52 protein-coding genes and 1 tRNA gene (1 of these 53 running past the window's edge) are annotated in these 57671 nt (G+C 35.9%); 25 read left to right on the top strand and 28 right to left on the bottom strand.

All coding sequences use genetic code 11. The annotated features are described in order from the left end of the window. The 3 genes from AACP56_RS13140 to acs all read left to right on the top strand — a co-directional run. Positions 1 to 369: the end of a sodium:solute symporter family protein gene (locus AACP56_RS13140; protein ID WP_339335176.1), read on the top strand. It extends 1347 nt beyond the left edge of the window; the window shows 369 of its 1716 coding nt (coding positions 1348-1716); the start codon falls outside the window, past its left edge; it ends in the stop codon at positions 367 to 369. A 60-nt stretch (positions 370 to 429) separates the two neighbouring features. Continuing rightward, positions 430 to 792 (top strand): response regulator, encoded by a 363-nt coding sequence (locus AACP56_RS13135; protein WP_339335178.1) that lies wholly within the window; start codon positions 430 to 432, stop codon positions 790 to 792. Between the two features lie 190 nt (positions 793 to 982). Beyond that, a complete protein-coding gene (acs, locus tag AACP56_RS13130) occupies positions 983 to 2890 on the top strand; it encodes an acetate--CoA ligase (RefSeq protein WP_339335180.1) in 1908 nt (635 codons plus the stop codon). A gap of 71 nt (positions 2891 to 2961) precedes the next feature. Here acs and AACP56_RS13125 read toward each other — a convergent pair whose 3' ends face one another. The 8 genes from AACP56_RS13125 to AACP56_RS13090 are packed head-to-tail and all read right to left on the bottom strand — an operon-like array spanning position 2962 to position 11009. Beyond that, entirely contained in the window at positions 2962 to 3636 is a 675-nt protein-coding gene (locus AACP56_RS13125) for a bifunctional 4-hydroxy-2-oxoglutarate aldolase/2-dehydro-3-deoxy-phosphogluconate aldolase (protein WP_339335182.1), read from the bottom strand. Positions 3637 to 3646: 10 nt separating this feature from the next. Further along, positions 3647 to 4696 carry a sugar kinase gene (locus AACP56_RS13120; RefSeq protein WP_339335184.1) on the bottom strand — a complete coding sequence of 350 codons (1050 nt, stop codon included), beginning with the start codon at positions 4694 to 4696 and terminating at the stop codon, positions 3647 to 3649. Positions 4697 to 4712: 16 nt separating this feature from the next. Beyond that, positions 4713 to 6017, bottom strand: coding sequence for a TRAP transporter large permease (locus AACP56_RS13115; RefSeq protein ID WP_339335186.1), 1305 nt, complete (start codon positions 6015 to 6017; stop codon positions 4713 to 4715). 2 nt (positions 6018 to 6019) lie between these two features. Then, entirely contained in the window at positions 6020 to 6541 is a 522-nt protein-coding gene (locus AACP56_RS13110; protein ID WP_339335188.1) for a TRAP transporter small permease, read from the bottom strand. A 48-nt stretch (positions 6542 to 6589) separates the two neighbouring features. Next, on the bottom strand, positions 6590 to 7579 hold the full coding sequence (locus tag AACP56_RS13105; protein ID WP_339335190.1) for a TRAP transporter substrate-binding protein: 990 nt from the start codon (positions 7577 to 7579) through the stop codon (positions 6590 to 6592). Continuing rightward, a complete protein-coding gene (gene uxaC, locus AACP56_RS13100; protein WP_339335192.1) occupies positions 7569 to 8954 on the bottom strand; it encodes a glucuronate isomerase in 1386 nt (461 codons plus the stop codon). The genes AACP56_RS13105 and uxaC overlap by 11 nt, the downstream gene beginning before the upstream one ends. 26 nt (positions 8955 to 8980) lie before the next feature. Beyond that, the gene (uxuA, locus tag AACP56_RS13095) at positions 8981 to 10162 is read right to left on the bottom strand and encodes a mannonate dehydratase (protein WP_339335194.1); all 1182 of its coding nucleotides are present in this window, start codon (positions 10160 to 10162) and stop codon (positions 8981 to 8983) included. A gap of 19 nt (positions 10163 to 10181) precedes the next feature. Next, positions 10182 to 11009 (bottom strand): SDR family oxidoreductase, encoded by an 828-nt coding sequence (locus AACP56_RS13090; RefSeq protein ID WP_339335196.1) that lies wholly within the window; start codon positions 11007 to 11009, stop codon positions 10182 to 10184. A 154-nt stretch (positions 11010 to 11163) separates the two neighbouring features. Here AACP56_RS13090 and AACP56_RS13085 point away from each other — a divergent pair, with 154 nt between their 5' ends. Together AACP56_RS13085 and pafA are read left to right on the top strand one after the other, a co-directional pair. Then, positions 11164 to 11847, top strand: a complete 684-nt coding sequence (locus AACP56_RS13085; RefSeq protein WP_339335198.1) for an NUDIX hydrolase — start codon at positions 11164 to 11166, stop codon at positions 11845 to 11847. Between the two features lie 67 nt (positions 11848 to 11914). Beyond that, on the top strand, positions 11915 to 13534 hold the full coding sequence (gene pafA, locus AACP56_RS13080; protein WP_339335200.1) for an alkaline phosphatase PafA: 1620 nt from the start codon (positions 11915 to 11917) through the stop codon (positions 13532 to 13534). Positions 13535 to 15767: 2233 nt separating this feature from the next. Here pafA and AACP56_RS13075 read toward each other — a convergent pair. After that, positions 15768 to 15841, bottom strand: a tRNA-Arg gene (locus AACP56_RS13075). Positions 15842 to 16120: 279 nt separating this feature from the next. Between AACP56_RS13075 and AACP56_RS13070 the strand changes: the two genes are divergently transcribed. Continuing rightward, complete coding sequence (locus tag AACP56_RS13070; RefSeq protein ID WP_339335202.1) at positions 16121 to 16639, top strand: MarR family winged helix-turn-helix transcriptional regulator; 519 nt, start codon at positions 16121 to 16123, stop codon at positions 16637 to 16639. Between the two features lie 3 nt (positions 16640 to 16642). Here AACP56_RS13070 and scpA read toward each other — a convergent pair whose 3' ends face one another. Genes scpA through AACP56_RS13045 form a run of 5 tightly spaced genes read right to left on the bottom strand, consistent with a single transcriptional unit; the run spans position 16643 to position 23743 of the window. Next, complete coding sequence (gene scpA, locus AACP56_RS13065) at positions 16643 to 18802, bottom strand: methylmalonyl-CoA mutase (RefSeq protein WP_339335204.1); 2160 nt, start codon at positions 18800 to 18802, stop codon at positions 16643 to 16645. Beyond that, a complete protein-coding gene (locus AACP56_RS13060; RefSeq protein WP_339335206.1) occupies positions 18795 to 20180 on the bottom strand; it encodes a methylmalonyl-CoA mutase subunit beta in 1386 nt (461 codons plus the stop codon). Before AACP56_RS13060 ends, scpA begins: the two co-directional genes overlap by 8 nt. Before the next feature lie 10 nt (positions 20181 to 20190). After that, complete coding sequence (locus AACP56_RS13055; protein WP_339335208.1) at positions 20191 to 21732, bottom strand: acyl-CoA carboxylase subunit beta; 1542 nt, start codon at positions 21730 to 21732, stop codon at positions 20191 to 20193. Positions 21733 to 21759: 27 nt separating this feature from the next. Further along, entirely contained in the window at positions 21760 to 23232 is a 1473-nt protein-coding gene (gene accC / locus AACP56_RS13050; RefSeq protein ID WP_339335210.1) for an acetyl-CoA carboxylase biotin carboxylase subunit, read from the bottom strand. A gap of 31 nt (positions 23233 to 23263) precedes the next feature. Further along, a complete protein-coding gene (locus AACP56_RS13045; protein ID WP_339335212.1) occupies positions 23264 to 23743 on the bottom strand; it encodes an acetyl-CoA carboxylase biotin carboxyl carrier protein subunit in 480 nt (159 codons plus the stop codon). A gap of 159 nt (positions 23744 to 23902) precedes the next feature. On the opposite strand from AACP56_RS13045, the gene AACP56_RS13040 reads away from it, so the two are divergent. Both AACP56_RS13040 and AACP56_RS13035 read left to right on the top strand, forming a co-directional pair. Continuing rightward, on the top strand, positions 23903 to 24676 hold the full coding sequence (locus AACP56_RS13040) for an SDR family oxidoreductase (protein WP_339335214.1): 774 nt from the start codon (positions 23903 to 23905) through the stop codon (positions 24674 to 24676). Between the two features lie 463 nt (positions 24677 to 25139). After that, positions 25140 to 27563 (top strand): hypothetical protein, encoded by a 2424-nt coding sequence (locus AACP56_RS13035; protein ID WP_339335216.1) that lies wholly within the window; start codon positions 25140 to 25142, stop codon positions 27561 to 27563. Positions 27564 to 27629: 66 nt separating this feature from the next. Here the strand turns inward: AACP56_RS13035 and AACP56_RS13030 are convergent, their stop codons facing one another. Then, positions 27630 to 27827: a hypothetical protein gene (locus AACP56_RS13030; protein ID WP_339335218.1), complete on the bottom strand. Its 198-nt coding sequence runs from the start codon at positions 27825 to 27827 to the stop codon at positions 27630 to 27632. On the opposite strand from AACP56_RS13030, the gene AACP56_RS13025 reads away from it, so the two are divergent. Next, complete coding sequence (locus AACP56_RS13025; RefSeq protein WP_339339976.1) at positions 27802 to 28002, top strand: hypothetical protein; 201 nt, start codon at positions 27802 to 27804, stop codon at positions 28000 to 28002. The genes AACP56_RS13030 and AACP56_RS13025 overlap by 26 nt on opposite strands. Before the next feature lie 350 nt (positions 28003 to 28352). Here the strand turns inward: AACP56_RS13025 and AACP56_RS13020 are convergent, their stop codons facing one another. Together AACP56_RS13020 and AACP56_RS13015 are read right to left on the bottom strand one after the other, a co-directional pair. Then, positions 28353 to 29030 (bottom strand): LytR/AlgR family response regulator transcription factor, encoded by a 678-nt coding sequence (locus AACP56_RS13020; RefSeq protein WP_339335220.1) that lies wholly within the window; start codon positions 29028 to 29030, stop codon positions 28353 to 28355. A 3-nt stretch (positions 29031 to 29033) separates the two neighbouring features. Continuing rightward, on the bottom strand, positions 29034 to 30068 hold the full coding sequence (locus AACP56_RS13015; RefSeq protein ID WP_339335222.1) for a sensor histidine kinase: 1035 nt from the start codon (positions 30066 to 30068) through the stop codon (positions 29034 to 29036). A gap of 149 nt (positions 30069 to 30217) precedes the next feature. Here AACP56_RS13015 and AACP56_RS13010 point away from each other — a divergent pair, with 149 nt between their 5' ends. The 8 genes from AACP56_RS13010 to AACP56_RS12975 all read left to right on the top strand — a co-directional run bounded on the left by AACP56_RS13010 (position 30218) and on the right by AACP56_RS12975 (position 37924). After that, positions 30218 to 31132 (top strand): hypothetical protein, encoded by a 915-nt coding sequence (locus AACP56_RS13010; RefSeq protein ID WP_339335224.1) that lies wholly within the window; start codon positions 30218 to 30220, stop codon positions 31130 to 31132. Positions 31133 to 31153: 21 nt separating this feature from the next. Next, entirely contained in the window at positions 31154 to 31627 is a 474-nt protein-coding gene (locus tag AACP56_RS13005) for a hypothetical protein (protein ID WP_339335226.1), read from the top strand. A 29-nt stretch (positions 31628 to 31656) separates the two neighbouring features. Beyond that, positions 31657 to 32217 carry a porin family protein gene (locus AACP56_RS13000; RefSeq protein WP_339335228.1) on the top strand — a complete coding sequence of 187 codons (561 nt, stop codon included), beginning with the start codon at positions 31657 to 31659 and terminating at the stop codon, positions 32215 to 32217. Positions 32218 to 32284: 67 nt separating this feature from the next. After that, positions 32285 to 33361 carry a serine hydrolase domain-containing protein gene (locus AACP56_RS12995; protein ID WP_339335230.1) on the top strand — a complete coding sequence of 359 codons (1077 nt, stop codon included), beginning with the start codon at positions 32285 to 32287 and terminating at the stop codon, positions 33359 to 33361. Positions 33362 to 33682: 321 nt separating this feature from the next. Next, positions 33683 to 35089 carry a S41 family peptidase gene (locus AACP56_RS12990; RefSeq protein ID WP_339335232.1) on the top strand — a complete coding sequence of 469 codons (1407 nt, stop codon included), beginning with the start codon at positions 33683 to 33685 and terminating at the stop codon, positions 35087 to 35089. 55 nt (positions 35090 to 35144) lie between these two features. After that, positions 35145 to 35615 (top strand): DinB family protein, encoded by a 471-nt coding sequence (locus AACP56_RS12985; protein ID WP_339335234.1) that lies wholly within the window; start codon positions 35145 to 35147, stop codon positions 35613 to 35615. 97 nt (positions 35616 to 35712) lie between these two features. Then, entirely contained in the window at positions 35713 to 37080 is a 1368-nt protein-coding gene (locus tag AACP56_RS12980; RefSeq protein WP_339335236.1) for a serine hydrolase domain-containing protein, read from the top strand. Positions 37081 to 37084: 4 nt separating this feature from the next. Next, positions 37085 to 37924: a carboxypeptidase-like regulatory domain-containing protein gene (locus AACP56_RS12975; RefSeq protein ID WP_339335238.1), complete on the top strand. Its 840-nt coding sequence runs from the start codon at positions 37085 to 37087 to the stop codon at positions 37922 to 37924. A gap of 261 nt (positions 37925 to 38185) precedes the next feature. Here AACP56_RS12975 and AACP56_RS12970 read toward each other — a convergent pair whose 3' ends face one another. The 7 genes from AACP56_RS12970 to AACP56_RS12940 all read right to left on the bottom strand — a co-directional run bounded on the left by AACP56_RS12970 (position 38186) and on the right by AACP56_RS12940 (position 46264). Then, positions 38186 to 38767, bottom strand: a complete 582-nt coding sequence (locus tag AACP56_RS12970; protein ID WP_339335240.1) for a BfmA/BtgA family mobilization protein — start codon at positions 38765 to 38767, stop codon at positions 38186 to 38188. 274 nt (positions 38768 to 39041) lie between these two features. Further along, positions 39042 to 40301, bottom strand: a complete 1260-nt coding sequence (locus AACP56_RS12965) for a site-specific integrase (RefSeq protein ID WP_339335242.1) — start codon at positions 40299 to 40301, stop codon at positions 39042 to 39044. A gap of 452 nt (positions 40302 to 40753) precedes the next feature. Continuing rightward, positions 40754 to 41497, bottom strand: coding sequence for a hypothetical protein (locus AACP56_RS12960; RefSeq protein ID WP_339335244.1), 744 nt, complete (start codon positions 41495 to 41497; stop codon positions 40754 to 40756). Between the two features lie 2 nt (positions 41498 to 41499). Beyond that, positions 41500 to 41967 carry a hypothetical protein gene (locus tag AACP56_RS12955; protein WP_339335245.1) on the bottom strand — a complete coding sequence of 156 codons (468 nt, stop codon included), beginning with the start codon at positions 41965 to 41967 and terminating at the stop codon, positions 41500 to 41502. A 2-nt stretch (positions 41968 to 41969) separates the two neighbouring features. Beyond that, the gene (locus AACP56_RS12950) at positions 41970 to 44027 is read right to left on the bottom strand and encodes a DUF3883 domain-containing protein (protein WP_339335247.1); all 2058 of its coding nucleotides are present in this window, start codon (positions 44025 to 44027) and stop codon (positions 41970 to 41972) included. Positions 44028 to 44289: 262 nt separating this feature from the next. Continuing rightward, entirely contained in the window at positions 44290 to 45387 is a 1098-nt protein-coding gene (locus AACP56_RS12945) for a hypothetical protein (protein WP_339335249.1), read from the bottom strand. 1 nt (position 45388) lies between these two features. Beyond that, positions 45389 to 46264 (bottom strand): RNA polymerase sigma factor, encoded by an 876-nt coding sequence (locus AACP56_RS12940; RefSeq protein WP_339335251.1) that lies wholly within the window; start codon positions 46262 to 46264, stop codon positions 45389 to 45391. 115 nt (positions 46265 to 46379) lie between these two features. On the opposite strand from AACP56_RS12940, the gene AACP56_RS12935 reads away from it, so the two are divergent. After that, entirely contained in the window at positions 46380 to 46778 is a 399-nt protein-coding gene (locus tag AACP56_RS12935) for a helix-turn-helix domain-containing protein (protein WP_339335253.1), read from the top strand. 295 nt (positions 46779 to 47073) lie between these two features. Continuing rightward, positions 47074 to 47541 carry a hypothetical protein gene (locus AACP56_RS12930; protein WP_339335255.1) on the top strand — a complete coding sequence of 156 codons (468 nt, stop codon included), beginning with the start codon at positions 47074 to 47076 and terminating at the stop codon, positions 47539 to 47541. Between the two features lie 344 nt (positions 47542 to 47885). Here AACP56_RS12930 and mobB read toward each other — a convergent pair whose 3' ends face one another. The 4 genes from mobB to AACP56_RS12910 all read right to left on the bottom strand — a co-directional run bounded on the left by mobB (position 47886) and on the right by AACP56_RS12910 (position 51763). After that, entirely contained in the window at positions 47886 to 48908 is a 1023-nt protein-coding gene (gene mobB, locus AACP56_RS12925; RefSeq protein WP_339335257.1) for a MobB family relaxase, read from the bottom strand. 5 nt (positions 48909 to 48913) lie between these two features. After that, positions 48914 to 49498: a BfmA/BtgA family mobilization protein gene (locus AACP56_RS12920; RefSeq protein WP_339335259.1), complete on the bottom strand. Its 585-nt coding sequence runs from the start codon at positions 49496 to 49498 to the stop codon at positions 48914 to 48916. 263 nt (positions 49499 to 49761) lie between these two features. Then, on the bottom strand, positions 49762 to 51000 hold the full coding sequence (locus tag AACP56_RS12915; protein ID WP_339335261.1) for a site-specific integrase: 1239 nt from the start codon (positions 50998 to 51000) through the stop codon (positions 49762 to 49764). Positions 51001 to 51388: 388 nt separating this feature from the next. Next, positions 51389 to 51763: a hypothetical protein gene (locus AACP56_RS12910; RefSeq protein ID WP_339335263.1), complete on the bottom strand. Its 375-nt coding sequence runs from the start codon at positions 51761 to 51763 to the stop codon at positions 51389 to 51391. A 64-nt stretch (positions 51764 to 51827) separates the two neighbouring features. Between AACP56_RS12910 and xerA the strand changes: the two genes are divergently transcribed. From xerA to AACP56_RS12880, 6 genes are all read left to right on the top strand, one after another. Then, on the top strand, positions 51828 to 52955 hold the full coding sequence (xerA, locus tag AACP56_RS12905) for a site-specific tyrosine recombinase/integron integrase (RefSeq protein WP_339335265.1): 1128 nt from the start codon (positions 51828 to 51830) through the stop codon (positions 52953 to 52955). Positions 52956 to 53024: 69 nt separating this feature from the next. Next, a complete protein-coding gene (locus tag AACP56_RS12900) occupies positions 53025 to 54170 on the top strand; it encodes a DUF3800 domain-containing protein (RefSeq protein WP_178988227.1) in 1146 nt (381 codons plus the stop codon). A gap of 242 nt (positions 54171 to 54412) precedes the next feature. Beyond that, on the top strand, positions 54413 to 54868 hold the full coding sequence (locus tag AACP56_RS12895) for a membrane lipoprotein lipid attachment site-containing protein (RefSeq protein ID WP_339335270.1): 456 nt from the start codon (positions 54413 to 54415) through the stop codon (positions 54866 to 54868). Between the two features lie 349 nt (positions 54869 to 55217). Further along, positions 55218 to 55958 (top strand): DUF6090 family protein, encoded by a 741-nt coding sequence (locus AACP56_RS12890; RefSeq protein ID WP_339335272.1) that lies wholly within the window; start codon positions 55218 to 55220, stop codon positions 55956 to 55958. 205 nt (positions 55959 to 56163) lie between these two features. After that, positions 56164 to 56868 carry a hypothetical protein gene (locus AACP56_RS12885; RefSeq protein ID WP_339335274.1) on the top strand — a complete coding sequence of 235 codons (705 nt, stop codon included), beginning with the start codon at positions 56164 to 56166 and terminating at the stop codon, positions 56866 to 56868. Positions 56869 to 56870: 2 nt separating this feature from the next. Next, on the top strand, positions 56871 to 57632 hold the full coding sequence (locus AACP56_RS12880) for a DUF6090 family protein (protein WP_339335276.1): 762 nt from the start codon (positions 56871 to 56873) through the stop codon (positions 57630 to 57632). Positions 57633 to 57671 lie beyond the last annotated feature (39 nt).

Genomic DNA, 57671 nt, shown 5'->3' with positions numbered 1-57671 from the left:
GTGGTTGCCTTGGCCTTTGGTCTAGCGGCGGCATCCTTCTTTCCGGCTATTATCCTTGGAATTTTTTATAAAAAAATGAACAGTAAAGGGGCAATCGCTGGGATGATTGTCGGTATATCTTTTATGCTGTTCTATATGCTCAAGTTCAAATTCGGAATATTTGACGGTGGCAAAGCGGCAGTGCCCGACCTACAAGACTCTTGGTGGTTTGGTATTTCCCCAGAAGGGTTCGGTACCATAGCCATGATAGTCAACTTTGTGGTGGCCTTGGTTGTGAAAGCTTTCACGGAAGAACCACCACAAGAAGTGCAGGAAATTGTAGAGAACATCAGAATCCCCAGTGGTGCAGGTGAAGCTTCATCACATTGATGTAACAACGATTTAAACAAAGAGCGCAATTCAATTTTTCCTCTGGCAAAAGACCACATTATGAAAAAAGTACTTATTGTTGATGATGAACCCAATATTTTGATGTCGTTGGAATACGCTTTCAAAAAACGTGAATTCGAAGTGTTTGTAGCCACAGATGGTACTGAAGCACTTGACATAGCCATAAAAGAAAGGCCAGATGTGATTTTACTAGATATTAGAATGCCCCAAATGGACGGATACGAAACGTTAAAACATATCCGAAGAGATAAAAATTTGTGTAAGACCAAAGTGGTATTTCTATCCTCCAAAGCTTGGCCATCCGATATTGAAAATGGCCTGCAACTTGGTGCCGATGGTTACCTGACCAAGCCCTTTTCTGTAAAGAAAGTAATAAATAATATTGAAGAGCTTCTTTCCTAAGTAATTATAAGACAATTAATCAACATTAAAAACTAGTTCAATTCAAGCCTTTCACAATTTTTATTTTCTTAGTAATCCAGCTGTTGAGAGAACAGTCAGTTTGTATCCAGCATAGATAATTCTCAAGGATTTAAGCAATAAAGACATGAAGAAAAACAGAAACATCAAGAGTTAATAAAGACCAAATAGCATGAGTAATTACCATATCAAACATTTAGAAGAATACTACCAAGTTTATAGAAAATCAGTAAGACATCCTGAAAGTTTTTGGGAGGAGATTGCTGAAGAACATTTTGTTTGGCGTAAAAAATGGAACAAGGTGTTGGATTGGGATTTTTCCGAGCCAGAAATAAAGTGGTTTGATGGAGGCAAACTAAATATTACCGAAAACTGTATTGACCGTCATATCCATATCCGTGGAGATAAAACGGCCATTCTTTTTGAACCTAATAATCCAATCGAAGAGGCACAACATATCACTTACAAACAGTTGCGTGAACAAGTCTGTAAATTGGCAAACATTCTAAGCAAAAAAGGCATTAAAAAAGGGGACAGGGTGATTATTTATTTGCCGATGATTCCTGAGCTGGCGATTTCCTTGTTGGCCTGCGCGCGAATTGGGGCAGTGCATTCCGTTGTTTTTGCTGGTTTTTCTTCTACCGCTTTAGCAACCCGTATTAATGACTGTGGTGCCAAAATGGTCATTACTTCAGACGGATCATATCGAGGGGCAAAAACAATCGATTTAAAAGCTATTGTTGACGACGCCTTGGAAGATTGCCCTGATGTGAAAAACGTTTTGGTGGCCAAACGCATCAATACCGATATCCCCATGAAATCTGGCCGTGATGAATGGCTTGCTCCCTTGATGGAGGCCGCTTATGGCGATTATCCACCTGAAATCATGGATGCTGAAGATCCGTTGTTTGTGCTATATACTTCTGGCTCAACGGGCAAGCCCAAGGGCATGTTGCATACTACAGGTGGCTATATGGTGTACACTGCCTTTACCTTTAAAAATGTATTCCAGTATCGAGAAGATGACATCTATTGGTGTACGGCAGATATCGGATGGATTACAGGTCATTCGTATATTGTTTATGGACCACTGGCCAACGGGGCGACGACGGTAATGTTCGAGGGCGTACCAAGTTATCCCGATTATGGACGTTTTTGGGATGTGGTCCAAAAACACAAGGTGACCCAGTTTTATACGGCACCTACTGCCATACGTGCGCTGGCAAAAGAAAATTTAGATTTTGTGTCTAAATATGATCTTTCAAGCTTGAAAGTATTGGGTACGGTTGGTGAACCAATTAATGAAGAAGCCTGGCACTGGTACAATGATCATGTAGGTGACAAGAAATGCCCTATCGTGGATACTTGGTGGCAGACAGAGACTGGCGGCATATTGATATCTCCGATTCCCTTTAGCACTCCGACAAAGCCAACCTACGCCACCTTGCCAATGCCCGGGATTCAGCCTGCTTTAATGGATGAAGGGGGAAGAGAAATTACAGGTAACCAAGTTGATGGCAGATTGTGTATCAAATTTCCATGGCCGTCAATGGCGCGTTCAATTTGGGGCAATCATCAACGATACAAGGAAACTTATTTTTCCGCCTTTAAAGATATGTATTTTACCGGGGACGGCGCCTTACGGGATGAAGTAGGGTACTACCGAATCACAGGTCGTGTTGATGATGTGATTATCGTTTCTGGGCATAATTTGGGCACAGCGCCAATAGAAGATGCGATAAACGAGCATCCTGCGGTAGCAGAATCAGCTGTTGTTGGCTTTCCGCATGATATTAAGGGGAACGCCCTTTATGGTTATGTCATGCTAAAGGAAACTGGTGAATCTCGAGACCGTGAAAACCTAAAAAAGGAAATCAACCAAATGATTACGGATCATATAGGTCCGATTGCTAAATTGGACAAAATTCAGTTTACATCAGGATTGCCCAAAACGAGAAGTGGCAAGATTATGCGTCGTATCTTGAGAAAGATAGCTTCAAAAGATACCAGTAATCTCGGGGATACTTCTACTTTATTGAACCCAGAAGTAGTTCAAGATATTATAAAAAATGTGCTTTAGATTTGGGGAACATCCAATTATCTACATATGTGCCGCTATACCTGGCGAAATAAAAACTCCTCCATTCACCCCTATTTATCACCTCGTACTTTGGAAATTATCTTCAAAGTATTGCCCACGGTCAATTCAAGTTGCTCAAAAGACTGGTTGGATAGAAGTTCTTTTGAAATCAATTTTGAACCTAGGCCCACACAGGACACTCCGGCATCAAACCACGCCTTTAAATTGGATTCTTCTATACTTACCCCACCCGTAGGCATAACGCTTGTCCATGGTTGTGGTCCCAATATAGCCTTGACAAACTCAGGGCCATAGGTAGAACCAGGAAAAAGCTTTATGATTTCGCAACCCATTTCCTCAGCCTTGTTTATTTCTGTCAAGGAACCGCATCCAGGAGACCAAAGTACTTTTCTCCTATTACAGACAAGAGCAATATCCTCCCTTAAGGAAGGCGTAACAATAAAGTTTGCTCCCATTTGCATATACATCGAAGCGGCAGAAGCATCAGTTATGGAACCAACACCCATAATCATTTCAGGGAGTTTGTTCCGGGCATACTTGTTCAACTCCGAAAAAACATCAAAGGCGAAATCACCTCGTGCTGTAAATTCCATCAATCTTGCTCCCCCGTCATAGCAAGCTTTTAATACCTTTTTACCCAGTGCTACATCCGGATGGTAAAACAATGGTACTAGACCTGTTTGTCGCATCACTCTTGCTACCTCAATTCTTGAAAATTCTGACATCTCTTAATGTTTATCGCGCGACTCTGCCTGATGCATCACCACCCATTAATTTTTCTATTTCACTGGTTGTTACAAGATTGGCATCCCCTTTGATTGTGTGCTTTAAGCAAGAAGCTGCTACTGCAAAATCAAGGGCCTTCTGGTCATCATCAGGATGGGCCAACAAACCATAAATTAGCCCCCCCATAAATGAGTCTCCCCCTCCTACCCTATCCACGATATGGGTAATTTGGTATTGTCTTGTATGATACATCTTTTTTCCATCGTACAACACCCCTGCCCATGTATTATGCGAAGCGGAAATAGAACCTCTTAAAGTCGTTATCACCTTTTTGGCGTTCGGAAATTTAGCCATCATCTGCTTGCAGACAGAAAGGAAAACTTCTGCCTTAACATTTTGACCTTCAGTCTGTACATTTAGTCCATCGGGTTTTATACCAAAATGCATCTCAGCATCTTCTTCGTTTCCTAATATAATATTGCAATAAGAAGTCAGTTCGGTCATGATTTTTTCTCGCTGAGCATCATCACAGTAATTCCAAAGTTTAGCCCTGTAATTAAGATCCGTAGAGATGAGAACGCCTCTCTCACTTGCTACCTTCAATGCTTCCAAGCACACCTCTGCTGCACCTTGTGAAATTGCCGGGGTAATCCCGGTCCAATGGAACCATTCCACACCATCAAAAACCGTTTCCCAATCTATCATGCCTTTTTCTATATCTGCCATTGCAGAATGCGCACGGTCATATACAACTTTACTTCCCCTACTCACTGCGCCCGTCTCGAGAAAATAAATGCCCAAGCGATTTCCTCCATAAATTATCTTGTCGATTCCGACGCCTCTTTTTCTCATTTCCATGAGAGCACATTGCCCAATATCATTTTTTGGCAAACGTGTCACAAAGTCAACCGGAACTCCATAATTAGCAAGTGAAACGGCTACATTGGATTCCCCACCCCCATAAATTGCATCGAAATTGTTTGTTTGTGAAAACCTTAAAAATCCTGGAGGCGTCAATCGTAACATAATCTCTCCAAATGTCACTACTTTTTTGTTCATTTTCTTGATTTTATATTTATTCAACCACCCCGAATAGCTTAGGTAGATATAAAGCTATTTCTGGTATGTATGTAATTAACATTAGCATTGTTATCATAATCGCCAAAAAGGGTAGAATTGGCTTTATGACCTTGGTTATTTCAATTTTCGCTACACCGCTACCCACAAAGAGTAAAGTGCCTACGGGGGGTGTACATAACCCAATACACAAGTTTATCACCATGATGATTCCAAAATGCACGGGATGTATGCCCATACCTGTAACTATGGGTAAAAAAATAGGGGTAAATATTAGCACGGCAGGCGTAATATCCATAAAAGTCCCAACAAGCAATAAGATGATATTTATAATCAATAAAATAACGATTGGATTACTGAAATTTCCCAATAGGTTATCCGAAATAAGTTCTGGCACACTAGTATAGGCAAACAACCAGGATAAGGCCATGGAAGTACATATCAAAAACATAACGATTGCGGTAGTCTTTGCACTGGACAGTATGATTTCAGGCAGCTTTTTAAAACTTATCTGTTTGTAATAAAAACCTAAAAGTAAGGCGTAGAATACGGCAATTACAGCACCTTCGGTGGCCGTAAAAACACCCATTACAATACCACCAACAACGATGACAATCATAAGAAGGCTTAGAAAGGCCCTAGTAAAGTCTTTCACCAACACTTTAAATTGAATACGATCTCCTTTTGGGAATTTATGTTTTACGGCAAAGTATCCGGCCACGAGCATTAATCCCAATCCAAGTAACATTCCTGGTAAATAACCGGCAAGAAATAGAGCCTCCACAGAAGCTGCACCACCACTTGCCAAAGCAAAAACAATTAATATATTACTCGGTGGTATTACAAGACCCACGGTAGAAGAGGTAATGTTTACAGATGCGCTAAAAGGTTTTTCATAACCTTCCTTATCCATACGATTGCTCAATATACCGCCAATAGCGGATGCTGAAGCAACTGCCGAACCAGAAACGGCTCCAAAGAACATTGCCGATAAGATATTCACATAGAGTAAACCACCGGGTAAGCTACCCACCAAAGATTTGGAGAAATCTATAAGCCTATTGGCTATACCACCACGGTTCATAATATCACCCGCCAATATAAAAAATGGAATGGCCAAGAGTGCAAAACTATCTATACCCGTGGTCATTTGCTGCATTATGGTCGTTATCGTTGGTAGGGCAGGCAGGTAAAAAAGTAAAGTCAATGTGGTTGCAATACCAACACTATAGGCCACGGGTACTTTTAAAAGTAATAGGATAAAAAGTACTACAAAAAGAAAAACTACTCCAGCTATAGCCATAATTACAAATTCATTTTTGATAGATCTTGATCTTCACTTAAATGGGTATTTTTATTACTTTTCAATTGATTCCAGCAATGGTAGCAACCGTAAAAAATAATTATGAAACCACTTATAGGAACCACGCTATAGATATATCCTATTGGAATGTTCAAAGCAGGCGATATCTGTCCCAGTTTTAGAGTAATGTACATAAGGTTGGTACCACCTATAACCATAATGAAAAGCGCAAACAGTATTATTGCAACTTCAATGAAAAGACTCAGAGAAGCCTGTTTTTTGGGATTCAATTTGTTGTACAGGTAGTCTATGGCCATTTGCCCTTTATAGCTTCTGACGTAAGCGGTTCCTAAAATGGCTAACCATATCAAAAGGTATCGTGCCAGTTCTTCTGTAAAAGCACTTGGTTTGCCAATACTATATCGAGCAAAAACCTGCCATAGCACATCAATCACCAAAACACTGAATATTGTGATCAATACAGTTTTTAAGACCAATGTTATAATTGCAAATGTTTTTTCCATGCTTGCTTTTTAAATTAGGTCCTTCAACCTTTTTACAAATAGTAATGCTTATTCCGTTTTTTCAATAGCATCCACAAGAAGCTGCATTTCCTTATCCCTTGTGAACCCTTGTTTTATGCCCTTGGTTTTATTTGCGAATAATGATTTATCGGGAGTAATGAATTTTACGCCAGATTGTTTTAAAATATCCATGCTTTCGTCTTCGGCAGCTTTCCAAAATACCTTTTGATCTTGGGCAGACTGTCTAGCTGCACTGAACACCCATTCCTTTTCTTCTTCCGTGAGGCGTTCCAAAAATTTGGTGCCCATTAAAACTACATCAGGAACGTAGCTGTGAGCATCTAGACTGTAGTACTTGCAAATTTCGAAATGACGCGAGGTGACAAATGAAGGAGCATTGTTTTCAGCACCATCGACCACACCTTGTTGCAGGGCAGTATATAGTTCCCCAAAAGACATGGGCGTGGGCGACCCCCCTAAGGCTTCTACCATGGCCACTGACATCTTATCGCTCATGACCCTTATTTTCATCCCGTTTAAATCTTCGGGAGTTTCTATGAATTTGTCTTTGGTATAAAAACTTCGGCTTCCAGCATCGTAAAAACAAAGACCACGCAACCATGATGCCGTTCCTTTTTCAAGCAATAATTCCCCGGTCTCACCTTCTAAAACATTAAAAAGATGTTCTTTGTTACGAAATAAGTAAGGAATGCCCAAAACCCGATATTTTGGCACAAAATTGGACATGGCTGCCGCACTTACTTTTGTCATAGAGATACTACCTATTTGTAGCAATTCTAAAACTTCACGCTCAGAACCTAGTTGCCCGTTGGCGTAAATTTTTAGCGTTAGCTTCCCTTCTGAAATGGTTTCTAGATGGGATTTAAAAGCCTCCACACCTTTATGTACCGGATGTCCCAGTGGTAAATTATGGGCAAAGGTCAATGTTTTTGTTGCTCCTTCTTGCCCACAAGAAAGTAACGAGAGTAAGCCTGCAAATAGCAAAAGTGTTTTATATGTAAGCAGCTTATGTTTCAAATTCAAAATAATTCTTGGCGTTATTATAACTAATATTCCGTACCATCTCCCCAAAAAACGATACATCGTTGGGTAATTCTCCCTTGTGTATGGCATTTCCAATAAAATTGCACAGGATTCGTCGGAAGTATTCGTGCCTTGGAAATGACAATAAGCTTCTACTATCCGTAAGCATACCTACAAATCGACTCAAAAGCCCAATACTTGACAAGGTGGTCAATTGCTTTTCTATCCCGTCTTTTTGGTCTAAGTACCACCAACCGGAACCCCATTGCATTTTACATGGTACACTGCCCGAATTAAAATTGCCCATCATGGTAGCAAATACTTCGTTTTGCGATGGATCAAGATTATAAGTAATGGTTTTGGCCAGGGTATTCTCGGCATCCAAGCCACCAAATAGTTTGGACATAGGTGACGCAAACTTATAATCTCCTATGGAATCACAACCCACGTCTGAGCCAACTTCCTCCAACAAGCGCCTACTGTTATTTCGGATTGCACCCAGGTGGTATTGCTGTGTCCATTTCTTTTCATGGTATTTCTTTCCTAAATAGAAAAAGAGAAAGCTTCTATATTGATTCATATCCGATGCTGAAATCGCTTTCCCATTAAGTCGTAGCTTAAAAATGCCTGCAACACTTTCAAAAGTGAAATCGACTATTTCAATAGGCGCACCCACCCCATAATCCGATAGTTTACAGCCGTGTTTTTCAAAAAAATCAACTCTAGCATCAATGGCATTCAAAAAACCTTGAAAATCATCAATCCCAATACCGGAGACCAATGATAGGGTATTCAGATAGTCTATAAAAGTATCTTCTTCGATTAAAAACAGATTATCGGACCTAAAGGTTGGCAGTGCCTTAGTATAACTTTCTGTACGACCAATAATTTGATGGTACTCCAAACTATCCGTTGGGTCATCTGTAGTGCAGATTACTTCAACCTTCATATCTTGCAATAACTGCCTCGGAGTCTTTTTGCCCAATATTTCATTAGCGTTACCATAAATCTCTTTCGCAGAATTGGGCTGTAAGATGGTTTCCACGCCAAAATATCTAGCAAGCTCTAAATGCGTCCAATGAAATAAAGGGTTGCCTGCTGTATAGGGCACGGTATCCGCCCACTTCATGAATTTTTCTTCATCGCTTGCATTACCGGTAATGTACTTTTCTAACACGCCATTAGCCCGCATTGCGCGCCATTTATAATGGTCTTCTGCCAACCAAACCTCACTTAGATTATTAAAAGGATTATTTTCCGCGATGCATTTGGGTGACAAATGATTGTGATAATCAATGATGGACATTTTTGCCGCATGGTCATGATACAATTGCTTCGCAGGCTTGTTTTCCAGCAGGAAATCGTCCATTATAAAAACAGCTTTTGTGCTAAAATTCATAAGGCCATGCTTCTGCGGATACCCAATTCCAATCCACGTATTTCAGCCAGTCCGCGTAGTCTTCCAATACAGGAATACCCTGGATTGGTGGATTTGTTCAAATCGTCCAACATCTGATGGCCGTGGTCTGGACGCATGGGAATCTCCCAATCCATATACTTTTCTTTGGCCCTCCTTTTTTCTTCAATCAAGATTTCCTTAATCACGGTGTACATATCCACATCACCATCTAAATGATTAGCTTCGTAAAAGTTTCCCTTCCTATCTCGTTTGGTACTCCTTAAATGAATAAAGTGGGTTCTATTAGCAAATCGCTTTAAAATTTGTTTTAAATCGTTTTCGGGAATAACGCCCAAAGAACCTGTGCAGAAGGTAATGCCATTGTGCCTACTTGGCACCTCTTCAAAGAGATTGGCATAATCAGCTTCGGTACTTACTACCCTTGGAAGGCCAAGAATGGGATATGGTGGATCATCAGGGTGAATACACATTAAAACACCCGCCTCTTCCGCTACAGGAATGATTTCTTTTAGGAACAGTACCAAATGCTCCTTCAGTTTATTGGCATCGATATCTTGGTAGGTGTCCAATACCCTTTGAAATTGCTTCAAGGTGTAGCCTTCTTCCGCTCCCGGGAGCCCGGCAATAATATTGTTCGTCAGGGTCTCTTTATCTTCTTCGGATAAGGCCTCAACATATAATTTCGCCTCCTTTCGGGTTTCTGCGGGATAGCTTTTTTCCGCACCCGGTCTTTTAAGCAAGTAGAGGTCAAAAGCAGCAAAAGCAACAATATCGAATCGAAGAGCTTTGGAACCATCTTCAACCTGATAGGCTAGGTCTGTCCGTGTCCAGTCCAACACAGGCATGAAATTATAGCATACTATATTGACGTTGCAATGCGCTAGGTTTTTGATACTTTCCTTATAAGCATCTATATACTCTTGATATTTGCCAGTTCGTGTTTTTATCTGTTCGTGCACGGGAATACTTTCCACTACACTCCATGTGAGTCCTACATCTTCAATGGTTTTCTTTCTTTTTTGAATCTCTTCCATCGTCCAAACCTCCCCGTTAGGAATATGATGCAATGCAGATACGATACCCGTAGCACCGGCTTGCTTTATATCTTTCAAGCTCACCGGGTCTTTAGGTCCGTACCATCGCCATGTCTGTTTCATACTGTTCTGTTTTTACTGTTTAAACTCCACTAAAAGCGCTAAACCCACCATCTATGGGCACAATAACCCCTGTTACAAAAGAGGCCCCTTCTCCACACAGCCAAAGGGTAGTCCCAACTAAATCTTCTGGTTCGCCAAACTTGCCCAACGGGGTATGCTCAATAATTGTCTGTCCCCTAGAGGTAAGGTCACCGTCTTCTTTGGTCAACAAGGCTCGGTTTTGGTTGGTCAAGAAAAAACCAGGGGCCAATGCGTTCACCCGAATCCCCACCTTTGCAAAATGTACGGCCAACCATTGTGTGAAATTGGATACGGCCGCTTTTGCTCCGCTATAGGCAGGTATTTTGGTGAGTGGCGTATAAGCGTTCATGGATGAGATATTTAAAATACTGCATCCTTTTTTACCTATCATATCTTTACCAAAAATCTGGCTTGGCAATAAGGTTCCCATAAAATTCAAATCAAAAACGAATCGAATTCCTTCTATATCCAAATCAAAAAAGGTTTTAAAACCATCAGTGTCATTTAGCAAATCTTCTTCCAGCAGATGGGTGTTACTGGTGGTTCCCAAAGGATGGTTTCCACCTGCTCCATTAATAAGGATGTCACAGGAACCCAAGGTATTATTGATCAGCTTCTTTGCTTCCAATAGAGAAGCTTTATCTAAAACATTCGCTGCTATGCCTAGGGCAATGCCACCATCTTGTTTTATTTCTGAAGCAACTGCCTGCGCAGCTTCTTTTCTTAAATCCAAAACGGCTATTTTATGCCCCACTTTTGCAAGTGCCTTTGCCAATGTGCTACAAAGCACACCGCCTGCACCTGTAAGCACTACTACTTTACTCATGTTTTAAGTTTTTTAGTGAATGTTTTGCAAATAAAACTTCTTCCAGAAGCCAAAATACTTTACTTTTGAATATTCTGTGTATTTAATACACAAAAGCAAATCTAGATTATTTATTTTTAAGTTCAGCTATTTTTTATATAAAAACTTGAATAAGGTGAAACGAATCAATCCAGACTTGGAAAATATTCAGGTAAAGCAACAATCTTTTGAATGCAGCATTACTACAGATGTTGCCCTTTTCGGATTTAGCGATGGCGTATTAAAGGTGTTGCTCACGAAAAGAACAGTGGGCTTCAGAAAAGATTACTGGTTATTACCCGGAGGCGTTATGGAAGATTATGAAACAGTAGAAGCTTGCGCTTCAAAAGTGCTTAACTATTTAACAGGGATTAAGAATGTCCATATGGAACAGGTGAAATCTTACAGCGCATTAGATAGGCATGACGTAAAGAGGGTAGTAACGGTTTCTTTTTATGCTTTGGTGCAACCACAAGACCACCCAATAGAACAAAAAATCGATGTCACTGAGGTCAAATGGTTTGCACTTGACAACCTCCCTGAAAACATTGGTTTTGACCATAGGCAAATATTGGAAGATGCTCATAAAATGGTGAAGCTTAATTTGCGTCAGAATATGATTTTTGGTGAACTGTTGCCCGAAACATTTACCTTAAATGAGTTACAAACCCTCTATGAAGCAATACTGGAAGAAGAGTTGGACAAACGGAATTTTAGAAAGAAGATTTCCCAACTGGAACTTCTTGAAAATACCGGTATAGTTAAAAAGGGTGTAAAAGGAGGACCATGGCTCTACAGAAAATCAGGGACAACTATTTAATCCTATTCAAAAATGCTCAAGCTTAGTTTGTAAAAATTGGACTTGATACTCTTAAAAAATTGGTAATATGATACGTAAATGGAATGTCTTTTGTTCATTATTAATTTCTCTTTTCAGTTTTGGACAAACGATTGATAGGCCTAAACTGGTAATAGGGATAGTTGTTGATCAGATGCGGGCCGATTACCTTTATAGATTTTCCGATAATTTTGGAACGGACGGCTTCAATAAATTAACAAAACAAGGGTTTGTGGTCAAAAATATGCACTATAACTATGTGCCTACGGCCACGGGTCCCGGGCATGCTTCAATATTCACTGGAACCACTCCAATAAACCACGGTATAGTTGCCAATGACTGGTATAGTCGAAAGGAAAGAAAAATGATGTATTGTGTGGAAGACGGTAACGTTTTTTTGGTCGACTCCACAAAAGATACTGTTGGTTTATCCATTTTTTCTAGATCTCCAAAAAACTTGCAGTCGACTACAATAACAGATGTGCTTAAACTTAGTTCGTACGGTCGTTCAAAGGTCATAGGAATCTCCTTAAAAGATCGAGGTGCTATCTTGCCCTCTGGGCATTTAGCAAACTACGCGTTCTGGTTCAATATGGACTCAGGCAACTTTATCACTAGTTCGTACTATGCAAAATCCTTACCAAACTGGTTAAAATATTTTAACAAGAGACAACTACCGGATTCGCTTTTGAACCTGACCTGGAATCCTCAGATTCCCATCGAAAAATATACCAATAGCGGGGCAGATGACGCCCCTGATGAAAAAATTTACTTCGGTAAAAAAAAAGCAATCTTTCCGTATGGCTTGAAAAAACTAAGGCAAAACAATAACAATTATGCTTTGATACCTCAAATCCCTTTTGGAAATGATTTGTTGACAAGATTGGCCATCGCCACAATTTCAGGAGAAAATATGGGAAGCGGCAACAGCACTGATTTTCTGACTATTAGCTATTCCAGTACCGACTACGTAGGACATAACTTTGGCATCCGTTCAAAAGAAATAGAGGACACGTATATCCGATTGGATAATAATATTGCGACATTGTTGACTTATCTGGATAAAAAAATTGGACAAGGTAATTATCTGGTATTTCTTACTGCGGATCATGGTGCTAGCGACAATCCCTTATTTTTAGGGGAATCCCGATTACCTGGAAAATTTATTAATCTAAATGAAATCAAAAATCTTCTGAACACCAAGTTGTCAGAAAAGTTTGGAAGTAACGAATGGGTTATACACATAGACAAAACACAGGTCTTTTTAAATATAACTGATGTTAATCATAATGCTGTCATAGAAACAGCTTCGAAAATACTTGGTGAAACGAATGGCGTTAAACAAGTATATAATCCAAATATTGATGCCAATCCAAATTATGGGGTAGATAGTTTTTTTAAAAACAGTTACAATAACAAAAGATCAGGTGACATCCTATTTCATTTGGAAGATGGATGGATGCCCAAAAGAAATTATGGCACTACGCATGGTACAGCCTATAATAATGACACACATGTGCCTATGATATGGTACGGACATAATATTGACAATGGAAACACATACAAAAGATACACCATAGACAATATTGCTCCTACCCTATCCTTTCTATTAGATATCCCTTTACCCAGCTCTTCAAATGGACATCCTATAATTGAGGTAATTCGTTAAAAACTAGTTTCTAATAAAAGTTACGTGCGTAAATATTCCTGAGAGTTTTAACATTAGGTTTTATACATAAGATATTTGTTTTTTTGGTTAGTACGTTACTGAACGGATTCACCCAAGTCAACTGGAAAGTAGAAATTATTCCGTTCCCATCATTTAACACAAATGTTATACAATGAAGCGGTTTATATGAATGCAATATATCCTCTTCTGATGTTTAGTCACGATTCTGGTATGAAAGAAATCAACAAATTCTTAAAAGTTACCGGATTCTAAAATAATTCTTTTGTAAATTTAATGTTAATTTTATGTAAATAATTTGTATATTTAATGTTACTAAATGGAATTATGAGGTTGAGAGAAAAATTAAGAAAACTAAGTAATCATTATATAATGTGGATTAGTAACTACGGTAAAAAATATAAGTCCTTTATAAAAATGATTTATGAAACCTAGAGAAAAAATAGCTCCATCTAAATAAAAAATTCTGGTCGTGTATGGTCTTTTATAGGTAATGCGCCGAGAAGTCAACTGTTGATCAAAATCCATACAACTTAAAAGTTCCATCTTAACTCTTGATATTCATAAATAGAATAAATTACCTTTAAATCATCATTATAAGGAAGTAGCTGAATAATATAAAAGGTAATCCGCCCCTTGGGTTTTCTTGCCTAATGATAGGTCGCCGACATCATTTTAGACAGGACTAAATACAATTTGACGCCCTCTCTTTTTACCAGTATGAGTGTTCTTTGATTTAATACAGAGAGACATTTTGGCTTTTTCCAGAAGATTTTTAAAAAATTTATGCACTTTAATTTCATTATGCTATACTGAACGGATGACTCCCCCTACTTATTTATAGATACTTAAAACTATTTTCAATCATAAATGTCCCGAAATCTCTATGGTCAAAACTATACTGCCACAGATAGGAAGCATTTTATATATTTGTGTTTAAATAAGTTCATTTAAAATGCTAGTTGTTCTCCAGTTAGTAAATTGGTGAGTGACTAAAAATACTAAGAGCTAACTTCTTGACAATGAGATTCATACAACTAGGGTTCGAGCCCCAGTCATGCCGTAGATTGGGTTGTACTATTTTTGGCTCCAGAAGAATATGGCTTCTAGAAACTTTTCATTATTCGCGGCGTTCTTCAATAGATTCAGCTTCTTATTTTCGTAAGGGCCATCATATTAGAATTAAAGGAAGGGGTGTCCAACTTTTCTAGCTTTAACCAAACAATTATATATCTCTTGCACGACTCCATTTGCTTAGATTTTTGATTTCAAAAGGCTAAGACTGTATCGAAAAATATCTTAATTATAGGCATCGAAAAGACTATTGGACGCTTTTTTTTATTGTGAGAAATGAGTTAGTGCAAGTGGGCCAAAGTGATTCGGAAGGCTTCGTTCGAATTAATTCGTTCGAGACATTTGATGATTGTACTACATAAATCAAGCAAAGTTTATCCTAGTTCAATAAAAAACTAGCCTAATTTAATACTATTAAATCTTAATCATAAAACCAATAGTCTTGGTCAAACTGGGAAATATCCACCAAAAAATACGGCCAAAATCTTTATGTAAGTTATGGTCCTAATACAAATAGAGAGAAATGAAGAAAACACAAACAGTCACAGAAACAAGAAATGTTTTTTCTCAGTTTTACCGATTAAGACATGTTTAAGCTTCAGACAAATAAATAGAATTATCGTGATTCATTTGATTAGATAAACTTGTTCGTAACAAATTAAAATTTCATCATACCAAAGAAGATTCCTAAGTTTTCCTAGTCTTTCGTGCTTCAAAATATTTCAATTAGTTCAAAAGCAATAGAAATACTACAAGAATTAATCTCTTTTGTTAAAAAAGTTAAATTTTACAATTTTAGGGTAAAGTTAGGGTAGTAATAATGAGAAAAGCCTTTCGATTTCTCGAAAAGCTTGCTGTCACTGAGCTCCTCCTCTTGGGCTCGAACCAAGGACCCTCTGATTAACAGACGGATGTCTATCATATATTTATCTAAATCACTATAATTCAGTAGAATAGTAATCTATACTGTTAAAATATGTTAAATTATAAAGATGTGTGCATAAAGTGTGCGTTTTCCAAAATTTTTATTCGCTTTTCACCTAAATTATTGAGCAATTTTTTGGTTATGTTTCGAGCAAATTAATTCAAAACAATAGATGAAAAAAAAGGGGCAATCCTTCTTGGAAGCCCCTTTTTACTGTGATCGCGGCAGGATTCGAACCTGCGACCGTTTGCTTAGAAGGCAAATGCTCTATCCAGCTGAGCTACGCGACCATTGGTATTTTCAGTATGTCAAATTCGACTGCTTAGAAGGCAGATGCTCTATCCAGCTGAGCTACGCGACCTATTTTGCGGGTGCAAATATAGTAAGGTATTAGTCAAGTTAAAAATATTTTTTGCCATAAAACAAACAAAACCCAATTCATTTAAAGGAAATTTGTCAAATATGGTATTGTTTGTTCAAACGAAATTAAAAGTAATTAATAGACTGTATGATTAACATTATAAATCATATCTTTATATATAACGTTTAGAAACTAAGTGAGGAAGAAAATGATTGAAGAAAGCCTTGAGGAATCCATTGTATTGAGCATATTCGATTTGTCCAACTTATTGAAAAAAAATGACGATGATGTATATCTAAAAATAGGTGTTACCAGACAACAGGGGCTTATTTTATTACATCTGGCAGGCAATCCTAATCTACCCATCTTTAAACGTGAAAAGCACGCTAAAGATTTAATGGCCAGTGAGTTGGCAGATTCATTAAACGTTTCTAGGGCCAACATTACCAATCTCATCAATGTGCTTTTGGAAAAAGGTCTTGTAAAACAATATGAGGACAAAGAGGACAGAAGAAAAAAACGTTTGAAACTAACAAAAAAGGGAGTAGCTTTTGTTGATACTGCGCAACCTTCAAGACTAGCAGTTATTCACTTTTTAACGGAAGGTTTTGACAAAAATGAGAAGGAAACCTTCTTACGCTTTCTAGAAGCTTGTATGAGAAAGCTTATAAACGAAGACGAGAAAGTTAAGTCTTTTCATGAGCTATTGGGAGCTCCTGCCATATAATTTTTATTCTTCCTCAATAAGGATTTCAAGAATCTGTATGGCTGCATCACTTATTTTTGACCCTGGTCCAAAAATAGCGATGGCTCCGGCATCGAACAAATACTGATAATCTTGTTTGGGAATTACACCACCCACAATGACCATAATGTCTTCACGACCATATTTCTGAAGTTCTTCTATCACTTTAGGGACTAAAGTCTTATGACCCGCGGCGAGCGAGGAAACCCCTAAAATATGCACATCGTTTTCTACGGCTTGTTTAGCCGCTTCTTCTGGCGTTTGAAACAACGGACCTATATCAACATCAAAGCCTAAATCCGCATAACCGGTTGCTACCACTTTTGCACCACGGTCATGACCGTCTTGACCCATTTTGGCAATCATGATACGCGGTCTGCGACCATCTTGTTCTGCGAACTTGTTAGCAAGTTTACGTGCTTTTTGAAAGCTATCATCGTTTTTAATCTCTTTGGAATACACTCCGGTAAATGATTTTATTTCTGCCTTGTGGCGGCCAAAAGCGACCTCCATAGCGTCGCTTATCTCTCCTAAAGTTGCTCTTTCTCTAGCAGCTTCTACTGCTAAAGCTAATAAATTATCACTATCCGGGGTTGCTTTATCAACCATTTTATCTTTTGCCGCTTGGGTTAGTTTTTTCAAGATAGCATCGACCTTGTTTTGGTCTCTGTTTTTCTTCACAGTGTCCAATCGTTTTAACTGCTGCCTACGTACCTCTTGGTTATCTACTTCTAGAATGGACAACTCATCCTCATTCTTAAGCTGAAACTTATTTACCCCAACGATGACATCTTGAGTACTATCGATTCGCGCTTGTTTTCTGGCAGCGGCTTGCTCTATTCGCATCTTGGGGATTCCAGCCTCAATGGCTTTGGTCATTCCTCCTAACTCTTCCACTTCCTCTATGAGTTTCCAAGCTTTATGTGCCAGTTCATGGGTAAGGTGTTCTACATAATAACTTCCTGCCCATGGGTCGACGGTTTTAGTGATTTTAGTTTCCTCTTGAAGAAAAATCTGGGTTTCCCGTGCGATTCTTGCCGAGAAATCAGTTGGTAAGGCAATCGCTTCATCCAAGGCATTGGTGTGCAAACTCTGTGTACCACCTAGTATTGCAGCTGTTGCTTCAATTGTTGTTCGCGCTACATTATTAAAAGGGTCTTGTTCCGTAAGACTCCATCCACTAGTTTGGCAATGCGTACGTAAAGCCAATGATTTTTGATTCTGCGGATTGAACTGATTGACCAGTTTTGCCCAAAGCATTCTTGCCGCTCGCATTTTAGCTATTTCCATAAAATGGTTCATGCCGATACCCCAAAAGAAGGATAAACGTGGAGCGAACTCATCTATTTTTAATCCGGCTTTTAAGCCTGCTCTGATATATTCTAATCCGTCTGCCAAGGTGTATGCCAATTCGATATCAGCAGTAGCCCCTGCTTCGTGCATGTGATAGCCCGAGATACTGATACTATTGAATTTGGGCATATGTTTACTCGTATATTCGAAAATATCGGAAACGATTTGCATGGAAGGTTTTGGCGGATAGATATACGTATTCCGCACCATAAACTCCTTTAAAATATCATTCTGGATGGTACCCGATAATTGCTCCAAAGAAACGCCTTGCTCCTGTGCAGCAACAATATAAAATGCCATGATAGGAAGTACGGCACCGTTCATCGTCATGGAAACCGACATTTTATCCAACGGAATTCCATCGAACAATATCTTCATATCCTCCACGGAATCAATGGCGACTCCTGCTTTACCCACATCACCAACTACGCGCTCATGGTCACTGTCATACCCACGGTGCGTTGGTAAGTCAAAGGCAACTGATAGTCCTTTTTGACCTCCTTTCAAGTTTCTTCTGTAAAATGCATTGCTCTCCTCGGCGGTTGAAAAACCGGCATATTGACGAATTGTCCATGGTCTTCTCACGTACATGGTAGAATACGGCCCACGAAGGTTTGGTGCGATACCGGCTGCAAAATTTAGGTGTTCAGCATCTTTGATATCTTCGGCCGAATATGTCGACTTTAGAGGAATTCCTTCTCCCGTTAAATAGGTCTCCTCAGAATTCCGAATCCTAAATTCTGAATTCTGAACTTTCCCTAATGAAATGTGCGACAGGTCTTTTCTACTCATCATCCAAACGTTTTTGTTCTAAAGCTTCTGCCAATCGTCTTTCTATAATAGGTTCGATTAAAGTTTTTCGAGCATTGGTCTTTACAAAAGGATACAATTCCAAATCACCCATCATTCTATCATTGGGGTTTTGGAATTTATTCGTTCCCACAAGAACCTCCTCTTCCGCATCAAATTTAGCTTGTTCTTTTTCGGCACTTTCCTTTATCTTCTTCTGAATGGTATGGTCTTTTAACTGCCTTAAAAAACCACCACTCTTTTCAATTGATTTAAAAAGTTCCAATGCTTTTTCTGCCAGTTGTCGGGTCAGGTTTTCAATATAATATGCGCCATCTGCTGCATTATCTACCTTATCTAAATGCCCCTCATTCTTTAATAGCAATAACTGGTTGATTGCAATGCGGTCTCCAAATTCATTGGTTTTATGATAGATAGCATCGTAAGGCGCGTTGAAAACAACATCTGCACCCCCTAATACGGCTGACATGCTTTCTGTAGTTGTCCGCAGCATATTGGTATTGTAATCGTACAAGGTCTTATTCCTTTGGGTTGGCTGAGCCATGATATGGCAATCTGCCGTCATTCCGTATTCTGCTGCCAAAGTTTTCCACAATAGACGTAGCGACCTTAGTTTTGCGATTTCAAAGAAATAGTTCGTGCCAATGGCAACTTTAAAGGTAAAAACGACAGATCGCTGCGCTGCGCTCGCGATGACGTCTTTAAAATGATTTAAATATTCATTGGCATGTGCTAAGGCATAGGCCAATTGCTGGACTATATTCGCTCCTGCATTTTGATACAAGGATACATCAACCTGCAATGCATTTGGAAGTCCGGTTTCAAGCATAGTTTCCAAAACCTGATGGTCATTACCCAAATTATCAAACCAGTTTCCAGATTTCGCCAAATTGCCAATAATATCAATATTGATAAATATATGATCAGCAGCTTCCCCAACAACCTCAACTATCTCTTTTACGTAATTCGACGATAAAAATTGAAGCTCAAAATATACCGGAGCCATTTCAATATCGATTCCCTTTAACAGCTCTCGAATTTCAATTTCTTTAGATGGAACAATAAAAAGGATGCTCTCCACGCCCCTTTCCAGAAACTCCAAAGCCTTACCATTTGCCATGATGGCATTGCCTGCATAAATGGTATGCCCTATTTTCCAGCTACTATTCTCTTTTGAAATGGTCTGATTGGAAGCGACCATATCTTCTTGATGGTAAAAAGGTTTTACCTTAATGCCTTCGGGGGATTCCCAAACCAAAGTTTCGTTGTAATCCGCCCCTTTTAAGTCAACCTGTATTTTTTGCTTCCAGGCTTTTGCGGAAACTTCTTGGAAATCGCTAAAAAGCTTTTTGTTTGACATCTTTGACCTTTTACAGGGGAATATTCCCGTGTTTCTTCTTTGGCAATTTAGCTACTTTCTTCTCTAACATAGAAAAAGCCTTTATCAATTTTCTTCTCGTATTTTTGGGAAGTATCACCTCATCGATAAAACCACGTTCTGCAGCACTATACGGATTAGCAAACTTATCTGCATATTCCTGTTCTTTTTCCAGCAATTTCGCTTCTGGGTCATCCGCAGAAAGAATCTCTTTTCTAAATATAATCTCACTCGCTCCTTTAGCTCCCATCACTGCAATCTCCGCTCCAGGCCACGCATAGTTCATATCGGCACCAATATGTTTGGAGTTCATTACATCATAGGCTCCACCGTACGCTTTTCTAGTAATGACAGTAACTTTAGGGACGGTGGCTTCACTTAATGCGTACAATAATTTTGCTCCATTGGTAATAATTCCGTTCCACTCTTGGTCAGTTCCGGGAAGGAATCCAGGGACATCGACCAATACCAATAAAGGAATATTGAAGCAATCACAAAAACGGGTAAATCGAGCCGCTTTCTTAGAAGCTTCCACATCCAAAACACCGGCAAGGCTCATGGGTTGGTTGGCAACTATTCCTATACTTCTACCACCTAATCTCGCAAAACCAACCACAATATTCTCGGCATAATCTTTATGGATTTCAAAGAAAGTTTCAATATCAATAATTCCATTGATCACCTGCCGCATATCATACGGTTGGTTCGGATTATCAGGAACCAAAGTTTCCAAAACGTCGCGGACCTCATCTTTGATTTCATACGGAAGTAATTTCGGCACATCTTCGCAATTTTGAGGCATGTAACTTATCAACTGCTTTATTTGTGCAATACATTCCATATCGTTCGCAGCAGTTAAATGTGTTACTCCAGATTTTGTTGCATGCGTCATAGCGCCTCCCAGTTCTTCTGAAGTAACCTCCTCGTTTGTAACTGTTTTTACCACATTTGGTCCTGTCACGAACATATAACTTGAATTCTCTACCATTAGCGTAAAGTCGGTCATTGCAGGAGAATACACCGCTCCACCCGCACAAGGTCCCATGATGGCAGAAATTTGTGGCACTACTCCCGAAGACATTACATTTCTATGGAAAATATCGGCATATCCTCCTAGAGAGCGAACACCCTCTTGAATTCTAGCGCCGCCACTATCATTCAAACCGATTACAGGCACACCGATTTTCATCGCCATATCCATAATCTTACAGATTTTTTCGGCATGGGTTTCTGAAAGTGCACCACCGAAAACGGTAAAATCTTGGGCGAAGACACAAACTTGTCTTCCAGCAATAGTTCCAAAACCAGTTACTACACCATCTCCTGGGAAAATCTGCTTTTCCATTCCAAAGTCCTTAGTTCTATGGGTAACCAAGGCGCCCATTTCTTCAAAAGAACCTTCATCCAATAGAAAATGAACACGCTCTCTAGCGGTCAATTTTCCTTTGGCATGCTGCTTATCAATACGTTCTTGGCCTCCTCCCAAGCGGGATTTTTCCAATTTATCTTTGAGTATCTCTATCTTATTCTTCATGCTTTCGATTTTGAAACCTACTACTGATTAGCTTCTATTTTTCCACCAATTGGAGGAATCTTGGTCCGCTGTTTTTAAATTGTCCTTATTTTCCAAATACAACTTCAAGCCCATTAAAGCTGCGATTTCTTTTTCCTCAGCATATTGTTTTTGAAGTTGTTCAGGGGAATAATAGTTCTTCACAAAATGGGTGTCAAATTTACCTGACCGAAAAGCTTCGTGCTCGCAAACGAACTTTCCAAAGGGTAAAGTTGTCGAAATTCCTTCAATCTTATACTCAGAAATAGCCTTTATCATTAACTGGATAGCTTCCATACGGTCTTTACCATACGTAATCAGTTTTGATATCATCGGGTCATAATAAATTGGAATGTCCATACCTTCTTCAAACCCATCATCGACGCGAATGCCTTCCCCTTCAGGAGTTTTATAGGTTGTTAGCGTACCGATACTCGGCATAAAATTATCCAGGGAATCTTCTGCATACACACGTATTTCCAAGGCATGCCCTTTGATACTTAAATCTTCTTGGGCGAAAGATAGTTTTTCGTTACGCGCTACCTTTATTTGTTCTTCGACCAAATCCAATCCCGCAATAATCTCTGTTACAGGATGCTCAACTTGCAAACGTGTGTTCATCTCTAAGAAATAGAAATTCATCTGCTCGTCTAATAAAAACTCTACGGTTCCTGCACCTACATAATCACAAGCTTTAGCAACCTTAATTGCAGCCTCTCCCATGGCTTGCCTGATTTTAGGAGTCAATACTGCCGATGGCGCTTCCTCTACTACTTTTTGGTGTCTCCGTTGTACACTGCAATCACGTTCAAAAAGGTGCACAACATTACCATGATTATCTGCTAGAACCTGAATTTCGATATGTCTTGGAGAACCTACATACTTCTCTATAAAAACAGCACCATCTCCAAAAGCGGCAACAGCTTCACTTATGGCACGATCCATTTGTTCTGGTAGCTCTTCTAGGTTGTCTACGATACGCATTCCCTTTCCACCGCCTCCGGCAGCAGCTTTTATCAAAATAGGAAACCCTATTTCAGAGGCTATTTTTTTAGCTAAAGTGACATCCGTAATAGCCTCTTCAATACCGGGTACCATGGGAATATCATAATCTTTTACCGCTTCTTTTGCAGCCAGTTTGTTTCCCATCACCTCGATAGCGTGTGGTCGGGGACCTATAAAAGTAATTCCATTATCTTCCACCATTTGGGCAAAAACAGCATTTTCGCTTAAAAAACCATAACCGGGATGTATACTATCGGAACCGGTCTGCTTTGCGGCTTCAATGACCTTATCCATCTTCAAATAAGATTCCGATGATGGTGCAGGCCCCAATAAGACCGCTTCATCCGCAAACTTCACATGAGGCGATTCTCGATCCACTTCGGAATAAACGGCAACGGTTTTAATTCCCATTTTTTGTGCGGTTCGCATCACTCGAAGTGCTATCTCTCCCCTATTCGCTATCAGTATTTTTTTCATTTATGCTGAATTTATTTCAGTATCTATCTTGCTATTCTATTTCAATGATAATTTGCCCTTTATCAACAGTATCTTCCTTTTTTACATTGATGGACTTGATAATACCATCCGCTTGTGCCAAAAGAATATTTTCCATTTTCATGGCAGAAAGTATAATTAATGGTGTTCCTTCAGATATTTCTTGGCCTTGCTTAACCATAACATTAATAATAAGTCCAGGCATGGGGGCTTTGATGTCTTTTGCTTTTTTTGAGTTGCCAACAAGCAGTCCCATTTGTTTTACCGTTTGGTCGTAGCTATCACTAATTTTCATAGAATAGCTATTTCCATTCACTTCAACCGTTACTATTTTTTCTTGGTAATTTGAGCTAATTACATTAACGCGATATGCTATGTTGTTATAAAGAAGATGAAAATTATCATCATTGAGCCTAGTCAAGTCTAGTTTTCTCAAATTCTTATTAGATATTTCAAAAGAATTATCATCTATTTCAACCAAATATTTTGACATAAATCTATTTTTAATGGTCTTTAAATATTGAAAAATGAGATTTTAAGCCCATATTTATGGCTAAAGATAAAAAATTAGTTAACATAGTTAACTAATTTTTTGATATTTGATTAAAAAACTTTTTGTAAATAATAACCTAAATTATAGTATACAATAAATATGGACTTACATCTCGAAGATAAGTTGTTTTTAGTTGGCGGAGCTACTAGTGGATTGGGAAAAGCGATTACTGAAGGTTTAATAAATGAGGGTGCTAAAGTAATTGCCATAGCTCGGACAGAGCCTAAATTACTGGAATTACAAAAAATTAGTGAACGTTTAGAGATAATTGCTGGAGACCTTTCCCAAGAAATTGTTATCAACAACATAGTTAAAAAAATTGGAGACAGAGTTCTTACTGGGGCTGTAATAAATTCTGGTGGCCCTCCAGCCATGCCGTCTTTAGAAACTAAATTAACTGACTGGGACGATGCATACAAAACAGTAGTTAGGTGGAAAATTGCTCTTACCCAAGCTATACTGCCAAGAATGATTGATGTAGGTTATGGGCGTTTACTTTACGTGGAAAGTGTATCAACAAAACAGCCAGTAGAAAATTTAGTTCTAAGTAACTCTATGCGCTTAGCTATTGTTGGATATGTGAAAACTCTTTCCCAAGAGATAGGAAGTACAGGTGTCACTCTAAATATTCTTGGGCCTGGTTATCATGCAACACAGCGCATGGAAGATTTATTTGCAAGAAACAGTAAACTTAAGGGGGTAAACGAATCAGAAATTCGAAAGACATTTGCTGAACAAACCGCAGTTAAACAAATAGGAAACCCTGAAGATTTTGCATCCCTTGCCTTATGGTTACTTTCTCCTTATAGTAAATACATCACTGGACAAACCATTTCTGTAGATGGTGGTCTGGTAAAAGGAACTTTGGGCTAAAAGTGTTATGCTCAAAAATAAAAAAGCCAGTCCAAAATTGAGCTGGCTCGTTGGGTAGCAGGGTTATACTCCAATCCCACAATTATTTATATATCAATTAATTACAAAATTTAAAATTAAACTGTAATCTGATTTTTTGACTGGACTATAAATGAACTTAAAGTAAAATACTTTATCTTCTGATAGCGTAAAGATATAATTTGTATGATTCAAAATCTTATTAGAGTGAATTAATTTGAATACCAAAAATCTTGACTTCTAAAAAGTCAGTCCTAAGAATCGTTCCTAAAATTGAAAAGCTTCTTATTTTCCAGCACTTTCTAACAGCAAACACTTTATGAAATCAAATTCAAATAATAATATGTTCAAGAGCAAGCTCAGAAAGCTAACATTAAAATTTGTCTCTAAATTTGAGTTTATGCTTTGTTTGAATTAATTTAACTGAAATACTACCAGTTTAGTAATGATGAAGAAATTTTGTGCCTTATTACTTTTTCTGCCGATACCTTTATTAATGTTCGGACAGGAATCTTTAGCCGAGCAAACCGCAAAGAAAGCTTTTCAAGAACATTTTGCAGTACCGAGAGAAACATTATTCCTACATCTCAACAAGAGTAATTTCATTACAAATGAGGAAATATGGTTCAAGGCCTACATCTACAATAAGAAAAAGAGAAAACCTTTCAAAGTGACTACTAATCTTTATGTTGGTGTCTATGATAATGAGGGAAAACAGTTGACAAAAAAACTATATCGTGCTTCTAACGGTTATTCAAACGGCAGTATAAAACTCGACTCCTCAATTGCAGGTGGTGATTATTATATAAAGGCATCTACGAATTGGCTTCAAAACTTTAAAGAAGAAGGTTCTTATATTCAAAAAATAAGTATATATAATCAGGGTAGTTCACAAAGTTCCACAACAAAAGAGAGCATTGATTATGATGTCCATTTATTGCCAGAAGGTGGTAAATTAATTTCTGGGTTACAGAACAGAATTGGAGTAAAATGTATTGATAAAAATGGACTCAGTATAGAAATAACCGGTGGTATAGTGAAGGATTCTGGTGGAAATAAGGTGGCCAGCTTTAAAGGCTCACATTTGGGAATGGCCAGCTTTACTCTGAACCCAATCTACGGCGAAAACTATTTTGTTACTATCTATTTTCGAGAAAACAAGGAAGGCACTTATTTACTTCCTAAATCTACGCATGATGGTCACAATATTTCTTTGATTGATGAAAACAAAGGAAGATTAATGCTTGTTTTTGGTCGTGGCAAAGTCAGCAAAGAGAAGAACGGCAAGCAAAAAATGATACTATGGGTTTCGAAAGATGGCCTTGCCAAAAAACTGAACATCAATTTTGGTAAGGATAGCAACTACGTTTCTCTAGTTATTGACAAAAAAACCTTGTATGAGGGAATGAACACTCTAACGCTTCTCGACCCAAAAGGAAAACCTATACTGGAACGCCTTTATTATAACCACAATGAACAAAATAAAGAAAGTATTAAAATAGCGGACACAAAAATTGAAAAAGATTCAGTTACAATTTTCATAGCAAGAAATACGGAGATTGAAGGAGCACCTTTGTCACTTAGTGTTTCTGTGCTTCCACAAGAAACTGTTTCATACCAGCATAAAGATAACATTTTAAGCACTTTTCTGCTCAGACCTTATCTAAAAGGATTAATTGAAAATCCGTCCTATTATTTTAAAGATGTAACCCTGAAGAAAAAAAAAGAGCTTGATTTATTGTTGTTGACCCAGGGATGGAGCACTTATGACTGGGATGAAATTTACTCAACTCCACCAAAAAATGATTTTTCCCTTAATCAAGGAATAGAAGTTTTCGGCACAATACAATCTAAGATTCAGAAAGGACAAAAATTAATGATATATCCTTTTGAAGGCTTTCAAGGTAGTATGATTCAACTAAGACCTGATGAAACAAAGTTCTCTATATCTGGATTATTCCCTAAAAAAGGGCAAGAAATCAAGTTCTCTCTAATTAATAAAAACGGTAATATAATCAAACCGAAGATGTTTGTTTCCACTAGAAATGAAATGACAACTGAAAGGTTAAAAAAAACATGGAAAATAGCACCCATAGAAAACAGTAAAACGCGGGAAGAAATCCTTCTTTTAGAAGATTTTATTACCTCTGACAAGACTATTAAACTTGAAGGTGTAACACTCACAAAAGAACGCAAAGAAGAAAGATTCTTTGCCCCATTTATTTTCAAGCATAAATTGACCAAAGTCACTAAAAAAATAGAAAACTCATATCCCAATATGCTTGAAATTATCAGAAACAATGGTTTTTTGGTTTATATTAGTTATGAACCTGGAGACCAAAAGGTGCGTATTAACTCAAGACGACAAACTTCATTCAGGGGCGCACCTTCACCGATTATCTATATTGATGATGTTAGACTGGTTGATTTTGACAAGTTACTTTACTTCTACCCACTTTCAGATGTAGACAGTTATTATATAAGTAGATCTGGAGATATGGAATCTGGCGGCGGGGGCGGGGTCATCAGAATTTACCTCAAAGATATCAGTGAAAGAAAAGATACAAGTGCCAGGCTTTCTGCTGATGAGAAGATTTTTAAATTTATAGTTAAGGAAGGATACGAATCCATTAAGCGATTTTATAATCCCAAATATCAAAACTATGGGGAATCATTTGAAAAGTTTGGAACCATTCATTGGGAGCCAAATATTGTTCTCAATGGGAAAAAGGTTACGGCTTTTAAGATTCTTAATACAGGAACTCAAAAAATTTCCTTATTTGTAGAAGGTATGTCATTAAACGGAAAGCTTATTTCCACAATAAAACATGTTAATCTTAAAGAAAACTCAAAACCACATTCAAAATAGCACATTTTAAGGCAAATTTTGCAAGCCATTTGCAAAATAAAAATAAGGCGAATTTTAAAGATGAACCTAAAAGTATACTTGTAATGCTAAAATACCATTATAAGAAATAACGCAGGAGAAGAACAAAGCTGCAATTAAGCTTAGATTAATTAGCAAACTAGTTTTATGCATGCCCATTAATTTTTTGTTATTAATCAAAAGTAAAATACCAATAATTACAAGCGGTAAAACAAAGACATTGAATACTTGGGAAAGTATTTGCATTTCTATTGGGTTAGCTCCAAAAACTGGGACAATCAACCCAGTATCTTTGCATTTGGAATATGATTTAGGTGGTGCGGAACATGGCGATCCGAAAATAACCATCGATAAAGAAGACGTTTTTAATCAAATGAAAAAAGACCTGACTTTTTTAAGGGAAACTTGGAAAAATGTTTAATTCATTAAGTGGACAACCCTTATAAATAAAAAAGTGCTGAAAATCAACATATTAACAGCACTTTAATACCACTTAAAAAGTGGTTCGTCGGGGTGGCAGGCTTAAAATAAGCATCATACCACTTTGATTTTCAATATTTTACCTTGCTAATTTAAAGCTGGACACCGTATTGCAATTTTTTTAACAAATAGATGCAAAATGATGTAATCTTTAGAGACGTGAAGATACTTAAATTAATGAAAAATAATAATCTAGAACATTTGTTAATTTCGAAGGATACTTACAAAATAATCAAAACATATTTTTAAGCAAACAAATAGACTCAGATTTAAGTTATAATAAAAGTGCTTTTATTTAAAATTGTCGAGAACACTTGTTTTTAACCTCACACTAATCGGAATTTCATGACAACCAATAATGATTTTATTTCCTACAATTTTATCTACTTTAAATTTAGATATTATATATGATTTGTGTGTTTGAATAAAATTATTTTCGGGTAATTGATCTTTAAAGCTCTTTAAAGAAATATGTGTAATGATTGTCTCTTTTGATGTTACTACTTTGACATAATTTTGCATTGCCTCTGCAAATAGGATATCCTTTATAGCTATCTTTTTAAGCTGTCTTTCATTTTTTAAGAAAAGTATGTTTTTTTCATTCTCATGCGCATAATAGGTGTTAACCTTATTAACTGCCTGCAAAAACCGCTTAAAGGAAATAGGTTTGACTAAATAATCTAAAACGTTATAACCAAAACTTTGCAATGCATATTCTTTGTATGCTGTGGTCATAATAATTGAAGGAGATCTTTTTAAGCCTTTTAACCAATCAATACCAGATAGTATTGGCATATTGATATCTAAAAAAATTAAATCAATTTCATTGCTTTCGAGATGATGATTAGCTTGCAATACATTCTTGCATAGTGCAACCACATTTAAAAACGAAATCTCTTTACAATAATCCTTTATGCCTTCTCTGGCTATAGGTTCATCATCTATGATTAAACAATTTAGCTGTTTCATTTTTTATAAATCTATAATCAAGTCAGCCATAAATCTTGAGTTTTTCTTGTGTATGGTTAATTCATGCTTATCTGGGTATACTAACGACAAACGTCTTTTTACGTTTGTTAAACCGATTCCGCCAACAGCATTCTTACCAGTTACACTATCTAAAGTATTTGTACAATGTAGCGAGAGTTTGCCCCCCACTTCTTTAATGCTTATATCTATACTATTTTCATTATTGTTGATGTGATTACTGCAATGCTTAAACGCATTTTCTATAATTGGAATTAATAATAATGGAACTATTTTTTTTGTCGAATTTTCAAATTCTATATTGTAGGTTAGCTGAATATCTGAACCCTTACGGGTTTTTTCCATTTTAATATACTGTAATACAAAGTCCAATTCCTTCTCTAATGTAATTTGATTACCACTTTCGTACAATTGATAACGTAATAGTTCTGAAAACTGAAGTAAGGTATCTTTTGCCAGTGTATCATTTTTACCTATTAAGTGGTAAATATTATTGATTCCATTAAATAAAAAGTGAGGATTTAACTGCGCTTTTAGATATTTTAATTCTGCCTTAAATGATTCTTCTATTAGTGATTGTTTTTCCTTTTCAGATTTTTTGTGTGCATGCCTAAATATGTAATAAAAACCAGCAACACTGTAAAATAGGTTCACAAAAACAGTAACGCTAAAGTTATCCATAAACTCATCTGTATCATATATTTTAAATACATCATAAAGTATATAATCAAAATAGATTTCAATTAGAGAAATTACTATGCATATAGAAATTGAAAGCAAATAGTATATTGCTTTTTTTTGCTGCATATACATTTTTGGCACTAACCAAAACACTTGTATATAAAACAAAAAGATATTGCTCAAAAGCCCATATGTATAGGCATAGGCTAAACTATTTGGTTCAGAATAATTATTGAAACCGTTCCAGTCTGAATGAACAACAAAAGCAAAAACCAAATAATTTAACACCCAGAACAAGAGGTGCTTTACTATTTTCTTTATTGATTTGGTTTTATGCATTGACATCTTTTATGTAAAGAAACATATTATTTGTTTCTAATAGCGCAATTTATACGTTCATCAATAACTACGCAACGGTCGTCAAATCATCCTACTCTAAGGCATTTTCCACTTTTTCTTTGCACAAAAATTATTATTAAAAATAAATCATGAAAAAAGTGTTCTTAAAAACAACAAACTTAAAACGCATTTACGCTATTACCAATATAGTTCTAGTTGCACTATTCTCAGTCGTTATAATATCATGTTCTAATGATGATGGTGAAAAGCCACCTGTAATTGCTGATGAAATATCGCAAAATATTAAAAATGTAATTTATTTCCGAGGAGATGAAAAAGCTCCTACAGTACTAATAGCTGTACCAGGTGGTCCTAGTACCGAATTGGCCACAGATATAGTAGATGATCTTGCACAAGATATTAGTCGTCCGCAAGACATTTTAACTATAACCGTACATCAGGCCCAAACGTTAAATCCTAACATATTAGAAGGCAATGATATAACATTAGACCAAGCCATTAATTTTAATACTGAAAGTATAGAGATGCTTTCTGAAGTGATTACCTATTTTAAAGATCAAGGTAGAACGGTTTATGTCGCTGGAATATCATTTGGCGCATTTGTAACGCAAGAGCTTATTGCGCAAAAAGGAATAGATGTGGCAGATGATTATTTAATTATAACAGGAAGGCTAGACATTAACGATGCTATGTGGCAAGGTCTAGCCGAAGGAAAGAATGCGTTTTTTGAAAACGGCGTTACGCCCATAGTAGATGATGAACCATTTGTAGATGCATTTAATAGAAATGAAGCTAGAATGTTTGCTGGATTAGCAATGAATAGATATACGGAGCAATTTAATACTATTGAAAGCCTATCTAACATAACATACATTTATGGAGAAACAGACATGGATGTTGGTAGACTTACGGTACAAGAAGTTGCATTTTTACAATCGAAAAATGCAAACATACTTTCCGGAAATGGCGGTCATACTTTGCCTTTTGAAGATTTTCTTAAACAGGGGTTTAGTGAAGCATTTGGAATAGCATTGTCAGAATAGATAATATAACTACAATAAAAAATGATAAAAATTAAATTAACAACACTACTCGTGTTTGCTTTCTTAGCAGCTAATGTTTTTGCGCAAGAAACAATACAAAAAGAATATGAAGTAAAGGTAATTACAAGCGTAGAATCCATTATACCTGATGGATTGGGAAGATCACGTTTAATTTCAACTAATGACAAAAGAGATTATAAGAAATTTACATCTACTCAAACCGAAGAGGATAATACCAGAAATAAGTCTAAAAGAAAAGACATTAGGGTAAAAGCTTTTGAGGAAACCAAACTTTTGAATTTTTACAACATAGGCGGGATAAGATTTCAAAACATAGCTGCAAATGACGCTGTAATTTCCTCAAAACTAACGGCTATGATTTCAGAAGGTTGGTATTTAACATTCGTTACAAGTGCTGTAGAAAGTGATGCTGGCGAGAAGGACGGGAATGGCATCTTTATTACACGCTACATATTTAAAAGAACATTGAAATAAAAAATACAAAACTTATAAAAACAAAACTTATGAAAAAAATAGTATCAATAACCGTAATTACAGTTTTAACAATAGTAAGTATAAATGCCCAAGACTTTAAATTTGGAGCTAAAGCAGGTTTAAATTTTGCATTTATTACTGGAGACAATTCAGAAGATTTAGATCCTAACACAGATTTCCATTTTGGCGTTATGGCAGAATTTAAAATTTCAGAGAAATTCTCTTTACAACCTGAATTAATCTATTCTGGACAAGGAGCTGAACTTAATATTGCATCCGAAGGCAGAATTAATTTAAACTATCTAAATCTTCCTTTGATAGGCAAGTATTATGTTACAAAACAATTGAGTCTAGAGGCTGGACCACAAATTGGTTACTTACTTTCCACAAAAGGAGGCACCCTAGATTATAAAGACCTTCTAAAGTCAATAGATTACGGTGTAAATTTTGGTGTTGGCTATAAACTTGAAAATGGTCTCAATTTTACCGCAAGATATAATCTTGGACTATCGAATATTAATGATGTAGACGGTTTTACGGATAAAATTAGAAATGGAGTAGTTCAACTTTCAGTAGGCTTCTTTTTCTAAAACTTAATATTCTAAAAGCCCAAGCCAATTGACTTGGGCTTTTATACATTAATCAAAAAATAAAATCATGAAAAACATAAACTTAATTGTACTACTAATATTGTCATTTTCATTAATAAATCTAAGTTGTTCTACTAGTGATGATGAGGTGAAAATTGATGATTTATCTTCCCTTGACACAGAACTTATCGCAAGAGACTTCACAGGTGTTGTTTTAGTCGCTCAAAATGACGACATCATATTTAATAAACCATATGGAAGAAAGAATAGTCAAGAAAATGGATCGAATGATACAAATACCATTTTTGATATTTGCTCTATTACAAAACAATTCACTGCTGCTGGGATTTTAAAATTAGAGATGCAAAATGCGCTCTCAGTCAATGATAGTTTATCAAAATACTTTGACGCAGTTCCTGAGGACAAAAAAAATATAACAATTCATCAGTTGCTCACACATTCTTCTGGTTTAGTAGTTGGAATTGGTGGAGATTATGAAACAATTACTGAGGAAGAGTTTTTAGAGCAAGTTTTTGATAGCGAATTAATTAGCCCCGTTGGAGAAAGATTTAACTATTCTAATATAGGCTATAGCTTACTTGGTTTAATAATTGAAAAGGTTAGTGGAATGGATTATGAAACCTTTTTAAATCTAGAGATTTTTGAACCTTCAAACATGTACCATACTGGTTATGTAATTCCAGATTGGCAACAAAATGACGTTGCCAACGGTTATTTTAATGGAGTTGAAGATAGTAAACCAAATGAAGAGAATTGGAGTGACAACGGTCCGTATCTAAATCTTAAAGGAAATGGAGGTATTCTATCACGAGCAAGTGACATGTTACTCTGGAGTCAAGCCATAATGAATAATACAGTACTAGATGAAGCAACAACATCTAAATATCTTTTTCCGCATTTTCAACCTACAAATATATATGATAGCTACGGATATGGTTGGGGAATTGAAAACTCTAATTCAGAAAACAAGCTAGTAGTTCATGGTGGTGCAAGTGACTTGTTTACATCAGATGTGTGGATCTACCCAAACAAAGGAATTACTATAATCATACTCAGTAATGAATTTGAACAATCTGTATACACAATTGCAGAAGAAATATCAAACTTTTTACTCGCTGAATAAAAGTATGACCTATAACACTATTTATAGAGTAATAAAATCAAATTCAAAAAAATTAAAATAAAATGAAAAAACCTGAAGCAAACATTTTAGTTCTAATGATGTCATTGTTAATTGAATTGCATTTTTTTATCTGATGTAATGATTGTTATAAACTAAGATAAGGAGTATTATAAAAGTGCTGGTAATAATTCAATCAATAAACAGTTAACCCGGATTTTTTGAAATAAATAACCCTCAATTTATTAATAAACGACAAAAATAAATTTGATATCGTTTTTGACTTTATATAAAAGAACTAAGTTTTAAATAAAAAATAAAATTATGATATTCCACAACAATGAAGTTCATTCTGTAATGAATAAAAAATGGTATTTAATATTAGTAGTGTTTTCATTTTTTGCATGCCAAAAAGATGATGAAAGGCCACTTATCCCAATCGATGATCCGCTACAAGGTTATTGGGAAGTAGCTGAAAAGGGTTGGATTTTTGAATTTAAAGAAGGTAGTGATGTGTTTTACAATGTAAATACTGCAGGATGTTCCATTCAGGATGCTGATTTTAATCCTATAGATTTTATTGGATTCACAATAACTCAAGTAAGTGACAATGAATTGATAGGAACTTCAGATTTATCAGATTCAGATGTGTTGTTTACTAGATTATTAGACCAAAATCCAAGCTGTCTACCCAATCAGATTTCTATTACGGAAGATCCAATAGTGAATTTTGACCACTTCTGGAATATCTTCAATGATTACTATGCTTTTTTTGAAGCAAGAACTGTTGATTGGTCTCAATATGAGAGCTTAAGAGATCAAGTTACAGAAGCCAATTTTTATGATACACTAGAAACCTTAGCCTACGTATTAGAAGATGGTCATGTAAGTATTGTAGATGAAAATAATGATGTTCAAATTGAATCCGGAAATCCTAGGTTATACGAAAGGCTAAACGCTAATATAAGTGGTGATTTAATAATTGAAAGTGCAGATGATTATGATGCTCTTTTCAATCAAAAAACAGCAACAATAGTAACAGAATATTTAGGAGGGAATTTTGAAATAGATGAAAGGGAAAAGATTTTATGGGGGACGATTAATAATGATGTTGGGTACATTCTTGTTTCAACGATGGAAGGGTATGGAACAAATTTTGAAAACGAATTATCTTCATTAAATGCTGTTTTAGATACTATAATGAATGATCTTAACGAATCTGGAGTGTCTAAAATTATTATTGATATGCGTTTTAATGATGGTGGCTATGATACAGTAGCTCTAGATATTGCATCTCGTTTTATGGATCAAGAACGCATTTCATATTTTAAAAAAGCGCGATTAGGCAATACTTTTACAGAAAACAAACCCTTTTCTGTAGCGCCAAAAGGAAATTTTCAATTCACTGAAAATATTGTATTGCTTACGAGTCCTTTTACCGTAAGCGCAGCAGAACTTTTCACTCTATGTCTCAAGGATTTATCATATGTAACGGTAGTTGGAGAAAATACAAATGGTGCCTTCTCTACTATTCTCACACATGTATTGCCAAATGGTGCAGAAGTTGGTTTATCTAACGAAATTTATAGTGATGCCAATGGTTTGGTTTTTGAAGTAGTAGGAGTTGGTCCTGAAAACCAAGAAAATATGGTGCCATTTTTATCAACTTCAGATTTTGAAGAAGAAAAAGACAGTGGAATAGATCGTGCTTTAGAAATTCTAGATAATTAGATATTTCCTAAGTTGGCAACAAGCTTGAAAAAATCCTAAAAACAATAGACCCTAAATGAATTCAATAGAAATAATCTTGTTGAACTTTTCCGAAACAAGAAGACGAAGTATAAAATTGTGGAGTGGAATTCCAAAAGATTACTTGAATTGGAAACCTGATGAAAAAGCCTTTACAATTATTGAAATGATTAGGCATGTTTTAGAAGGAGAACACCTTTTTCATAAAATAATACAGAATCGGGGAAATTTAGGGAATTACAATTCGCCTTGGGAAAATTTAGAATATTCGGATTTGAAAAACGAGTTGGAATTTTGCGAAAAATATCGAACGGACTTTATGGAAATGATACAGGGACTTAAAAAGAAGGATTTAGAAAACATCAGGATTGAAAGAAAAGAAGTCGGACAAAGTAAAAGCCTTGGCGATTACCTGAATCGAATAGCTTATCACGAATCAGTTCATACTGGACAAATGTTGGACTATTTAAGAACTGCTAGAATTGAAAGACCTAAAATATGGGATTGAAAAGCCAATCACTAACTATGCCTATAAAAATAATAGGACTTAGAGAGAGTAATTTTATCAATTTTAGTTACAAATTAAAGTCCATTTAAAATTAAAAATGAAAAAAGCAAACACAATTTTAATACTTCTAATGATGTCATTTTCATCTATGACTTTTAGTTGTACAAGTAATAACAAACAAGAAACTACAGATAACATTATTCAAGATACTTTAAAACAATATGTAGGTGAATATATCCTTGAAGAAACAGGAATGATAATAGAGATCTACACAAAAGCAAATGATACTAAATTATTTTTATTTGTAGACGGACAACCAGAATATGAGCTAGTTACAACTGGTGAACATAAATTTTCATTTGAAGTATCAGACGAGTATAAAATAGAATTTAAAAAACTTGAAAATGGTGTTTTTAAAGAATTAGTTGCTACACAACCGGATGGAACATATACTGCGATTCGAAATGGAGTATTGAAAATTGATGACCTAACGACTATTGATAAAAAACTTATATCGAAAGGTTTTTCAGGAGTAATTTTAGTCGCACAAAATGACAGTATTATATTTAATAAGGCCTATGGAAAAAAGAATAATCAAGAAAATGGGCTTAATGACATAAACACTGTTTTTGATATTTGTTCAATCACTAAACAGTTTACTGCTGCTGGAATAATGACACTATCGATGCAAAATAAAGTTGCTATTAATGATAAACTATCCAAATACTTTGATAATGTTCCTAAAGATAAAAAGGACATAACTATTCATCAACTGCTCACACATTCTTCAGGTTTAAACGTTGGAATTGGAGGCGATTATGATGCCATTTCAGAAGAAAAGTTTCTAAAGAAAGTATTTAGAAGTAAACTATTAAGTCCGGTTGGGGAAAAGTTTAATTATTCTAATATGGGATATAGTTTACTCGGTTTAATCATTGAAAAAGTTAGTGGAATGGATTATGAATCCTACTTAAGTGAAATCATTTTTAAACCTTCTAAAATGTACCATACTGGTTATATAATTCCGGACTGGGAACTTAACGAAGTAGCTAATGGTTTTTTAGATGGTAAAGAAGCTAAAAAACCAAATGAAGAGAATTGGAGTAAAAATGGTCCATATCTTAATCTAAAAGGGAACGGCGGTATTTTAACAAAGGCAAGTGACTTATTGCTTTGGAGCAAAGCAATCATGAACAACTCAGTACTTGATGAAGCGACTATCGCTAAATATCTCTATCCTCATTTTAAGTGGAATGATATGTACACACACTATGGCTATGGTTGGGGAATTGAAAATAATGATTCAGAAAATAAGTTAGTCCTTCATGGAGGTGCTAGTGACCTGTTTGCATCAGACCTATGGATTTACCCTAATAAAGGAATTACAATAATTGTACTTAGTAATACACAAGAGGAATATATCTATTCAATTGCGAGAAAAATATCAAACTTTTTATTACAATAATATAATGCCATTTTCAAAATTATTTAGCCAGGTTAGTTTCACTTTTTTATTGCTTTCTAGTATTTGCTGGTCTCAGGACTTAATTTTAAATGGAACAGTTAAAGGTGCTAACAATGAAAAGTTGGCTTATGTAAATATTGGAATAAAGCATAAAAATATAGGTACTATATCTGATGAAAATGGGCAATTTAGTATAAGAATACACCGGGATAATAAATCTGATAGTTTATCTTTTTCCTATTTAGGATACAGACAATTAACATTCAAAATCTCTGAAATTGTTGAAAAAAACATCAACGAATTTATTCTAGAGGAAGAGCCAGTGTCTTTAGATGAAGTCACCATAACCTCAAAAAAAACTAAAGAAAAAAAACTTGGAACAACATCTTATGTTAGTTTCGTAGTCGGTGAGATTAGAGCAGATAGTAGTCAGAATAATAACATTAGGGAATTCGCTAAAAGGCTTAAAATAAATAAACCTTTAAAACTTATAGATGTAAATATTGCACTTAAGAATGTAAATATCAGTACTGCGAAATTCAGAGTCAATTTTTATAGTATTAGAGATAATCTTCCTTTTAGGAATATAGGAACTGAAAATATTATTATCGAAAAACAGATTGTAAATGGCTGGAACACCTTTGATTTAAAAAGATTTGATTTAAAATTTGAAGCGCCAGTATTTATTACAATAGAATATTTACCTCAAAAATATAGTGAACAAGAACCATTTCAATATAATGGTCAGTTATTAGGCAGTTCAATCACCCGTTCGTCAAGTTTAGGTAATTGGAATATAACTAAAGGTGCAAAGATAGCAATGTATGTAACAGTAAGGCAATAAGCGAAAAAAAACTATAGCCAGCAGCCTATATAAGTAGTATCAATTTGTTGCTATTACTTTCTTAAAAGTAGTTCCTCAAAATTAGCCATTACTTAACCTCAAACACGATGTTTCCATTATATAAAAACGAACAAAACGAAAATAATCATATCCAGTTTTAGTCAGCATATTTGGTTTTTTTTACTTTAGCAAACGAAACTTTGTTTCGTGCTGCAAGCCCAAAGCTTACCAAACTTCATCCTATCTTTTTGCGAGGTAAGATTAAAGTTCTTCTTTCAAAGCTTGTTTTAAACTTTCCAGCTCAGATTCCTTAATTTCTAGTTTATAGTATGGTTTTCCAAATCTTGGATTCTCCAACTTGATTTCATCCAACAATTTTAGAGTCTTGATTCGTTCCTTCTTCCATTTCTCTTTAAGGATATAATTATCATATTGGGTTACCCTATCCCTTTTTACAGATTGCTCGAACATTCTTTCCTGTAGTTCCAAACGCTTTTCTTTTCTCTTCTCTTCATTTTCACCATAATCGAATATCTTTTTGAGCATGTCATGAATTTTTGGGATACTACTGTTCTTTTCCCAGTTTCGAAGTAGTTCCTCTATATAATCAAACCTTTTGGTCATGTAATGGACATATCCCATATAGTCCATCAGGTACTTGTTCTTTGGTGAAATTTTAGCCCCTTCAAAGAAGTCCATCATCAATTCTAAAGTTAGTGTGTGCGACTTAGAAATCTTCTTTGAAAACTCCCGATATCTTCCAGCAACTATCCGATTGATGCTTATGGCCGAAAAATCACTTTTTTTCTTCTTTTCCAATTCCATTACAGTAATTTTTTTCAAGTTTTATAGGGTCTAACAGAGCATTTCTTAATTTTTGCGTCAAAAAATATTTTGGCTATATTTTCAATTCATTGAAAATCAATGGTTTGCAATAAGTGACATGGCTTTAGCGTGTTACCCTCTTGCTTTACAAACCTTATCCGCTTCGCTGCTAAAATTTGTAAACTTTATTCACCGTTTTTCATTCAAAAAAGTAGTTGCGCACTATCCGATTTTTTATTCACGCTTATCTTCCCGAACACTAAAAAAACCGAACAGGAACCATGCGCAAAAGTTAGGGTAAGGATTTGGGGGCTGTGCTGCTTTTAACTTCTTGTTTGTTCTTCAACTTCTCCATCAAATCATTCATGTCCTCCCCTACTTTCTTTTGTAGTACCCTTGCATAAATTTGCGTGGTTGACAATTTTGTATGTCCCAATAATTTGGAAACTGTTTCAATGGGTACTCCATTGGATAAGGTGACCGTAGTTGCAAAAGTATGTCTGGCCGTATGGAAGGTGATGTTTTTATGGATGCCACATGCCTTGGCTATTTCCTTTAAGATTTGATTGGTCTTCTGGTTGCTATAGACTGGTAAAAGCTCACCAGTAAGTATCATTTCTTCTCGGTACTTCTCCAGAATCTCTTTTGCCTTAGGTAATAATGGAATCTTGACGGGTTCATCTGTTTTAGCTCTTTTGGTATGTATCCATTGGTTCCCATCAATTCCTAATAATATTTGACTTGGCTTTAGTTCTTTGATATCGACATAGGATAGCCCTGTATAGCAACTGAACACGAAAATATCTTTTACCCTTTGTAAACCTATGGTCATGAAAGAGGTATCCTCAATCAACTTTAGTTCTCTTTCAGTAAGGTAGCTACGTTCGTTTTTTACAAATCGAAGTTTATAGTTCCGAAAAGGGTCTTTCTCCAGCCATTCCATCCTAAGACTTAGATTGATTATTTTCATCAACCGTTCCATATGCTTCATTACCCCATTATTGGTACAGGTCCTTCTCGCTGTTTTGGGTTTATAGGTTCTGATATAGTTTTCAAAGTTAACGATGAACCTATAGTTCAATTGGATTAAGTAGATGTCATCCGTCTTAAATTTTTCCCTTAGAAATTCTTGCAGGTACTTCTCAGTTGAAAAGTAGTTTTTAAGCGTTCCAGGTTTTAGCGCATTGTTGATGTTCTTGTTATGGTATTCCACAGCTTTCATCAAGGACATTCGTTCCTCGTCCTCCCCGAAGTACCTTAGCTTGATTGCCTTGGCCGTAATCAGCTTCCTTTCCGAGTGCAATTGCTTGTGGGCATTGAGGACTTCGGCATGTACATCATCCAAATAGCTATTCAATAAAATCAGGTTTTCGCTCGTTTCTTTCGCCCTGCACCTGAAAATATCCCAATTGCACACCGCTATGTCCCGCTTTATACTGAATTCTGAACGTTCTTTATTGACCGTGATACGGGCATAAATATCCAATATCTCTGGGTCGTTTCTTTTTTTTCTAGTGAAGAAAATCACTCCTAATGTGCTGTCCGTACGCATGTTGTAAGTCTTTTGAGTTAAACATTATTTGTTTAAAGACTACATCCAAATTGCTCTAAATGCTATTTAAAATTAGCACAAATTACGTACCGCTTTGCACACCGAATTGCACACCAGAAGGGTGGTTTTAAACGATATCATATGATTGCAGAAAAAATGAAAAACCCTGATAATCATACGATTAGCAGGGTTTTGATATTGCCAGTATGGCAGTTCGTCGGGGTGGCAGAAACCACATCCAATTTATAAGTATTTAATTATCAATGTTTTGACACCTTAATCTTAAGGTCATTCCCGTTAAGAACACGGAAAGCAAAAAACAACTTTTGAACACAAATTTTATGTGCCATTTAAAGATACAATAAAGTCTATAATTCTAGACTGATATTTGAAATTTTGAATTAAATCTTGACAAAATATGATAAAATTAGATCCTCATGCCATATTTAAAATTAAGTCCACGTTTCAATAAAGCTTTCCTTCTCATTCTCAACACGCTTTGAGAATTTAATTTCACTAAACCTCTCTCGTTGCTCAAAGAGACGAAGTAGCTCAATAACTTGATTCCATATATTTATCAAAGTTGAAATTTTCACATTAATTTTTTTTGCATTGTTTGGGGTATGATGAACAGCAAAATTTCTATGTTTAAAAAGGAGTTTTACAGCGTCTATTTTGATTGCTTCTGATTCCAATTCAGACCTACAAATAAAAATTATAATGTTTAAAATATTTGATCTGGAAAATTGGTTGTAAATAAAATTGTTAAGATTCCCGTTCTCCTTTAAAAAAAACAGGTGACGATGAGCCATTACTTCAACAAAAAGTGCCAAGTTAACAATATGGCCTAAAATCTTCACTCCCTTAATTTCATGAGTTCTTAGAATTTTTCTTCCTTCCAATACTTTTGGAATATTATCATGAGCACCTAGTAAAGCATTAAGTGTATCAGTACTTAGCAAGCTTTCAATTTTTGTCTCATTTCTTAAACTTGTAATAGAATCATTGGCAAGAAATTCTTCTATAAGTTTTTGCTCTGATTTCTTTAATTGAATTTCACTTATTCGCTCCTTCAGAAACAAATTTTTTAATTCAATTGTAATTATTTCATTTAGATACTTAAAAGATTCTTCAACATAAAAGTTTGCAGCCTTAGTAAGCAATTCAAAATCATTTATATTTAACCTATCTGCCATCGCTAAACTTCCTTAACAATTCCATGATTTTTAATACCAATCGAATAAGTGGCTTCGTCATCATCTGGTAGTTGAAAAGCTAGACTACCCACTGCCTTTATTTTCGGTAATAAATCACCCAACCAAAACCTTTTTAGTTTTGTCTTCTCTCCAAATTCGGAATACGAGTGCAAATGATGGTCTTCAAAAATGGGAAAAGAAAAACCGTCCTGGTCTATTAAGATTAACTGATTAGTAGCCTCATGGACTCGTAATGGTGTTTTGTTCAAATTGATAATTTCCACACCCAATAACCAAATGGTTGAATTACTGTCGAGGCCATTTACTTCTTCCGCACCATCAATTTCCGAAAGGTGTATTTTTCTGAATAGATTAATTCTCAATCTAAATTGATTTGCCTCTAGCAAATTGGCGTTTTGTTCACAAAGTAACCAAGCTCCACTATTTATTGCTTCTTTAATTGGCACCATTTTTAAAATATTATTTGGTTTATTTCCTTTAGTTCATCATAGTAGGTACCGCAAAACCATGACCATCTTTCACATTTCTTTTCAAAAGAAAGTGTTTGTATTGGGTTTGGCACAAACTTGATTTGGAAATCTTCATTATTGACAACCAGAGCAATGTAATACTGCTCACCGTAATTATGCGCACTGGAATATTCATTATTACTAATTTTAAAAGGTTCAATGAATGAATTAACACTTTTAACTTCAATATAAATCCTCTTCCCATTTTGTAACATTAACTCTAAATCATAACCCAAATTTGCTTCTGTTACATCTTTAACTGAAAGTGAAATATTGAGTGATTTAAGATACTCTTGTACATTTTTTTCTGCGCTTCTCCATTTTTTTATTGCCGGTTCTGTTTTGAAATTAGAATTCAGTTGATTAGTAGTTAAGGCTTCTTCAGTCTCATTGTTTAAAGTTAAAGCCGTTTCTGAATTGCTCTTTGTCTGTTGTATTTCAGGAATGATTTCTAACTTTCTATAAAACAAGTTTAAATCTGCTTGATCAACATTATTATTTAAATATTCTTTGAATTCCTTTTTAAGAGTGTTTGCATCTGTAATTTTTCTGGCTGTGACAATTTCATCATTTAATGGGAATAGTTTCAATTTCATTAGCTGTTCAATCTTGTCAGAGTCCAAGTCGTAACGATATTGTTTTATTATTTTCTCAAATATCTGAGCGTATCCTAAATTTGAAAAGATGGAATCATTGAGCCTATATAGGACTTCTTCTAGATTTAGTGTTTTAACACCAATGGATTTTAGGAAAGTAAATAATTCAGGATAAGTAGTTATCAACGACTTTTTTATCGGAACTAAATCATTCCATGATAAATTCTCATAATCTTCAAAATTCAACCAATCAGGTTTTATCCTATATGACGAAAATTCCACCCTATTGCCCTGGTCACTTGGAACCTTTGAAGTATAAAGGATTTCTTGCAGTTCTTTAAATAAGAGCAGTTTAAATTGACTCGATTCTATAACGTTTATGTTTACAAAAGGAGTGAAAAACCCTTCTCGAGTTAAATCACCACCAAGAATAGATATTATAGATTTGGCTATTATGGAGACTGCTTTTTTGAAAGAGTTTTTAGACTGCTCATCAAAATCTATTGATTTACGGGAAGGGTCAGTTGAGTAATCACCGTTAATTTTTATGAAAGCACCGGAAAACTCTTTAGTTGGTGTAAAAGAATGTATTACTGATTCAACTGGGCTTGCTGGAATAATTGAATCACCTTCTTTTTTAAAGGCTATCAAATCAATTTCATTTAACCCTAAGGAGTTTACTTCCCATTTGTCTTTAAATTCAGCCTCATTTATACTTATAATTCTTCGAAGGCCCACAGTCTTATGCTCTACACGGATTTTCCTATTAACATTTTTATGTAGAATAGAAAGTTGTCTTAAGTTTTTCAAAAAAAGTAATGAACTTCGATCAATACTTGAGAGTTCTTCTTTCGAAATTTCTTCAATGACATCTTGAAAAATAAATACCGTAGTGTAATTGTATTTTTTCTTGATAGCGGTCACATCACGGTAAACTTCATCCGAGATATCTATAGGATGAGGTATGCGAATTAAGGGAACCTCCAAATCAAATTCGAGCACTTTTTGGGTCTTTTGCCTATTAAAAGTAAAACGATAATCACCGCTATCAATGGATACTTTATTGGCAATATTAACAACGGATTTAAAACCAATACCTCGATACCCAATTGTTGATCCTCCCCGTTGTTTATTGGATGAACCACTTCTACACAGGGATTCCAAATCATTGATAGAAAATTCCCTACCGTTATTTCCAATTATAAAACCATTTGAAATATCATGAATCCCAAATAAAGATGCCCCCGCATCATCAGCATTCTGAATTAACTCAATTAATGCTCTGGTTTTATAACTCTCCGCTATATATTGCTCTACCTTGGCAAGATCTCTAAATAGTTTAGGAGCTGTTTTAGCTTCTTTTAAAAATTCCCCTCTTAATTGTTCAACCGACTGTGAATTCATTTTTTCTGAAATCCATTAATCTTAAAACAATAAATATCGGTTTTTAATATAACTTTTGGTAATGCATATATTGTTGAGTTTCAAAAAAATTGATAAGAGTTACCTCATCTATTATTTTATTGTAATTGTATCGGATTATTAATGATTTACTTTGGAAACCACTTAAGGAATAAGAGAGCCCACGCGTTGTATATGCTTTTAGCATTTAGTGAGTGCCATTGACCTCACCTTACGGGTGTACAAGCACCCTCAATCGGTTTTGTTAATCAATTATAACTTCGAGACCTGCTTTCTTGGCTTTATATTTTATTTTGGTCATCAAATCACAATAGCTCCAATTTCTTAATACAAATCCCTCTTCTTTAGCAATCTCAGTTTTTTCCTCCTGATTTAAAAGTATGAGGGTTCCTGCTCTATGTTTAACACAAAAATCAATCAACCTCCGACTATAGACATGCAAACGGTTATGGACATATTTACGTTCCGTTTGACCAAGTCTGTCAACTGCCTTCAATTTTCTTTTGATGCCTTTACCTGATTTGGAATAGGTTGCCCCAATCTTTGCCCGTCTGTGTGCCGATTGTATCGCCAGTCTTCTGTATAAAAATTCTTCCTTTGTACCAATGGTAAGCCTTGCTTTATCAATCTTGACAACAATGGGATATTCAAGAGACAAAGAGGCTTCGGCGATAATCTCCGGTCTTAGGTCATGGTTTTCCTTTTCGATCTCGAATACTGCCAACAAGAAAATCTTGCCATCTTTTAATTTGATGTGTGATGTGCAAAGTTTGGTCTTGCCCTCCACTACCCGCTCCAACAATGTCCGTTTATCCGTAAAATCCCTTCCCAAGTAGGTTTTAAAGGGAATCCGAAATAAACGAAAGCAAAAGGCTTTTTTCTCTTTGTTATAGTTTAATCCACTCATACCCTCCAAGTCAAAAGGGAAGGCCATATCCCTCCTGAAGTTTTTCAAAGACCGTTCGCCGTTCCAATACTGCGATCTGTTCTTTTTAAATGATGAAATCAAGGTCTGGTTCAAATTGGATAATATGTTTGTGGGGATTTCTCCTTTAAAACGATCAGATACCACTCGATAGGTGGTGTTGATCCTGGAACGGTTAAGGATTCCCTGTTCATCTTTCTTTTCATCAGCCAATTTATATTTTATACCCTCTGATAGATAAAAGAATTCCCTTATCATTTCCTGAACATAAAGATGGGTCACTATAAGGTTGGCCGCCCTAAAGCATCGGTTCTGCCATTGGTACAGTTTATCCAAGGCCTCTTTTTTCTCTTCTTTGGTAGGGAGGTCTATCAATATTTGGATCTTTCGAGTGAGTTTTAGCGTTGACTTTTCCATGTTAGGCTGATTGCAATTGATGTTTTGCTTCCATTAACCTATAGGCTATCATGAATTCCTGATGCACCTCCTTTTGGGAAAGGTTAAGTTCATTGGCTATTTCGGAAAAGGAATACCTTAGTTCACAACGCATTTTAAGCACCCTTGTCTGCTCTTCTGTCATCTCGCCAGTAAACTTTATCTCATCTGTCTTGTTATTGCTGGAGTTGATCTTATTTCCTTTATGAAGAATGGTTTTAATGTCTTCAATGGCCTCCTTGATCTCTCTACAGGTTTCATTGATGCCTTTTCCCATTGCTTTGGAAATAGCTTTATACTGAAAACCGTATTTCAGACAGAGATTGATTACGTGCCTTTTACTATCATCCAATAAGGGCAGGACGCGTCTGATACTTTCGAACTTTTCCTGTACTCCTTCCTGTAGTTTAAAATTGGTATTGTCTTCAGCAGGGTCATAACCGACCATATAGTCTTGGTAATTTTCATAACTCTCCAACGAGTGGACTTTCCTGAAAAACTTGTTCCTAGGGCGTGTATAGTATGAAATACACTCCCTTTTCATGACAAACCGCAGGAAAAAATAAATGTGCTTGGGTGATTCCAAACTGTCCCTATTAACCCACAACTTCAAGAATACATCCTGAACCAATGTCTCCACAACAAAACCATCATCGAGAAAGCTCTTTCCCAACCAGAAAATCTGTCTGTGATATTTGGTATAGATTTCCGCAAAAGAGGTGGCGCAGCCTTCTTTTAGGCGTTTATAACATTCTTCTAGATGATGGTGGTTTGCCATACTTTTATTTTTATGGGGTTCCTTGGGGTTAAGAAACTCCTTATTCTCTGGTCCGGAATTTTCCCAAGCTGAAATTTTCATTTAAATTAGTCGTGTAGAAATATGTAGCCCACCATAACTGATTGTAAATTACCAGTATGAGCTTGTATTTTACCAATAGTAGGAAACAACAGAATATTATCAATATCTTTAAGTTATGCCGACAGAGACAAAAACCAATCATATAGGAAGAAAGATTGCGCGAATCAGGGAACTTCGGGGAATGAAACAAGAAACCCTTGCGGAGGAACTGGGAATCAGCCAGCAGAGTGTTTCTTCATTGGAAAAAAGTGAAACCTTAGACGATACGAAATTGGAAGAGGTTGCAAAGGTACTCGGAGTAACCAAAGAAGGGATTGAAAATTTTTCAGAAGAAGCTGTTTTTAATTACTTCAACAATTTTTATGAAAACAGTGCACCACAAGGCAATAGTTTTAATCAAGGGCCATACCCTACTTTCAATCCTTTGGAAAAAGTAGTTGAACTCTACGAGCGTCTTGTTCAAGCTGAAAAGGACAAGGTTTCTTACTTGGAGAAGTTGCTGAAAAATAAATAAAAACTCCAAAAAAAATTTATCACCTTACCTCAATTCTCAAATAGTATCGGAGTTACCTTGTGATTTAGCATTTTTGAACTAATTTGTTTTTGATTGATATTTTCTTCAGGAAGTAAATGTCATTTCGATACTTACGGGTTTAGATCTGATTAGAATTCTAAAACTCGCACTTTGATAAATTCGAATTATCAAATAAAGATTACCCCCTTTAATTGGTTTCATCCCTGTATTGGAGGTATATATGTATCTTACTTCTATATAAATAAGTTACAACATTTAAACCACGGTAACGGATATGACCAATAATGAAATAGAGAAACTGGACTTTGTTCTTGACCTAGTCCTGAAAAGTAAAGGATTTGTTATATCCAATGACTTGCACGGTTCTGAATTCTACAGTGACAACGAAAACGACCGAATGGAATCCGATTTTTTAAAAATGGTATCTGAATTTAAAAGAATTGGAAACGCCAACGTGGTTAATGAAGGAAAGGGACTAGAAAGAAACGGACAGACGGAAAAATTCAAATCGGACGGTGGATTTAAAGAATACTACAAAAATGAACGGACGAAATCCATAAAGGAAACCGAACGGCAGGAGTTGAAGGACGAGATTGATCGACTTACTTTAGAGGTTTTGAAACTTCAAAAAACAGACCTAAAAAATAAAGTTTGGATAGCAATAATATTTTTTATTTCTGGTGCAATATTAAGCAACGTAAAAGAAATTTTAATCCTTTTGAAAATACTACCTCCAGAATAAAAGAAGTTAAATAAAAAAGTATATCATTTTTACAAAAAAATAATAACCAACCTCATTAAATAAAAAGCGTTGTCTAAGCCGTATAAAGACAATGCCCTTATGCGATGTTAGATTAAAGGAAGCGACTTTCTTTGAATTGGCGCACTGTCCTTATACCAACCTTTGGGCTTCATTTGATTAAATCTTGTAAGCTCCCCTTAAAACCAAACTCTTTGAAAATATAAGAACAAATACCCCAAATCTTACCCCCAACTTTTGCGCATGGATCCTATCGGGTTTTTGTAGTGTTCGGGAAGATAAGCGTAAAGCAAAAACACGATAGGGCGCAACCTACTTTCTGGATTTCAGTAGCCCATATCCTCGCCCGTACCCTTTGCCTTATCAATACCCCTACCAAGTGCTTTGATGATCTTGGCCGCCATTTGCACCTTATTGGTCGGTATACTCGGGGCTTTGACCCCCATCGTCTTAAGCAGTTTGAAGGCCATGTCCTTTTCCTTGGTCGGCAGTCCCATCACCTTGGCAAAGAACTTCCCTGGTTCCTTGGTATGGGCCTTTCTCCCAACATAGGATTCCACATAGTTCCGCTTAAAGCCCGTTGTCCTGTCAAAGGTCTTTTCGGCTGACTGGTAAAAACTGTCCCTATCAAATCCTCTCTTGACCGTCTTTCCATTTAATTCAACCTCGGATGCCTTGTGCTTTGCCATAGGGGAAAGTGTATAGGTGTTCGTCACATCCCTTCTACTGACAATGATATGAATGTGGGTCTGTGGCCCCTCTTTTTGCATCCCTGCGGCCACTAGTTGCCCATTCTGTTTGTGCGGGGCCAATCTTTCTTGCTCTTTGATCCTCTTTTCGAGCTGATTTACATTCCCGTTGGATTCGCCACGCTCCACTTTCCGTATCTCGTTCCTTAGCCTTGCTATTTCACCACGGTATGGGGCATTCTCCTGAACCTGTTTGTCAAAGCCCCGATAGGTGCGTTCATGCTCTATCTTGGCGTAATATTTCAAGTTCTCGGCCTTGACCTCTTGGTTCCTATGGAAACTCTTGGCATAGTCCTCCATGAGCCTCCTTGTATATTCCCTGAGCATATTGGGGTCATTCCCAATGGCCTTCAATTCCCTTTGGTTGGGACTGACCACTATGGAATAGAATTTGGGGTCTTTCTGCCTTAACTTGGCCGTATTGGCATCTATTTCATCGATGACCGTTTGAGGGCTTACGCTGTCATTCTTTTGGTCAAAGAATTCTTCCCTTAGTTCGGGCATCCTTTCCTCGTTTTCCTTTTCCAGATAGTCCACATAGTTCCCTACACTGGAGTTGTAGGTACTGCCCATTTTCTGTGCTGAGATGGTAAGGTACATAAGCGTTATTTTAATTGGTATTTAAGACTTTCAAAATCCCCGATGCCCATATTGATTTTTAGATAGGGCTTTCCCATCATCGGCTCCACCTTCTCCACATTTTGGAGCATTTCATTGCAACGCTTTTTATAGCTTTCAAATTCACGGAGTATTCTCTCGTGATCCACTTTCGGAACGGTATTCCTTGGCTCCAAAAAATCCATCCGCTCTTCCTGTATCTTGACAGGTTCACGTTTAGGTTTCCTCCCATCTTTTACATAGGCTTCGTAAAGTATGAGCATCATTTCATAGGTGGGACGGATACTGGTCTTTTCCATGTTCTTTATAATGGCGATGATCCTATCGAATTTTTTCATCATCTGACGCTCCAACTTTTTGAGACTGTCAAGGATCATCTTTGCTCCCTCCCCAAAAGGGTCAAGGTTGTTCTCCTTGAAGTATTGTATCATTCCATCCAATACCTCACTATGGGACTTGCCGAACTTTTTGGAATAACTGCGAAAGCGTGTGGCCGTTTCTTTCTTTACGGTGATGTTGGAATAACCACCTGTTCCTTTCTTTGTTCTGCCATTTGTTTTTTGCTTTTCCATAGGTATGATTTTGTTTTTTGGTGAAATTGCGTCAATTTTTGCGTCAAAAATTTCCAGTGTTTACAGGGCTTCCCAAAGGGTTTACTGTAGATTTCGGAAAAGTCTACTGTAGCCCCTGATTTTGTACAGTATTCCAAAAAGTGTTCAATTAACTGGTTTTCAACTTGTTGAAGACCCGAAAACAACCGTGATGGCGCAATTTGCGCATCACCCTCTTGCTATTCCCTACGTCCCGCAAGCGGGACCGAATGAATACTATCTGATCATCCTTCGGCTGATCGGCTAGTTTGCATATGATCTATTAGGTTTTGCATGTCCTCCCCTATCTTGTGTTCCAGTACTTTTGCATAGATCTGGGTAGTGGACAGTTTGGTATGGCCGAGCAGTTTAGAGACTGTTTCTATTGGGACTCCATTGGATAGCGTTACCGTTGTTGCAAAAGTGTGCCTTGCAGTATGGAATGTGACCCTTTTATGGATTCCACAGGCTTTACTGATTTCCTTCAGATAGAAATTTACCTTCTGATTGCTGAAAACGGGTAAAAGAACATTTTTGATTTTTCTTTCCGAACATCCCTCATATTTCTTGATGATTTCCCTTGCCTTAGGCAGCAATGGTATTTTGAGCCTTTCATCGGTCTTCAACCTCTTTGTGAACAACCAGTCATTTCCATCTATTCCCTTCATAACATTGTCGGGGGAAAGTGATTTTACGTCAATGTAGGATAGGCCCGTATAACAGGAAAAGAGGAAAACATCCTTTGTCTTTTCAACGCCTTGCTTTGTAAAACTGGTTTCTTCAATGAGTCCAAGTTCCCTTTTCGTCAAATGTTCCCTTTGGGCTTTGACAAAATGCAGTTTATAGTTCTCAAAGGGATCCTTTGAGACCCATTCTAACCTGACTGCCAACCTTGACATTTTCTTTAGGCGTTCCATGTGCTTCATGGCTCCGTTATTGGTGCATTTGGTTCGTGTGGATGGTCTGTACTTTCTTAGATACTGCTCAAAGTCGGATAGAAAACGGTAGTTCAACTTTTTGAGCTTTATATCCTCAATCCCATATTCCTCCTTTAAAAAGAGGCTTATACAACGTTCGGTAATATGGTAGTTCTTTCTGGTTCCCGGACGTAAAGAAGTGTGCATGGTTCCATTGTGGTAGGCAATTAATTGCTTCAATGTCTTGCCTCCCTCATCTTCCCCAAAGAACCTTGCCTTTATGGCCAAAGGAGTAATTACCCTATCTTCTGCCATCAATAGCCTATGGGCCTCATGTAAGCCAGTATAAATTTGGTCTAGGTATTTGTTAAGTGAGATAACATAATTGGAATATCCCTTGCCCCTCTTTCGGTTATTGTCCCATAAGTTGGCTTTGATTTCCCGATTTATACTAAAATCGGTGCGCTCACCATCAATGGTGATCCTGCAATACACAATTCGGTTCTCGGATTGAACCTTGTGCTTTCTTGTAAAGAAATTGATTGATAAACGATTGTTTTTCTGCATGTTGTAACGTTTTGAACTGTTAATACTGTGAAAGCCAAAACACAATAAAAATGGTTCTAAAAGTCATTTAAAGTTACAACAAGAACTGTAAGTGTTTGCTCCCGATGGGAACACCCTTGATACGATTTTAAATGGTTTTAAATGAATTCAAACGATACGCTTAAAAACACAAAACACTGAAAATCATAAGATTAACAGTGTTTTGATTTTACTTAAATAAGTTAAGTCGGGGTGGCAGAACTAACCGTTTCACCACAATACGTTAACTAACAGCTTTTTACAGCTTATTTTTTGAATGATTAACCGAACTCTAAACTCGGTTCAAAATAGTACAAATTGATGCAAATTTTATATGCCGTTTGCGTTGTAAATTTATGAAATAAATTGATTAGTTCATATAGTCTTGCCAAGTAACAAGAATATATTTCTCCTTTGTACCTTCTTTCTTTTTCAAAAAGCCGTATTCGTAAACGAATAGATATACATCGCCTTTTTTATTCTTCCAATAATGGGTGAAAAATTTAGGGTTGAATCCCTTATCATTCAATTCAGATTTTCGGATGGTTGTAAAGCCTGATTTATTATAGCGCTTTAATAGTTTTCTATTTGTTTTGAGTTGTTTGTCAACAGTCAAGTAGAATTTCTCCCGCTCTTGACGATTTTCGTATTGACTAATCGATTTGCACTTTGCGGAACAAAATAACTTATCTGATCTTCCCTTTACCAGTGATGCACAAATAGGGCATTTTCTAATTTTAATCATTTGTAAACGTATATTATACGTATAATATACTTTTTATAAAATAAAACTTAACTACTATTGTTATATGAATTCACTCCAATCAATTACTCTTTATCATTTAATGATTAGAAACCAAAAGATGATTGGTATCAAGTTTGCTCCCAATAAGTTAGTACAGAGCTTAATCAAGGGTTTACCCAACCCTAAATGGAGTAAGCAGTACAATATGGCTTATATTCCCAATACAAAGAGTAACCTCGGTCTTATCTTTAATACATTTAAGGGTGTGGTTTGGATAAATTACAACCGCTTTTTAACTAATAAACCGATAAACACTAAAAATGAATGTATTGATGTAGCGTGGTTTAGAAAAAGGAAGACGGTTCCAGAATACAGGCTCTGCCCTGAAGAATATTTGTTGAAGTTAGAATTGAAAAGGTATGCCAACAACACAGTTAGAACGTATGTGTCCTTTTTTGAAATGTTCATTAATCACTACAAGGAAAAAGAACTAAATACAATTAATGAAAGTGATATAAGAGCTTTCCTTCAAACACTTATCCGCAGAAAAGTATCCAATTCCTATCTTAATCAAGCTATTAATGCCATTAAGTTTTACTATGAAGTTGTATTGGGCATGCCTAATCGTTTCTATGAAATTGAACGTCCACGAAAAGAGTCAAAACTACCAAAAGTAATATCGAAAGAAGAGGTTCTATCTACCATAGCATCTGCCAACAATATTAAACATAGATGCATAATAGAGCTTTTGTACAGTTCTGGTCTGCGACGTAGTGAACTGTTAAACCTAAAGCTGACTGATATCGACAGTAAGCGCATGCTAATTAAGGTAGAGGGTTCAAAAGGAAATAAAGACAGGCATACTCTTTTATCCCAAACAGCTTTGGAACATTTACGTATTTATTTTAAAGAGTGGAAACCTAAAAAATATCTGTTTGAAGGTCAAAAAGGAGGAAAATATAGTGCTCAAAGTGTTCTGAAGATTGTTAAACAGGCTGCACTAAAAGCAAGAATAAAGCAGACCGTTACTCCCCATGTAATGCGGCATAGTTTTGCTACTCACCTATTAGAATCTGGAGCTGACCTTAGACAGATTCAAGTGCTTTTAGGGCATGGTTCAAGTAAAACAACTGAGATTTACACCCATGTGGCAACTAATTCTTTTAAAAACATAAAAAATCCATTAGATTAGCGGTATACACATAAAAGAAATATAGTTACTAGTGACTATATACAATTGTTAGCCCACATTTGAGAAACAATGAAGAAAGTAATAGCATTTGCAGACGAATTTGGAAATAACTCTTTTGATTTTGAAAATCAAGGAAGTCATTTCATCATTGCAAGTGTTATAATGAATCAAGACGAATTGAATGAAATACAAATTCAACTTGAGGAAATTAGAAAACGCTTCTTTCAAACGGGAGAAATAAAATCTAGCAAAGTAAAGCATAATCACAATCGCAGAATTCTCATTTTAAGAGAACTTAAAAAAGTTAATTTTTCTGTTTATGCTGTGGTAATAGATAAACGAAAACTATATGGAGAAGGATTTAAATACAAACAGTCTTTTTACAAATACTTAAACGGAATTCTCTACAAAGAACTTTATCGAACTTTTCCACAATTGGAATTGAAAGTTGATGAACACGGTGGAAATGATTTTATGCGTAGTTTCAAAAAATACGTTGAGAAAAATCATATCAGAAACTTATTTGCAGGTTCTGATTTTCATATTCAAAAAAGCCATAATGATTTAGGTGTTCAATTAGCTGATATGATGGCTGGAACTTTAGGCTACATATTTGACGAACTCAAAAAATCTGATAAATCATCCGAGTTTGCCGAATTAATTAATGACAAGCTAATTAGCTTAAATCAATTTCCGAAAGAATATAAATCCGAGGAATTTAGTGAAAAGGAAACGTTTAGTGAATACGATGATACAATCGCAACACTTGGATTGAATAGAGCATTTGACTTTATTGACAAAACAACAGGAAATACACCTGACAATCGTGATAGAATAAACTTTCTTAAACTTTTATTATTGTATCATCAATCTAATCATCCTCGTAAATTCACAACGTCTGCCGAATTTGTTCGCCATTTAAGTGTAAATAGACATAAACCATTGAGTAAAGAACAATTTAGTTCAAAAATTATTGGTCATTTAAGAGATAAAGGAATTTTGATTGCAAGTAGTAGAGATGGATATAAAATTCCAACTTCTGCAAGTGATATGAAAAAATACATCAATCACGGAAAGAGTATCGTATTACCTGTTTTGCGTAGAATTGAGGAATGTAGAAACGCAATTTTACTTGCGACAACAAACGAATACGACATTTTGGACGACCCAGAATATCAGAAATTAAAAGAATTGATAGAAAAAAACGTGGGCTAACACCGTATATAATTTATTGCTGACTTCTTGCCTACTTGCGAAAGTCCTCGCGGACTTTCTTTGTCCGTAATTATTCACTAAATTAGTTGCTTGAAACACGCAACAAACCATATACAACAACGTTAGGGGCAATTCTGAATGACTGATAGGATTTAAGCATAATTATAGAAAGCTTAATTTTATAATAACGTTTGATTACGCATCCATTCCGATTTTCAAGCATCTAATTGAAAAACAGTGTTATGAAGAAAATATTTTTTGTATTATGTGCTAGTCTCATTTTAACAAGTTGTCAAAACGATGATTCTACAACTGAAAATCAGTTAAAGACGATTGATTTTGAAAAGTTTACTTTGAAAACACCTTTGGACTGGAATAGATTTTATCCTCAAGGAACAGATGGCTTTTATGGAGGACTTACTGATAAGAAAGATACTTTATATTTCGACTACGGACCTTTTGCCTTCACATCTTTAGACGACATCCAAAGCACAGAATATACAATTAGTATTGAGGAATTGGTTGTTAATTCATTTGACTCTAAAATCATAATGAGCAGAACGTTGGAAGAAGATAAATTCGCATTAGGGTTCTATACCGTCAAAGGCGATAGTGAAAATACTAACAGTATTTACAGCTATAACATGAAAAACGAACAAACCTTAAGACAGATTTTTTTTTCGCATAAATTTAAATAAACGTTTGAGTTTATCTTATTTACATTCGGAAATCAATCAAAACTGGGATTTTAAGTGAGTGGAATTCTTCCCTTCCGCATTACAGGGGTGTAGGTGAAAAATAAAAATGAACACTCAAACGGAAAAAACTGCCCCTAACATCACCTATAAACAATACTGGCTTCAGGCGTAATCGAAAGGTTTATGTAATTTTATAATGACCGCAAAATCTTATGGATTTTGCTTAGAACAAAAGAATAAATCAAAACAATAAGATTTTGCTATGTGCGTGGCGGAAAGATAAGTACGTGCCCGCCCCGTACTGTTCATAGCCACACCGTTGTGCTTCATTATGACCAACCAATAACCAATGATAAAATTCTTTAGAAAAATCCGTCAAAAACTACTTTCTCAAAATAAATTCAGTAAGTATTTGCTCTATGCTTTTGGCGAAATTGTGCTAGTCGTAATTGGAATTTTAATTGCGCTTCAGATTAATAATTGGAATAATAAAAGGCTTGATAATTTGCAAGCCAAGGACGTAAAATTAAATATCCACAATGAGTTCATTAAGAATCAAAAAATCCTTAATTCGTCTATAAAATTGAACCAAGACGCTTTAGATGCTTGCGCTAGACTAATTGATTTAACCGGCACTGACAAAAGTGACCTTTTAAAATACAATCTAGACAGTCTACTGAACTCTTCTTTGTCCGCAGAATTTTACTTTCCAACGCGTAGTTCTTTGGATAATGTGATACAGTCAGGAACTCTGAAATTATTGGATAGCGAAGAATTGAAAAATTCAATTCAAGACTGGCTGGCTTTGCTCGAACAAATGAAGTCTTACAAAGAAGTTCAAACTGAATGGCAGAACAACCAATATTTGCCCTTTTTGTTAGATAAAATATCCTTTCGACAAATGGATATTTATAATAAAAAGAGTTGGGCAGGAAAATCAAAAATCGACATAGATTATTATCCCACTTTTCAAGATATCAGGTTGGAAAATCTTTTGGATAATAATCTTTTCTTAATTGAATATACTATCGACAGATTGAACGAATTAAATAAATTACAAAATAAGATTATCACTTTAACAAACGACTAAAATAACGAAAGCACAACATCGGCTATAGCAAATGCGGGTTGACAGCTTAAAAATGAAGATACTACAACTAAATAAATTTACGGTAGGCGGACAAAAAAGCGGTTTCAAAATCCCGCACTTGCCATAGCCAGGGCCGTTGTGCTTCATTATGACCAACCAATAACCAATGATAAAATTCTTTAGAAAAATTAGACAAAACTTACTAATGGAAAACAAAACCTCCAAATACTTTAAATACGCTATTGGCGAAATTATATTAGTCATGATTGGTATTCTTTTAGCACTTCAGGTAAATGCCTGGAATACCAAGCGATTATTAAAGTCCAAAGAGCAGGTCTATTTAAAACAAATTAGAATTAGCTTAAACAATGATTTAGAAATCATAAAAGACGTAAAAGAATTTAATGCAAAAAAAGCGTATTACATAGACTCCACCTTTATGGTGTTAGAACAGTCTTCTAATCCTGAAAAATATGTGCCTCTAATTACTGATTACCTTTTTGTAATGGGCGAGTTTAATGTTTTTGAACCTAATAATATTGCTTTTGAAAACATGATAGCTTCAGAAAATATTGATCTCATTACTAACATGGAGTTAAGAAAAAACCTTTCACTATATTATAAAAGAGATTTTGTGAATAGTACCCAAGAACGTATTAAAGAGCAAACGCGTCAATTTGTAGATTATATCACTCCTAAAATAACCAACAGACAATTTGCAAAACAATTTATTAAATACGATTCTCATTTGCCCGATATTTCTGAAACTAAAATTCATAGTGACCAACAAATTTATGCTCACCTACTTATTATGATTTTAAACATGGATAATCATAATGAACTTTTAGATACTACTACTGAAGAAATAAAACGTTTACTAGACTTAATTGATATTAATCTAAAATCATAGGCATGATAAAATTCTTTAGAAAAATTAGACAAAACTTACTTTCTGAAAATAAGTTCGGAAAATACCTGACTTATGCAATTGGAGAAATAATTCTTGTGGTAATTGGAATTTTAATTGCTCTATCTATTAATAATTGGAATGAGCATACCAAATCATTAAAGTTAGAGAAAACCTATTATTGTAAAATTGCCGAAGATTTACAAGTAGATATTAGAAATATCGATAGTTCATTAGTAACTATAGATAAGCGATTGGAAAGAACAGAAAGGTTTTTGAAAAACCTTTTAAAAATCCAAAAGGATAAACAAGTTATTTTCAAAGACTTTATACCAACATTTAGGTATTATAAATTCATCTCAACCAAACCAGCTATTGTAGATATCACTTCATCTGGAAAACTTGAAACGCTTAGAAATCAAACTTTAAAAAACAGAATTTTAAGCCATTACACAGAACAAGACAATGCATTACAAATCATTGATATAAATGACAAAGCGCATATTCAAAAAATTATTGAAATTGAAAAATTTGCCGATTTTGGATTTCAAGAAATACCACAATATCAAAACTTATTTGATGAAGAATTGCAAGAATTATTATCTAGCACTCAATGGCAACAAAATCCCAAGAACGAATTATTTGTAAAGGTTAAGGACGCTATGATTTTAAATATAATTCGAAGTGATCGCGAAAAAGAACTTCTTAAAGTTATTAAAAATGATGCTGAAAAATTAAATGGTTTGTTAATTGAAAGCTGCAATTGATCCGCTGAAATTCTTTGAGAAACAAAAAATAACGAAAGC

The organism is Croceitalea sp. MTPC6, from assembly GCF_036985525.1.
GTDB lineage: Bacteria > Bacteroidota > Bacteroidia > Flavobacteriales > Flavobacteriaceae > Croceitalea.
This window is presented reverse-complemented; position numbering and strand designations above follow the sequence as displayed.

Bases quoted from the DNA above. Each gene is read 5' to 3' on its own strand.
- AACP56_RS12935 (WP_339335253.1), top strand. From the start codon at position 46,380: ATGCCGACAGAGACAAAAACCAATCATATAGGAAGAAAGATTGCGCGA.
- accC (WP_339335210.1), bottom strand. From the start codon at position 23,232: ATGAAAAAAATACTGATAGCGAATAGGGGAGAGATAGCACTTCGAGTG.
- AACP56_RS13060 (WP_339335206.1), bottom strand. From the start codon at position 20,180: ATGTCAAACAAAAAGCTTTTTAGCGATTTCCAAGAAGTTTCCGCAAAA.
- AACP56_RS13030 (WP_339335218.1), bottom strand. From the start codon at position 27,827: ATGCAAATACTTTCCCAAGTATTCAATGTCTTTGTTTTACCGCTTGTA.
- uxaC (WP_339335192.1), bottom strand. From the start codon at position 8,954: ATGGACGATTTCCTGCTGGAAAACAAGCCTGCGAAGCAATTGTATCAT.
- AACP56_RS12955 (WP_339335245.1), bottom strand. From the start codon at position 41,967: ATGGTGCCAATTAAAGAAGCAATAAATAGTGGAGCTTGGTTACTTTGT.
- AACP56_RS13115 (WP_339335186.1), bottom strand. From the start codon at position 6,017: ATGGCTATAGCTGGAGTAGTTTTTCTTTTTGTAGTACTTTTTATCCTA.
- AACP56_RS12985 (WP_339335234.1), top strand. From the start codon at position 35,145: ATGAATTCAATAGAAATAATCTTGTTGAACTTTTCCGAAACAAGAAGA.
- AACP56_RS12890 (WP_339335272.1), top strand. From the start codon at position 55,218: ATGATAAAATTCTTTAGAAAAATCCGTCAAAAACTACTTTCTCAAAAT.
- AACP56_RS12965 (WP_339335242.1), bottom strand. From the start codon at position 40,301: ATGCGTACGGACAGCACATTAGGAGTGATTTTCTTCACTAGAAAAAAA.
- AACP56_RS12960 (WP_339335244.1), bottom strand. From the start codon at position 41,497: ATGGCAGATAGGTTAAATATAAATGATTTTGAATTGCTTACTAAGGCT.
- AACP56_RS12915 (WP_339335261.1), bottom strand. From the start codon at position 51,000: ATGCAGAAAAACAATCGTTTATCAATCAATTTCTTTACAAGAAAGCAC.
- AACP56_RS12950 (WP_339335247.1), bottom strand. From the start codon at position 44,027: ATGAATTCACAGTCGGTTGAACAATTAAGAGGGGAATTTTTAAAAGAA.
- AACP56_RS12900 (WP_178988227.1), top strand. From the start codon at position 53,025: ATGAAGAAAGTAATAGCATTTGCAGACGAATTTGGAAATAACTCTTTT.
- AACP56_RS12920 (WP_339335259.1), bottom strand. From the start codon at position 49,498: ATGGAAAAGCAAAAAACAAATGGCAGAACAAAGAAAGGAACAGGTGGT.
- xerA (WP_339335265.1), top strand. From the start codon at position 51,828: ATGAATTCACTCCAATCAATTACTCTTTATCATTTAATGATTAGAAAC.
- AACP56_RS13055 (WP_339335208.1), bottom strand. From the start codon at position 21,732: ATGAAGAATAAGATAGAGATACTCAAAGATAAATTGGAAAAATCCCGC.
- mobB (WP_339335257.1), bottom strand. From the start codon at position 48,908: ATGTACCTTACCATCTCAGCACAGAAAATGGGCAGTACCTACAACTCC.
- AACP56_RS12945 (WP_339335249.1), bottom strand. From the start codon at position 45,387: ATGGAAAAGTCAACGCTAAAACTCACTCGAAAGATCCAAATATTGATA.
- AACP56_RS12930 (WP_339335255.1), top strand. From the start codon at position 47,074: ATGACCAATAATGAAATAGAGAAACTGGACTTTGTTCTTGACCTAGTC.
- AACP56_RS12940 (WP_339335251.1), bottom strand. From the start codon at position 46,264: ATGAAAATTTCAGCTTGGGAAAATTCCGGACCAGAGAATAAGGAGTTT.
- AACP56_RS13110 (WP_339335188.1), bottom strand. From the start codon at position 6,541: ATGGAAAAAACATTTGCAATTATAACATTGGTCTTAAAAACTGTATTG.
- AACP56_RS13090 (WP_339335196.1), bottom strand. From the start codon at position 11,009: ATGAGTAAAGTAGTAGTGCTTACAGGTGCAGGCGGTGTGCTTTGTAGC.
- acs (WP_339335180.1), top strand. From the start codon at position 983: ATGAGTAATTACCATATCAAACATTTAGAAGAATACTACCAAGTTTAT.
- AACP56_RS13120 (WP_339335184.1), bottom strand. From the start codon at position 4,696: ATGAACAAAAAAGTAGTGACATTTGGAGAGATTATGTTACGATTGACG.
- AACP56_RS13010 (WP_339335224.1), top strand. From the start codon at position 30,218: ATGAAAAAAGTGTTCTTAAAAACAACAAACTTAAAACGCATTTACGCT.
- AACP56_RS13035 (WP_339335216.1), top strand. From the start codon at position 25,140: ATGATGAAGAAATTTTGTGCCTTATTACTTTTTCTGCCGATACCTTTA.
- scpA (WP_339335204.1), bottom strand. From the start codon at position 18,802: ATGAGTAGAAAAGACCTGTCGCACATTTCATTAGGGAAAGTTCAGAAT.
- AACP56_RS13135 (WP_339335178.1), top strand. From the start codon at position 430: ATGAAAAAAGTACTTATTGTTGATGATGAACCCAATATTTTGATGTCG.
- uxuA (WP_339335194.1), bottom strand. From the start codon at position 10,162: ATGAAACAGACATGGCGATGGTACGGACCTAAAGACCCGGTGAGCTTG.
- AACP56_RS13000 (WP_339335228.1), top strand. From the start codon at position 31,657: ATGAAAAAAATAGTATCAATAACCGTAATTACAGTTTTAACAATAGTA.
- AACP56_RS12880 (WP_339335276.1), top strand. From the start codon at position 56,871: ATGATAAAATTCTTTAGAAAAATTAGACAAAACTTACTTTCTGAAAAT.
- pafA (WP_339335200.1), top strand. From the start codon at position 11,915: ATGATACGTAAATGGAATGTCTTTTGTTCATTATTAATTTCTCTTTTC.
- AACP56_RS13020 (WP_339335220.1), bottom strand. From the start codon at position 29,030: ATGAAACAGCTAAATTGTTTAATCATAGATGATGAACCTATAGCCAGA.
- AACP56_RS13045 (WP_339335212.1), bottom strand. From the start codon at position 23,743: ATGTCAAAATATTTGGTTGAAATAGATGATAATTCTTTTGAAATATCT.
- AACP56_RS12995 (WP_339335230.1), top strand. From the start codon at position 32,285: ATGAAAAACATAAACTTAATTGTACTACTAATATTGTCATTTTCATTA.
- AACP56_RS12895 (WP_339335270.1), top strand. From the start codon at position 54,413: ATGAAGAAAATATTTTTTGTATTATGTGCTAGTCTCATTTTAACAAGT.
- AACP56_RS12990 (WP_339335232.1), top strand. From the start codon at position 33,683: ATGATATTCCACAACAATGAAGTTCATTCTGTAATGAATAAAAAATGG.
- AACP56_RS13005 (WP_339335226.1), top strand. From the start codon at position 31,154: ATGATAAAAATTAAATTAACAACACTACTCGTGTTTGCTTTCTTAGCA.
- AACP56_RS13125 (WP_339335182.1), bottom strand. From the start codon at position 3,636: ATGTCAGAATTTTCAAGAATTGAGGTAGCAAGAGTGATGCGACAAACA.
- AACP56_RS13070 (WP_339335202.1), top strand. From the start codon at position 16,121: ATGATTGAAGAAAGCCTTGAGGAATCCATTGTATTGAGCATATTCGAT.
- AACP56_RS12910 (WP_339335263.1), bottom strand. From the start codon at position 51,763: ATGATTAAAATTAGAAAATGCCCTATTTGTGCATCACTGGTAAAGGGA.
- AACP56_RS13040 (WP_339335214.1), top strand. From the start codon at position 23,903: ATGGACTTACATCTCGAAGATAAGTTGTTTTTAGTTGGCGGAGCTACT.
- AACP56_RS12885 (WP_339335274.1), top strand. From the start codon at position 56,164: ATGGAAAACAAAACCTCCAAATACTTTAAATACGCTATTGGCGAAATT.
- AACP56_RS12975 (WP_339335238.1), top strand. From the start codon at position 37,085: ATGCCATTTTCAAAATTATTTAGCCAGGTTAGTTTCACTTTTTTATTG.
- AACP56_RS13015 (WP_339335222.1), bottom strand. From the start codon at position 30,068: ATGCATAAAACCAAATCAATAAAGAAAATAGTAAAGCACCTCTTGTTC.
- AACP56_RS12980 (WP_339335236.1), top strand. From the start codon at position 35,713: ATGAAAAAAGCAAACACAATTTTAATACTTCTAATGATGTCATTTTCA.